This window comes from Advenella sp. RU8 (assembly GCF_048381675.1).
Classification (GTDB): Bacteria; Pseudomonadota; Gammaproteobacteria; order Burkholderiales; family Burkholderiaceae_B; genus Advenella.
The window spans coordinates 1-57,671 of record NZ_JBLWIS010000005.1 but is presented as its reverse complement, the minus strand read 5'-3'; the positions used below and the strand labels follow the sequence as shown (position 1 = coordinate 57,671).

Genomic DNA, 57,671 nt, shown 5'->3' with positions numbered 1-57,671 from the left:
GGACAGGGCAAACCGGTTTTGTGAAAGCCAAGGTTTGCAGTCCGGTGTTTTTGGATGAAGAAGGGGGTCGCCAGCATGCAGCTTGATGTGAATATGCAGTCGCCATTGTTTAATGTGCAGGTTTTGCTGGAAGAGGCCGCCGGCAAAGCACCAGAAAAATTCCTTTTAAGAGAGCTACCCTTTCGTGCATTGCATAATGTGCGGGCCGACCTTGGTGATGCCAATGTTGCCAGGGTTTTGGGTAATTCATTTAATCTTCAATTTCCTGTGCAACCTAATACGGTTGCGGAAAATGACCGGCATGTGATCTGGTGGCTGGGGCCTGATGAGTGGCTGGCCCAGTCAGTCGGGCCGGTTGATATGCCGGCACCGGTTGATGAAATCCAGGCTTTGTTGGCAGGTTCGTTTGCCCGGGTGCTTGATGTCAGCAGTGGCTACACCTTGCTGCATTTAAGTGGGAGCATGGTCACAGATGTGCTTAACAAAGGCTGCCCGCTGGATTTTGATACCAGTGTGTTTGGCAAGGGGCAGTGTGCCCAGTCGCATTTTTTCAAGTCGGATATTGCCGTAAGGCCGGTGTCCGATGGCTGGCATTTGCTGGTGCGCAGGAGCTTTGCCGAATATACGGTAAAAATGCTGCTGGATGCTGCGTATGATTATTATCTGCTCTCTTGAGGCAAGCACTTTAAAGGCAGGACTGTTTTTAAGCGAGTGGAAGTGACCACCCCGTCGCTTCGCGCCACCCCTCCGAGGGAGGGGAATTTTCCTTCTTCGTGGAAACGCCTGTGCCTCACATTCCCCTCCCTCGGAGGGGTGTCAGGCAAAGCCTGACGGGGTAGTCCCAAGCAAACCCCAACGCCCAAACGAAGCCCCAAACCATTCCCCTCCCGTGGAGGGGTGGCAGGCGAAGCCTGACGGGGTGGTCGCCTTGCGCTACAAGATGCTTCTTAGCAACCTACCCCAGTTTCTCTTTAAGGAGCTCATTAACCTGGGTTGGGTTAGCTTTGCCTTTACCTGCTTTCATGACCTTGCCCACTAAAGAGTTAAAGGCTTTTGGCTTGCCAGCCTTGTATTCTTCAATGATCTCGGGGTTGGCGGCCAATACTTCGTCAATCATGGCGGCAATGGCCCCGCTGTCACTAATCTGTTTCAAGCCTTTTGCCTCGATGATGGCATCGGCATCACGATTGTGTTCACCGGCCCACATATCGGCAAATACATCACGCGCGATCTTGTTGGAAATGGTGTTGTCAATAATGCGTAGCAGCATCTTGCCCAGCTGTTCGGGACTGACCGGACTGTTTTCAATGTCCAGTTCATCACGGTTAAGGGCACCCGACAACTCACTCATGATCCAGTTGGAAGCCAGTTTGGCATTGCCTTCAGGCAGTACCTTGATGGTTTCTTCAAAATAGTCGGACATGGCACGTGAAACGGTAAGCTGGGCTGCATCATAGGCGGGGAGGCCCAGTTCGTCGCAGTAACGTTCGCGGCGGGCGGCCGGCAGTTCGGGCATGCTGGCTTTCACGCGCTCTTTCCATTCCTGTGAAATCACCAGCGGTGGCAGGTCAGGGTCGGGGAAATAGCGATAGTCGTGGGCGTCTTCCTTGGTGCGCATGCTGCGGGTTTCATCTTTGACGTCATCGTACAGGCGGGTTTCCTGCACAACAGTACCGCCGTCTTCGATTAGTTCGATCTGGCGACGGGCCTCAAAAAGGATGGCGCGCTCAAGGAAACGGAATGAGTTGACGTTCTTGATTTCGGCACGGGTGCCAAATTCTTTTTGGCCTACGGGACGCACAGAGACGTTGGCATCGATGCGGAATGAGCCTTCTTGCAGGTTGCCGTCGCAAATACCCAGCCAGACCACCAGGCCATGCAGGGTTTTGGCATAGGCAACAGCTTCGGCAGCCGAACGCAGTTCGGGTTCGGTCACGATTTCCAGCAATGGCGTGCCGGTACGGTTAAGGTCAATCCCGGTGGACAGTTCGCCCAACGGGCCGATGAAGTCATCGTGCAGGGATTTGCCGGCATCTTCTTCAAGGTGGGCCCGTGTCAGGTTGAGGGTTTTTTCTTCTTGTCCGACGAAGTAGGAAATTTTTCCGCCCACGACAACCGGTAGCTCGTACTGGCTGATCTGGTAGTTTTTGGGTAGGTCGGGATAGAAGTAGTTTTTACGGGCAAATACAGAGTAGGGTGCGACTTCGGCACCAATGGCCAGGCCAAAACGGATGGCTCTTTCGACGGCCGCCTTGTTCATGACAGGCAGGCTGCCGGGCAGGGCCATGTCAACCATATTGGCTTGCGTGTTGGGGGCGGCGCCAAAAGCGGTGCTGCTGCCTGAAAAGATTTTAGATTGTGTGGAAAGCTGTACATGCGTTTCCAGACCAATGACAATTTCCCAATTCATTATTTGATTTCCGGTTTACGTGTATGCCAGTCAGTGTGTTGCTGGAAGCGATCTGCAATGGCAAGGATTTTGCCTTCATTGAAGTAGTTGCCGATGATTTGCAGTCCAATTGGACGGTTGCCGTTGGCACCGCCAAAGCCGCAAGGAATCGACATGGCTGGCAAGCCTGCCATGCTGACGCCCAGTGTGTAGATATCGGCCAGCCAGTCGGCAGTCAGGTCATCGCGGTTGTCGCCAATGTTTTTGGCAACGGCAGGGCTGACAGGCCCCATGATGACATCGCATTGGGAGGCAAAGGCGGCCTGGAAGTCGTTGGCAATGATACGGCGGATTCTTTGTGCCTGCAGATAATAGGCATCATAGTAGCCTTGCGACAGAACATAGGTGCCAATCATGATGCGACGCTGCACTTCGGGACCAAAGGCCTGTGCCCGCGAACGACTGGTCATTTCTTCGAGGCCCTTGTATTCTTTGGCGCGATAGCCATACCGCACGCCATCGTAGCGAGACAGGTTGCTGGACGCCTCGGCAGGGGCAAGCACGTAGTAAGCGGGGATGGACAGCTCGGTGCGGGGCAGGGAAATTTCAACCCGCTCAGCGCCCAGCGCTTCGTATTGCTGCAGGGCGGCTTCAATGGCGCTGGCTACATCTGCGGACAGGCCCGGGCCAAAAAACTCTTTGGGTACACCAATGCGCAAGCCTTTCAGGGGCTTGCTGCCTTGGGCATTCTGGTTGGCCAGGTTGTCCAGGTAAGCCTGCTTGACCCGTCCCTGACTGTTAGGTGTGCCATCGCAGGTTTCAATGCAGGTGGAGTCGCGTTCGTCGAAAACACTGATCACGTCAAGCAGTTCGACCAGATCCTGGGCACTGCCGGCAATCGGGCCAGCCTGGTCAAGGCTTGACCCGTAGGCGATCATGCCAAAGCGGGATACTGTGCCATAGGTTGGCTTGATGCCGCTGACGCCGCACATGGCAGATGGCTGGCGAACCGAGCCACCGGTATCGGTACCGGTGGTAGCCGCTACAATTCCGGCCGCAACGGCAGCTGCCGAGCCGCCCGATGAACCACCCGGAACCGCGCTGGTATCCCAAGGGTTAAGGCAGGCGCCGAAGGCGGAGTTTTCATTGCCCGAACCCATGGCAAACTCATCGCAATTCAGCTTGCCGATATTGACGGCACCTGCATTTTTCAGGTGCTCGACAACCGTGGCATCAAAGGGACTGGTATAGTTTTCAAGCATTTTGCTGCCCGCAGTGGTACGCCACTGGCGTGTCACAAAAACGTCTTTGTGGGCAATCGGGATGCCGGTTAGCAAATGCTGTTTGCCTTCGGCAATGCGCTGGTCTGCCTGTTTGGCCTGTTCCAGGGTAGCTTCCGGGTTGATATGCAGGAAAATGTTAAGGTGTTTTGCCGCATTGGCACGGTCCAGCGCTTCTTGCGCCAGTTCGGTCGCGCTAACCTGCTTGCTGTCCAGCGCCTTGCGCATTTCGGCAATGCTGGAAAAAGAGGAGTGGGTGGTTGTATTGCTCATGGTTACTCGATAACTTTAGGGACCAGGAATAAGCCGTTTTCGGTGGCTGGGGCGTTGGCCAGCATGGCGTCGCGTCCGGATTCTGAGCCGGTTTCGGTAACGACATCTTCACGCAGTCTGAGGGTTATGTCTTCATGCGCGGATAACGGATGGGCAAGGGGCTCGACACCGGTAGTATCCACGGATTGCAGCTTCTCGATCAGTCCCAGAATATTATTCAGTTCGTTCAGGGCCAGCTCCTTTTTTTCAGGAGTCAGTTCCAGTCGTGCCAGGCGCGAAATACGCGTTACATCTTCTAGGGAGAGTGACATATAATTCTTGCGATATAAAAATAAAAAGAAAAAAGGACGTATACAAAAAATAAAATAAAATACTGTGGAATTCAGTAAAGAAAACAGCACAAGGTTACAAAGAAAACAATGTGTTGGCGCACTAAATCCGATAGTTGGCAGCAATTTTCAGTTATCATTATAAGTTATCTTAATCGTTATGTGCGCTGGGCTTGTCGCTGCGCTTTTATCTCCTCTAAAATTTTTACCTGCGCGAAAAATGTTCGGATTTTTAAGAAGTTATCTGTCAACAGATATGGCTATTGACCTGGGTACCGCCAATACCCTGATTTACGTTCGTGGAAAAGGCATTGTGCTTGATGAACCTTCGGTCGTTGCGATTCGCCACGAAGGTGGTCCCAATGGTCGTAAAATCATTCAGGCAGTCGGTCATGCCGCCAAGCAAATGCTGGGACGTGTTCCAGGCAATATCGAAGCCATTCGCCCCATGAAAGATGGGGTAATTGCCGACTTTACCGTTACCGAGCAAATGATCAAGCAGTTTATCCGTATCATTCATCCACGCAGCATGTTTGCGCCAAGCCCTCGCATCATCGTGTGTGTGCCATGCGGGTCCACCCAGGTAGAACGACGCGCCATTCGTGAGGCGGCCATGGGAGCAGGTGCAAGCCAGGTTTATCTTATCGAAGAGCCCATGGCGGCTGCCCTGGGTGCCGGGCTTAATGTTTCGGACGCCAGCGGTTCCATGATTGTGGATATTGGTGGCGGCACTACTGAAGTAGCCATTATTTCGCTGGGTGGCATGGTTTACAAGGGATCCGTGCGTGTGGGTGGCGATAAATTCGATGAAGCGATTATCAATTATATTCGCCGTAACCATGGCATGTTGATTGGTGAGCCCACTGCCGAACTGATTAAAAAAGAAATCGGATCCGCTTTCCCGGGTACCGAAGTCCGCGAGATGGAAGTCAAGGGCAGGAACCTGTCCGAAGGTGTGCCGCGCAGCTTTACCGTTTCATCCAACGAGATTCTCGAGTCATTGTCCGACACCTTGAACCAGATTGTCTCTGCGGTTAAAATTGCCCTGGAGCAAACGCCGCCGGAACTAGGCGCAGACATTACCGAAAAAGGTATCGCATTAACGGGTGGTGGGGCTTTACTGAAAGACCTTGACAGGTTGCTCCAGGAAGAAACCGGCTTGCCAGTGGTCGTGGCCGATGATCCCCTTACCTGCGTTGTCAAAGGGTGCGGAGAAGCACTTGAGCATCTGGAAAAACTGGGTCCCATCTTTATTAATGACTAATTCCCTTAGCAACTGAATTTTTCATCGGGCCGTACCTGTACGGTATGGCCTGGTCCATGTTGTCCTTCTTTCCACGGTTGTTTTATGCAGCAGAACAGATCGATCCGTTTATTCAAACATGGGCCGGCTGCAGAGGTAAGACTGTTTTTCCTGGTCTTGTTATGTATTGGGTTGATGATTACCGATTCCGGCTGGCGGGTGCTTGATCCCATTCGGCAGGCGACAGCGGTTGTCCTTTATCCCTTTCAGAAAGCAGCCTTGTGGCCACGCGATGTCGTTGCCAAATTCAATGACTGGTCCAATATCGTGGCCATCGCCAAGCAGGAAAGCGAGGCAGTGCAGCACCAGCGCATAGAGCTGGCACAAATTTCCGCTCATGCGGCACAGATGGCAGCTGAGAACGTTCAGTTGCGAAGGTTGCTGGGCATTAAAAATACGGCCCAGACCCCATCGGTGGCGGTGGAAATCCTGTACACAGCACCTAACCCCCTGAACCAGACCATGGTTCTGACCAAAGGTAGTAATCATGGCATTGAACCGGGCATGCCGGTAATCGGTGAAGGTGGGGTGGTGGGTCAAATTCGCAGGGTCACCGCCATGACTTCTGAGGCGGCCCTGATTACCGATGAAAAAGTCTCCATTCCCGCCATGGTATTGCGCAATGGCCTGCGGGTGATTGTTTTTGGTTCCGGACAGGGTGGCAAGCTCGAAGTCAGGTATTTGTCCATGGATGCGGATATCAGGGTAGGTGATACCCTCACGACCAGTGGTATTGGCGGTATTTATCCGGCAGGCCTGTCCATCGGTACCGTGACCGCCATCGAGGCCAACTCGGCCGAAGGGTTTGTCCGGGCGGTGGCTGAGCCCTCTGCCCACCCCGAACGCTACCGCCATTTTCTGGTCTTGCTGGTGCCTACCGACGAGGTCCCGGGAAAGGATGAACTTGATATTTTGGCCAAGGCGCCAACTACTACAAAACATGGCAAGAATTGATTCATGGCGAATAAAAACCTGAAGTCGTTGCAGCCCCTGCAATCCACCCAGTATTCCTATATTGTCAATCCGGTATATGGCTGGGGAACCATTATTTTTGTCTGGATGGCATCCATGCTTCCCTGGCGCAGCTGGGAAGGCTCGCCCGATTTACTGATACTGGTTCTGGCATTTTGGTGTGCGCATGAAGTAAAAGGGGTGGGCTTGCTGGCCGCCTTTTGCTTTGGCTTCCTGATGGATGTACATGACATGAATATTTTGGGCGAGCATGCCCTTACCTATGTCTTTGTCATCTACGGCACCCTGACCATTCGAAAACGCATGATGCGGTTTGGTGTTATCAGCCAATTAATTCACATGTTCCCGATTTTTTGCCTGGCCCCCATACCCAGTCGTCTGATGCAGGCATGGTTTGCCGGTGTTTGGCCAGGTTGGGTATGGGTCTGGTCTGGTGTGATTACAGGGGTATTGTGGCTTGCCGCCGACCTTATCCTGAAACTGCCGCTGCGTCCGGTGGAGGATGATGATGCAACCATCTAGCTTGGGTACAGGAAAGGCTTATGTTTGAATTCAGGAAACAGGCAATGCGCCAGCGGCGGCAACTGATCACCCGGGTTGTGGTGGCCGTGCTGTTTGTGCTTTTGTGTTTCGGGATTCTGGTGAACCGCTTATGGGTCTTGCAGGTAGAACGGTACCAGGGCCTGTCTGAACGGGCGGAAAGAAACCGCATTACACTGGTGCCGATTACCCCACGCAGGGGTGATATCGTTGACCGCAATGGTGTCGTCCTGGCCCGCAGCCATCGTGACTATACGCTTGAAATGGTGCGCGGGCAAGTCGGAGATATTCCAAAAATGCTCGAACAGCTGGAGCAGATCATTCATTTGTCGCCACTCGAGTTACGGCGCTTCAAGCGTCGGCTGGGCAGCTCAAACCGTTTTGCGTCAGTCCTGCTTAAAAGCAACCTGACCGATGACGAAGCGGCTACCTTCGCCGCACATTCATACAAGTTCAAGGGGGTCAGCCTGAAGGCACGCTGGGTACGGGAATATCCCGAGGGCGAGTCGGCGGCCCATGTTATCGGGTATGTCGGCCGGATTTCCGAGCGTGACCAGGAGCAGCTTGAAGAAAAAGGGCTGGAGGGCAATTACCGGGGCACCGAGGTGATTGGCAAGAAAGGCATTGAAGCCAGCTATGAAGAAAGGCTGCATGGCAAAACCGGTTGGGAAGAGGTTGAAATTGCCGCTTCCGGCAAGCCGGTGCGGGTCTTGAAAAGAACCGATCCGATTCCCGGCGACAACTTGCGGCTGTCGCTTGATATGGGCTTGCAGAAACTGGTTGAGGGTATTTATAACGATCCCAAGAATCCCCAGAGGGGCGCCCTGGTTGCCATTGATCCACGTAACGGGCAAGTGCTGGCTTATGTATCTGCTCCCTCGTACGATCCCAATTTGTTTGTGGATGGCATTGACGTTGAAAACTGGCGTCGGCTGTCTGATTCTCCCGACCATCCCCTGATCGACCGGCCTATTTACGGTACTTTTCCGATTGGTTCTACCTACAAGCCATTTGTGGCACTGGCTGCATTGACGCTGGGCGTACGTGATCCCAATGCCAAAATTCCCGATCCGGGTTATTTTGAATATGGTGGTCAACGTTTTCGTAATGCCGGCGGAGCGGCCTATGGGCCAACCAATATGCACAAGGCGATTGTGGTCTCTTCAGATACGTATTTTTTTAGCCTCGGTCCTTTGATTGGGGTCGATGCCTTGCATGATTTTTCCCAGCAATTTGGTTTTGGCAAGAAAACCGGCATTGATTTGATGCACGAGAAAAAAGGGATTTTGCCTTCCCGTGAATGGAAGAAAAATGCGTTCAAGAATCCGGCCCAGCAAAAATGGATTCCGGGCGATACCATTTCGGTTTCTGTCGGGCAGGGCTATAATTCGCTGACCATCACCCAGCTGGCACAGGCGACGGCAACCTTGGCGGCCAATGGTGTTTATACCAAGCCGCATCTGGTTAACTGGATAGAAAACCCGGTACTGAAAACCGTTGAGCAAACGGTCTCGGAGCCTGAGTATAAGGTGGATGTGGCGCAAGAGCACATAGACCTGGTGAAGTCGGCATTGTCCGATGTAAATGCCACCGGTACGGCCAGAAGGATTTTTGCCGGTGCCGGCTATGAGTCCGCCGGAAAAACCGGCACGGCCCAGGTATTTAGCCTGAAAGGCACTAAATACAAGGCTGAAGCACTCAACAAACGCTTGCATGATCATGCCCTGTATATGGGGTTTGCTCCGGTTGATAATCCCCGGATTGCAGTTGCCCTGATTGTGGAAAATGGTGGCTGGGGTTCCAGTGTGGCCGCCCCAATTGCCCGTAAGGTTTTTGATTACTGGCTGGCACCCGAACGGGCAAATATTCCCGAGTACATCCCCAGTTTTGATGACGAGGAACAGCAAGAAGAGATTTCTCCGGATCTGGAGATCCCGGAAAACATTCCCGCCAATCCGGACGATAATGCGCCGGGACATACACCTGAAATTCTGGCAAGTATCGATATGAACCGGAATGGCAGGGACGACGTGCACAATGATGAGGCAGGGGCATTATGAACCGGGTAATGAGTTGGATTCTAGGTTCCTTGCGTTGCATAGATTGGCCCTTGTTGTTGATCCTTGCTTTGTTGTCAGGCTTGGGCATGACTGTCATGCATTCGGCCGTAGGTGGCACCGATTGGCGGTTTGCCGACCAGGCACGTAATTTTCTGGTTGCCTTTGCCGTTATGTGGGTAGTGGCCATGATCCCCCTGTCCAAAATGATGAAACTGGCCATTCCGTTTTACCTGTCGGGTATAGTACTGTTGCTTGGCGTGGAGTTTTTTGGTATTACCAATAAGGGGGCAACCCGCTGGCTGGACGTGGGTGTTACGGTTGTCCAGCCCTCTGAAATGATGAAGCTGGTGGTTCCGATGATGCTGGCCTGGTATTTTGACAAGCACAGGGCAGAGCTGCGGATTATCGATTTTCTGGCCGCTGGTGTTTTACTGCTTGTGCCGTTTACCCTTATCGTCAAGCAGCCCGACCTGGGGACGGCCTTGCTGGTTTTTGCTACCGGCTTTTTTGTGATTTATTTTGCCGGCTTGTCCTTCAAATTGCTGGCTCCCTTGTTTGTCCTGGGAGTTACTGCGCTGGTCCTTATTTTGTATTATGAGCAAACGCTTTGCGCACCCGGGTTTGACTGGGTAGTGCTGCATGAATACCAAAAACACCGGGTCTGCACTTTGCTGGATCCCAGTACCGATCCGCTTGGCAAGGGTTTTCATACCATTCAGGGCATGATCGCGATTGGCTCGGGGGGTATTTATGGCAAGGGCTATATGCAGGGGACGCAAACCCATCTCGATTTTATTCCCGAACGTACCACCGACTTTATTTTTGCCGTGTTTGCCGAAGAGTTTGGCCTGTACGGCGGAATACTGTTGCTGATTTTGTATTCCCTGCTGTTGCTGCGTGGTTTTTTCATTACCATAAAGGCACGCACCCAGTTTGGCCGTTTGCTGGCCGGTGCCCTTACCATGATGTTTTTTGTTTACGTATTTGTGAACATGGGGATGGTCATGGGTATTCTGCCGATTGTGGGGGTGCCGTTGCCGTTCATGAGCTATGGCGGAACGGCATTGGTTACCTTGGGTTTTGCTTGCGGCTTGCTGATGAGTATTTCAAATTACGAACCCGGCAAATCTTCCATGCCAGAAAACTGATGCACCCCTTGCAGCAGTTTCAGGACCGGGGCAGGCAAGGCGGTGGTTTCAAGCCTGTCAAGGGGAAGCCATTGCTGCTTGCTGCCGTTGCCGTTTTCTTCCCTTAGCGAAAGGTGTGGGCATTTAAGCCAGTATGGCTGTATATGCAGCTTGAAATGGGTGAATACATGCTCGAAGGCTGCCAGCTTGATGGCGGTTTGCCGGGTTTGTTGCCAGTCGTTTTGCAGGGTTAGCAGCTCTTGTTCGCTCTGGAACTCGGGTAGTGACCATAGGCCGCCCCAGATGCCTTGCTCGGGGCGTTGCTGGATCAGGATACGGTCCTGATGCTGCAATACCAGCATTTTCACCGAACGTACCGGTATGGTTTTCTTGATTTTTGGGGTGGGTAATTCTGCCTGCCGGTTTTCCCTCCGGGCATAACAGGATGCCTGCAGGGGACAGACATTGCATTTGGGTTTGCTGCGGGTGCATATGGTGGCACCCAGATCCATTTGTCCTTGGGTATAGGCAGGCATGTCCAGGTCTTTGCTGGCCAATTCGATATTCTCATGCGCTTGATCCCACAGTCTTTTTTCTACTTCCCTTTTGTTGGTTTGTCCTTCAATACCATAGTATCGGGTAAAAATCCTTTTGACATTGCCATCCATGATGGGGGTTTTGGCATCAAAGCAAAAAGCGGCAATCGCATTGGCGGTGGATTGGCCAATGCCCGGCAGGCTCATGATGTCCTGCGCTTGCCGGGGGAAGATGCCTTGCCAGTCCGATACGACGGTTTGGGCGCATTTATGCAGATTTCGGGCGCGAGCGTAGTAGCCAAGGCCGGCCCATAGCGCCAGCACTTCATCCTGGGAAGCGTTGGCCAGGCGGTTGATAGTGGGAAAAGTGGCCAGGAACCGTTCGTAGTATGGAATGACAGTGGCCACCTGGGTTTGTTGGAGCATGATTTCGGATAACCATACTTTATAGGCGTCACGTGTCTTCTGCCATGGCAGGTGATGCCTGCCATGGGTTTTCTGCCAGGCAACGATAAGATCGGCAAATTGCATGTGTTTAGAAATGTGAGTGGCGGGTTACCGACCAGCGGGCTGCCGTTGCGGCCACCAGCATGACCAGTGCAATCGTAAGGACCAGCCATGAGACGGGGGGCAAGGTAAAGCTGAACGGCACCCCATAGCTGTTTGAAAGCAGGGTAATGGCCTGGTTTAAAAAGCCCAGGGTAATCGTGGTGAGCAATACGGCCAGTAAACCGGCCGTCATGCCCGTGATGGCACCAAAATACAGGAAAGGCCGCCGCACAAAGGATTCGGTGGCACCGACCAGGCGGGCAACCGCAATTTCGTCACGCTGCACCAGTGCCTGCATGCGGACTGTATTGAAAACGGTCGTAATCACGATAAGTGCCACCCCGGCAGCCAGCAGGCCGAGCACAATCCTGATGAAATAAAGAATGGCTTCCAGCTTCTGGATCCAGGCACTGTCAAACTGCAGCAGGTCCACTTCGGGCCGCTTGCTCCAGGCCTGCGCCAGCTGTTCTGCGGTTTCGGTTGCACTGGCCTCATCGGACAGGGTGATGACAATCGAGTGCGGCAGGGGGTTTTGTGGCAAGACTTTAAGTGCGTCTGACCAGGTTTCCGATGCTTTTAGCGACTTCAAGGCATCGGCCTTGTCGATGACTTCCAGGGTAAGAATGGATTGGCTGTGTTCGTTTTGCAGCTGGCTGGCCACGGCACGGGTTTGTTCAATGGTGGTTGTCTCTTTCATGAACAGGGAAATGGCCGGATTCACGGATATATTGCGGGCAAGTGGTTCCATGGACACCAGGATGGCACTTGCCAGTAGCGGCAAGGTCAAGACCAGGGCAATCACAATGATATTGGTCAGGGATGAAAAGGGGGTGCCCAGCAGCCGGCGTGCGGCAATGCGAATCGCGTAGAGGTGATGTCTAAGCCAGGTGCTCATTTAATGTTTTCCCAGATCTTTGAAACGGCCGGGCTCCAGCAGCAGGGTCCGGTTGGCATGGCGTTGTAGCAGTGGCATGTCATGGGAGGCAATCAGGGTGGTCACCCCCACGCGGTTGAAATCCCGGAATACCTCTAGAATTCGGCTGGCATTGTCCTGGTCCAGGTTGGCGGTGGGTTCGTCAGCAATCAGGATGGCCGGACGGTTGACGATGGCGCGGGCAATGGCCAGGCGTTGCTGTTCACCCCCTGACAGCGCAATCGGGTTGAGCTTTTCTTTGCCGGAAAGCCCTACCTTGGCAATTGCGGCACGTGCCCTGGAAACCGCTTTATTGTGATCCAGGTTCATCACGGCCAGGGGGAGCATGACATTTTCGAAGGCGTTGCGGTCATACAGCAAATGGGTATCCTGCAAAATGATGCCAACCGCACGGCGCAGGTAGGGCCGTGCCCGTGCCGGCATGCTGTCCAGGCTTTGTCCGTTCACCATGATGGAGCCACGGGTAGGATGTTCAAGCCCACCAATCAACTTGAGCAGGGTGGATTTGCCGGCACCGGACGGGCCAGATACAAAAACAAATTCACCTCGTGAAATGTTGAAGTTGATATCAGCCAGGATATTGGCACTTTGGCCATACGACTTGAAGACGTGCTTGAATTCAATCATGTTTGTTCAGGTAAGGGCGGGCATATAAATCCACATAATGCCAGCATTTTATTGTATTTAGGGCATTTTTTCATGAAACCTCCGATTGTGAAACTTATTTCAGGCAGATGGCCCGTTATATTTTGCGCGTGGTCCGTTCTGGCAGGATCATTTCAAAATTAAATTTTTTTGGGGTGGTATTTATGCAGTGTTGCAACATGTGTATATACGTGTTTTCCGGGGATCTACGCATGCTAATTAAAAGGGCATGTAATTACGATTTATTATATGGATGTTTCAGTCTATACACTGCAGGTTGGTATTTTTCCTTAAAGGCTATACAAACAGGTAATATTTGGGTTACAAATATCCGTTGGTTTGTAAAGTAAATGCTTATGGCTTCCAAAAAAACAAATAAAACGCGTCTTTCCTGGAATGATCCGGCATTCCGCTCCATCGTTTATCAAATTGCAGTGTTGGGTATAGTGGCCTATGTTGCCTGGTATCTGGTTTCCAATACCTTGCATAATCTTTCCATCCGCAATATTACTACGGGGTTTGATTTTCTCGATCGTGAGGCGGGGTTTGCCATTGGCGAGTCGTCTATTGCCTATACACCCGCTGATACCTATAAACGTGCCATCATGGTGGGGATTGTCAATACCCTGCAGGTTTCCGCCCTGGGCATTATTCTGTCAACCTTGCTGGGAACAATTATCGGTGTGGCCAGGCTGTCTACAAATTGGCTGGTGGGCAGGCTGGCTACGGTTTATATTGAAGTCATCCGGAATGTCCCCTTGCTGATCCAGCTGTTTTTCTGGTATGCCCTGATTACTGAAAGCCTGCCCGGCCCCAGGCAGGCCCTAAATCCGGTTGGCGGTGTTTTCCTTTCCAACCGCGGGCTCAAGTTTCCTGCTCTTGAGGGAGCGTCCTTAAGCTGGATATTCTATGGCCTGCTGCTGGCCGTGCTTGGTACTTTTGTCTTTTATTACTGGTCGCGCAAGCGGCAGGATCAAACCGGTAAAACTTTTCCGGTTTTGCGTGCCGGCCTGGGCATGTTGCTGGTTTTTCCCCTGTTGGGTTATTTCATGAGTGGGGCTTCGCTGGCACTGGATTATCCCGAGCTCAGGGGGTTTAATTTTGTTGGTGGCTTGTCCATTTCTCCAGAGCTTTCGGCTTTGCTGGCCGGCTTGGTTATCTATACTTCTGCATTTGTGGCGGAAATTGTCCGCTCCGGCATCCAAAGTATCGGCAAGGGGCAATGGGAGGCTGCCGGTTCGATTGGCTTGGGCAAAAGCAAGGTGTTGCGTCTGGTTATTTTGCCTCAGGCTTTAAGGGTCATGATTCCTCCCATGACCAGTACTTACCTGAACCTGACCAAAAACAGTTCGCTGGCGGTGGCGATTGGCTATCCGGATATCGTGTCCGTGGTCAACACCACCCTGAACCAAACCGGCCAGGCCATTGAAGGGGTTTTAATCATCATGGCTGCCTATCTTACGGTCAGCCTTTCCATTTCGGTATTCATGAACTGGTATAACCGGCATATTGCCCTGGTAGAGCGCTAAGATGAGTCAACATACATTGCCCATTGATTCCGTCCAGCCAGGAAGTCGTCCACCGCCAAAAAATGAAAGCGGTGTTTTGGCCTGGATGCGCAGGAATCTTTTTTCTTCGCCCCTAAGCATCCTGATCACTGCCCTGATTTTGTGGTTCTTGTTAATGACGGCACCGTTGCTGCTCGAGTGGGCCTGGCTCAAGGCCAACTTCACGGCAGGCAGTGGCACAGAGTGCCAGGGTACAGAAGGCGCATGCTGGGCTTTTATCAAGGAAAAATACCGGCTTATCCTGTTTGGTACTTATCCGTATGACGAACAGTGGCGTCCCTTGTTGGCCGTGCTTATTCTGGTGGCCGTTATCGTTTGCAGTGCCATCCGCACTTTCTGGAATAAATGGCTGCTGCTGATCTGGGTTGTTGGCCTGAGTTCGGTAGCCATCCTGATGTGGGGAGGGGTGCTGGGCTTAAGCCCAATTGAAAACAGCCGTTGGGGCGGGTTGCCACTTACCCTTATTCTTGCCACGTTTGGCATTGGCCTGGCTTTTCCCCTAGGTGTTTTGCTTGCCCTGGGACGGCGTTCCCGCATGCCTGCGATCAAGGCCTTGTGCGTGGTCTATATTGAAATCATCCGGGGGGTTCCCCTGATCAGCCTGCTGTTCATGTCGTCGGTCATGTTGCCCCTGTTCCTGCCCGAAGGGGTCACCTTTGACAAGCTGTTGCGCGCGCAAATTGCCATTATCATGTTCACTGCCGCCTATGTGGCCGAAACCGTGCGTGGTGGACTTCAGGCCATCCCCAAGGGACAGCTGGAGGGAGCCGAGTCACTGGGGCTGACCTACTGGCAGCAAATGTATAAAATTGTCCTGCCCCAGGCCCTGAAAATCGTGATTCCTCCCATGGTGAGCATTTTCATTGCCCTGTTCAAGGATACCTCGCTGGTAGTGGTTATCGGCATTTATGACCTGACACTGTCGGCCAAGGCCGCCCTGGCTGATCCGCTCTGGCGTGGCTTCAGTGTCGAGGCCTATTTATTCATTTCGGTTATTTATTTTGTTTTCTGTTTTGCCATGTCCCGCTATGCCAAAAATCTTGAGGCTCGCCTGGATACGGGACACAAGCGTTAAAAGGAGCCTGGTGTGTCAGATATGATTGTCCGTATGGAAAATGTGAACAAGTGGTACGGAAAGTTTCATGTGCTCAGGGATATCAACCTGTCGGTTGCTGCCGGCGAACGTATTGTCATTTGCGGGCCGTCAGGCTCAGGAAAATCCACCCTGATCCGGTGCATCAATCGTCTGGAAGAGCATCAGGAGGGTCGTATTATTGTCGATGGCGTCGAGCTGAGCAATAACCTGAAAAATATCGAGTTGGTACGCCGCAACGTGGGCATGGTGTTTCAGCACTTTAACCTGTTTCCCCATTTGACCGTGCTTGAAAACCTTACCCTGGGGCCGGTCTGGGTCTTGAAAATGCCCAAATCGCAGGCCGAAGCGGTAGCCATGAAGTACCTTGAACGGGTTCGGATTCCAGAGCAGGCACACAAGTATCCTGGCCAGTTGTCCGGCGGGCAGCAGCAACGGGTCGCGATTGCCCGTTCATTGTGCATGAGTCCCAAGGTCATGCTGTTTGATGAGCCTACTTCGGCACTTGACCCTGAAATGGTCAAGGAGGTGCTGGATGTCATGGTTAACCTGGCCGAGGAGTCAGGCATGACGATGCTGTGTGTTACCCATGAAATGGGTTTTGCCAGAAAAGTGGCCGACCGGGTGGTTTTTATGGATGAAGGCCGGATTGTCGAAGAGAACACGCCAGATGTGTTTTTTGATCATCCGGTTCATGAGCGGACCAAATTGTTTTTAAGCCAGATATTGCATTAAAGATGGGCGTGCCGGGCGTTTCGTGTTTTGCTGCCCTGGGCCGCTTCCTGCTCTTTCTGACGCAAGGCTGCCTGGCGGTTTTCTTCTGTAAAACGAAAAAAACGCCTGAAATCGGGTTTCTCACCAAGAAGTGCAGTAAACTTTCATTTTTAGTTTATTCTTGCGTAAGTGATCATGGCAAAACATTACGAGTCAGAAATTACCCAGTTTCTTAAAGGTTACAAAACCGAACACCCTGGTACCGAAAAGCGTCAGCTTGAAGGACGTTCGCTTTTATGGGACAAGCAGCAGGATGCTGAACAGCTTGAACAATTCAAGGCTGCCTGTGTTCCCCAGAAACCTTACGTTTATCAAACCAATTAAGCCATTCCCATGGCAGTCGCCCCAGAGGCAATCGATATACTGGTTGATCCCGAGATAGACAGTACACCCGATGTGGTTGATTCTGTTGCTTTGGCTCGCCTGTACGGTGAGCCCTTATTCAATATCCCGCAAGACCTGTATATTCCCCCTGATGCCCTCGAGGTGTTTCTGGAGGCTTTCGAGGGGCCGCTCGACCTGCTGCTCTACTTGATTCGCAAGCAGAACTTCAATGTGCTGGATATCCCCATGGCCGAGGTTACTCGGCAGTACCTGAGCTATGTTGATCAAATCCGTAGTCAGAACCTTGAGCTTGCCGGCGAGTATCTATTGATGGCCGCCATGCTCATCGAGATAAAGTCCAGGATGCTGTTGCCGGTCCGTAAGTCGGATACCGGTGAAGAGGTGGAGGACCCCCGTGCCGAACTGGTGCGGCGTTTGCTTGAATACGAGAAAATGAAGCTTGCCGCCCAAAAACTGGATGCCTTGCCGCAGCTGGGGCGTGACTTTGAACGTGCCAGTGCGCAGATGGATCTAAGCGTGGAACGCATGTTGCCCGAGGTCAGTACTGATGACCTCAGGCAGGCCTGGCAAGATATCATGAAACGGGCCAAACTGAATGCGCACCACCAGATTACCCGGGAGCAGCTTTCGGTACGCGATCATATGACGCATATATTGCGAAGGTTGTCGGATATCCGTTTCATGGAGTTTACCGACCTGTTCATGGAAAGAATCGAGGAAGGGGAGCCGGCTGCCGTGATTGTGGTGCACTTTATCGCGATGCTGGAACTGGCGCGTGAATCATTATTGGAAATCACCCAAGTAGAGCCCTATGCACCCATCTATGTGCGGCTTGCCTATACAATTGCCGTTGAATAAATTGACGGTCCATAAACAAGAAAGGAAGACAATTGAAAGTAGTTCACACCATTGAGGAATTAAGGGATCAGCTGCGTGGCCAGCTACGGGCTTCCTTTGTCCCCACTATGGGAAACCTTCACGAAGGGCATTTGTCCCTGATGCGCCTTGCCCGGCAGCACGGTGATCCGGTCGTTGCCAGTATTTTCGTTAATCCGCTACAGTTTGGGCCCAATGAGGATTTTGAGAAGTATCCGCGTACCCTCGAAGCGGATATTGCCAAGCTTGAAGAGCGACGCGATGTCTATGTGCTGTTTGCCCCCTCGGTCAAGGAAATGTACCCAGAGCCGCAAAGCTATCGCGTGCAGACCCCTTCCGACTTGGGCAATGTCCTGGAAGGCGAATTCCGTCCGGGTTTTTTTGAAGGCGTGACAACCGTTGTGCTTAAGCTGTTTTCCTGCGTGCAGCCCATGACTGCGGTTTTTGGAAAAAAAGATTACCAGCAACTCATGATTGTGCGAAACATGTGCAGGCAGTTCCAGTTGCCCGTCACCATTTATGCGCATGAAACGGTTCGTGAACCTAGCGGGTTGGCCCTGTCATCGCGCAATCGTTATCTCAGCGATGCCGAGCGTGCCGAAGCCCCCATTCTGTACGCGACCCTTAACCAGGTCAAAGACAGGTTGCAGGCCGGAGAAACCGAACCGGCGGCCCTTGAGGATTTTGCCAGGAGTACGCTGTCCAGGCGTGGGTGGCAGGTTGATTATGTGTCGGTCAGAAAGCAGCTTGACTTGCACGAGCCAACGGCCGAAGACATTGCCAACAAAACACCGCTGGTTGTTTTAGCAGCGGCAAAGCTGGGCGCTACCCGTCTTATTGACAATCTGGAAATCGAGCTTTAATTATCCTGCTCCTGCATAAACGGGTAGGTGTCAAAATCACGAATGGTCCATATAATCTTTTTAAGTCTTATATAAGAGTTAAGGAGGTTATATGGACCATTCAAATCCAGTCCTGGTGCAAAAACTGGCACGACTGACGCCACGTGAAAAAGAAGTACTTAAACTGCTTGGCAAGGGGCTGCCCAACAAGGTAGTGGCTGCCATGCTTGGGGTCACCGAAAGAACCATAGAGGCCCATCGGGCACATATTTTTCGGAAAATGAATGCCAGAAATCTGGTTCATCTATTGTATGGTTTAACGACCCTTGAATTGCTTTGAGTGATTCACGTTCTGTCTTCCATGAGGAACAAATTGTAATCAGATTGCCTCAGGTGTTTATGGCGTGTCAACCCGGTTTGGTGTACATTGTACGCAGGCTGGGTTTTGGCTATCCGGTCGCGCGGTGACGTTTGGCGTGATGGTTGTTTTGCAATGCCATGCCAGCTGGGGCTGTGCCAATCCGATTATCTGTTTTTAAAATCAAATGCGTCATGGAAAAATTCAAAGTCGGCATAACCGGTGGGATTGGATCCGGAAAATCAACGGTTTGCCGTTTGTTTGCCCAATGGAATGTCACCATTATTGATGCCGATGCCATCTCCCATGAATTGACCGGGCCGGGTGGCAAGGCCATCACTGTCATACGGGCTGCTTTTGGCAGCCAGTCCATTAATGCCGAGGGCGGCATGGACAGGGCCTATATGCGACAATTGGCTTTTGATGATGCGGGTGCGCGTCATCAATTGCAAGCCATTATCCACCCCCTTATCAGCCAGGAAATGGCCAGTAAAACGGCCAGTGCCACAGGCGATTACGTTATTTACGATATACCTTTGCTGGTTGAGTCCATTAATAAATACAAAGACTTCCTTGACGTTATCTGCGTGGTTGATTGCGAGGTGTCCGAACAGCTCTTGCGGGTGAAAAGCAGAAGTGGATTGTCGGATGAGGCTATCAGGAATATTATCAAGGCACAGGCCAGTCGTGAACAAAGGCTTGCAGTTGCCAACGAAGTAATATTTAATGGCAGTGGTGTCACCCACGAACAATTAGAGCAACGCGCTTTTGAATTGCATCAAAAATGGTTGTTATCGGCTCGCAAGCTTGCCGGTGCGGGCTGAACGCAAGAAGGAGTGAGATTGATTTTATACGAGTATCCATTTAACGAGCGAATCCGTTCCGTCATGCGCCTGGAGTATTTGTTCAAGCGACTGTTTGCCTTTGCCGGATCCTCTGATCCCATGCAGCAGCACGTGGCGCTGTCGGTGTTGTTTGAAATCATGGATTCGTGTGACCGGGCTGAAGTCCGGACCGGAATTTTGCAGGATATTGATAAACAGAAAACCAATCTCGAGGCTTACCGTCATTATCCCGATGTGGATCTGGCTGCCCTGAACCAGGCGATTGCCGATCTTGAGCGTGTTTCTGCCGCCTTGTCCGGGACCGGGCGCATAGGGCAGGCCACCCGCGAAAATGAGTGGTTGATGAGCCTGAAAAACCGCTTTGCCATTCCTGGCGGTACCTCCCAAATGGATATGCCATCTTACTCCGCCTGGCAGCTGTTTCCTGAAGAAGAGCGCAAGGCTTCCCTGATTAACTGGATCAGGCCTTTCATGCCTTTGTATGATGGTGTGGCCCAGGTACTGAAAATGTTGCGTGAATCAGGTCACTCGGTTGATGCCAGTACCCAGGAGGGAGGTGTTTACCAGGAAATGCTGGGTGGCAAGGTCTATCAGCTTATCCGGGTGTGGGTGCCCGATCATATTCGTACTTATCCTGAAATCAGCGCCAACAAGTATATTATCTGGATTCGTTTTCACCAGTTATCGGCCGGGCAAAAAACAGAACTGCTCACCAGTCCGATTGCTTTTAAAATTGCTCTTTGCAACGTTTAAGCCAACAGGTATTGCAGTTTATTTCAAATTGCCGGCGTAAGGTAGCCAGAATTCATTTAGATAGTTCACAATATTGCTTATTAATTTTTTTAATCACGAATTGTTGAGCAATGGGCAATCAAATACAAGAAAACGTAAAAAAACCATCTAAACGCTTCCAGTTGGCAATATTTGTGTTGATTCTGATTGGCGGATACTATGGATGGCAGTATTTTTTCAATCCTTCAGCCGGCAGCAACAATACGGCACAGCCACCAAGCGCCGGTGGCCCACCCTCAGGTAATGGAGCGGGTCCCGGAGGAAGGGGGCGTGTTGCCATGGTGACGCCTGTTAGGGTTGAAACTGTCCAGCAAAAAGATATGGAAGTGAAAGTGCCCGGCTTGGGTACGGTAACCGCGTTCAATACGGTAGAGGTTCGCAGCCAGGTAAGCGGCCCGATTGTGCAGATTGCCTTTGACGAAGGACAAGAGGTCAAGCAGGGAGATCTGCTGGTTGAGATTGATCCCCGTCCTTTCCAGATACAGCTTCAGCAGGCCCAGGGCCAACAAGCCCAGAATGCGGCCGAACTGGCCAATGCCCGGCAGGACCTGAAGCGTTACCAGACACTTTACAAACAGGATTCGATTGCCCGCCAGCAGGTAGATACGCAGGCGGCACTGGTCAAGCGGCTGGAAGCCCAGGCATTAAGCGACCAGTCTGCGGTTGATGAAGCCAGCCTGAATCTTGCCTATACCAAGGTGCTGGCGCCGATTGACGGGCGCCTGGGTTTACGAAATATTGACATTGGCAATCTGGTGACGGCAAATGCCACTGAAGGCTTGGTTACGATTACGCAGGTCAAGCCTATTTCAGTGGTGTTTTCCATGCCTGAAATTCATCTTGCCGAGGTGGCAAGCCAATATGTCAATGGTGCACAGCTGGAAGTCACCCTGATGGATCGCGATAACCGGCAGGAATTGGCAACTGGCGTGTTGTCATCCATGGATAACCGGGTCGATGTAACCACCGGCACCATCAAGCTTAAAGCCAATTTTTCCAATGAAGACGAGCGCCTGTTTCCTAATCAGTTTGTCAATACACGCCTGAAAATCCGTCAGGTGCCACAGGCCATGGCCATTTCCACCGACGCGATCCAGAACGGCTCAAGCGGTCCTTTCGTGTTCAAGGTCGTTGAAGGCAATACCGCTGAAATGGTACCAGTCAAGCTGGGCGTGACCGATGGCATCTATACGCAGATCCTTGAAGGGGTAACGCTTGGCGACCAGATTATTACCGAGGGCGTTGATCGTCTGCGTAATGGTTCCAAAATAGAGATCGTCCAGTGAATATCTCGCGTGCTTTCATTCTTCGGCCGGTAGCCACTACCCTGTTGATGGTAGCCCTTTTCCTTACCGGGATTGCCGCTTACCGTCAATTGGCCATTTCCGCCTTGCCCGAGGTTGATTACCCTACCATTCAGGTGGTTTCCCTGTATCCGGGGGCGGGTCCCGATGCCATGGCCTCTCTGGTCACTTCACCCCTTGAGCGTCAGTTCGGCCAAATGCCTGGCCTGGTGCAAATGAGCTCGTCAAGCTCGGGGGGAGCATCGGTCATTACCCTGCAATTTTCCCTGTCTCTGGATATGAGCGTGGCCGAGCAAGAGGTGCAGGCCGCCATTAATGCCGCGTCCAATCTGTTGCCGGCCGACTTGCCCATGCCACCGGTGTATAACAAGGTGAACCCGGCCGATTCACCGGTGGTTACCCTGGCAATTACCTCGCCTACCTTGCCCTTGTATGAAGCCCGTGACCTGGTTGAAACCCGGATGGCCCAAAAACTGTCCCAAATCTCTGGGGTGGGACTGGTCAGCATTGCCGGCGGACAGCGTCCGGCCGTTCGCATACAGGTGAATCCAACCGCACTGGCGGCCAATGGCATGACGCTGGGAGATGTCCGTAGCGGCGTGACCGGTGCCAATATCAACCAGCCTACCGGTAACCTCGACGGCCCGCGTCGGGCAACCACGATTTACACCAATAGCCAGTTAAAAACCCCTGAAGAATATGAAGCGCTTATTCTGGCCTATCGCGATGGTGCGCCCTTGCGCCTGAGCGATGTGGCGCGGGTGGTGAATAATGCGGAAAACACCCGGCAGGCGGCATGGATTGGCAATGAGCAGGCTATTTTGCTGAACATCCAGCGCCAGCCCGGGGCTAATGTGATCGAGGTGGTTGATAATATCAAGGCATTGCTGCCCCAATTACAGGCTGCCTTGCCTGCATCCATCGTGGTGGATATTGCTTCTGACCGGACCGAAACCATCCGCCAGTCAATTTCGCACGTGCAGTCAGAAATGTTGATGGCGATTGGCCTGGTGGTGCTGGTTACGTATGTGTTTTTGCGTAGCATCAGCGCTACCATCATTCCTTCTATTGTGGTGCCGCTGTCTATCGTGGGTACGTTTGCCGTCATGTACCTGCTTGGATTCAGCCTGAATAACCTGTCTTTGATGGCCCTGACGATTGCCACGGGTTTTGTGGTGGATGATGCGATTGTCATGATCGAAAACATTGCCCGCCATATCGAAAAAGGCGAAACGGTCATGCAGGCGGCGCTCAAGGGGGCGAAAGAAATCGGTTTTACCCTGATTTCCCTGACAATCTCCCTGATTGCCGTGTTGATTCCCCTGTTGTTCATGGGGGATGTCATTGGACGGCTGTTCAGTGAGTTTGCCATTACCCTGGCAGTGGCCATTCTGATTTCCCTGGTCATTTCATTAACCCTGACCCCCATGATGTGCGCCCGCATGCTCAAGCCCGAAAGCGAGTACAGGGGTAATGCCTTCCATGCCAGAATGGGCAAGGCGATTGACGGACTCATCCATTATTACGATCGCCTGCTCAAGATTGTGCTGAGGCACCAGGGCACGACCCTGATGGTGGCACTGGCAACCTTGTTGCTGACCCTGTTTTTGTACTGGTGGATTCCCAAAGGTTTTTTTCCGCAGCAGGATACGGGCCTTATCCAGGTGATTACCGAGGCACCACAATCCTCTTCTTTCCAGCAGATTTCCCAACGGCAGCAGGAAGTGGTTGAGCTGGTGCTGCAAGATCCTGATGTGGTGTCTGTATCATCTTTTGTGGGTATTGATGGCAGTAACACCACCCTGAATACCGGCCGTTTGCAAATATCGCTCAAGGCGAATGAAAGCCGTGACAGCATTGCACGGATCATGCAACGTCTAGAGGATCGTCTGGCACCTTTAAGTGGTATCAAGGTTTATCTGCAACCGGCGCAGGACCTCACGATTGATACCCAGGTTAGCCGCACGCAATATCAAGTCAGCCTTTCAAGCATTGATGGCGAGCTGCTTAAGCATTGGGTACCGGAATTTGTGGGCCAGCTCAGGCAAAGTCCGCTGTTAACCGGGGTCACCGACAACTACCAGAGCGGTGGTTTGCAAACCAATGTGATCGTGGACAGGGATGCGGCAGCGCGTTATGGGGTTTCCATGTCGCAGGTCGATGAGGCGCTTTACAATGCTTTCGGGCAGCGTCAGATTTCCACGATTTTCACCCAGTCAGCCCAATATCGGGTGGTGCTCGAGGTGGATCCCGAGTACGGGCAGTCACCGGCAGACCTGTCAAATGTTTATGTGGCCTCCAGTAATGGCGATCCGGTGCAGCTAACTCAGATTGCCCGCATTGATGACTCGCAAACCTTGCTTGAAGTCATGCGCATTGACCAGTTTCCGGCGGCACTGGTTTCTTTCAACCTGGCCCCAGGGGTTTCCCTGTCTGATGCGGTGGATGTGGTTAACGAGGTGCGGGAGCAGATTGGCATGCCGCTTTCGGTGGAAATGCGTCTGCAGGGGGCGGCCCAGGCCTTTGAATCCTCCCTGTCCAGTACGCTCTGGCTGATGCTGGCGGCTATTTTTACCATGTATATTGTGCTGGGCGTGCTTTATGAAAGCTATATCCATCCCATTACCATTCTGTCCACCTTACCTTCAGCGGCCGTAGGTGCCTTATTGGCCTTGATCATGACCGGGAGGGACCTGGACATGATCGGCATTATCGGCATCATCCTGCTGATTGGCATTGTGAAGAAAAATGCCATCATGATGATTGACTTTGCCCTCGAGGCGGAAAGACATCAGGGACTAAGCCCCAAAGAAGCCATTCACCAGGCAGCGCTGCTACGCTTCAGGCCGATTCTCATGACCACCCTGGCGGCGCTTTTTGGGGCGATTCCATTAATGTTGTCTACCGGTACCGGTGCAGAGTTGCGCCAGCCATTGGGCCTGGCCATGGTGGGGGGGCTGATTTGCAGCCAGATCCTGACGCTGTTTACCACGCCGGTTATTTATCTGATGTTTGACCGGCTTGGCAGCCGGCGTGTAGCAACGCGCAGGGATGAAAGCAGTGAGCCTGTCTAGCCCTTTTATTTCGCGTCCTGTTGCTACCTCATTGCTGGCAGTGGCGATTGCCGTGATGGGGGCGATTGCCTATTACCTCCTGGCAGTTGCTCCCTTGCCCCAAGTGTCTTTTCCCATGATTTCGGTCCGGGCCTCGCTGTCGGGAGCCAGTCCCGAGAACATGGCCTCGAGTGTGGCCACACCACTGGAACGGTCATTGGGCAATATTTCCGGCCTGATGTCGATGAGTTCGACCAATACCGAGGGCAGCACGCGGATTTTCCTGCAATTTGACCTGGACAAGAATGTTGATGACGCGGCCCGCGAGGTGCAGGCCGCCATCAATGCCGCCCAGCCCCTGTTGCCAAGCAGCATGCGCACGCCACCCACATATCGCAAGGTTAACCCGTCTTCCTCCCCCATTATGGCACTGGCGCTAACCTCTGACACCCTTGACCAGGGCCAGCTTTATGACTTGGCCTCAACCATTTTGGCGCAAAAGCTGGCTCAGGTGGAAGGAATCGGTGAGGTGACTATTGGTGGCAGTTCCCTGCCTGCGGTGCGGGTGGATCTTAATCCCTATGTCCTGTCTTCATACGGTATTGCACTGGATGAGGTCCGCTCGGCCATTACATCGGCCAATACCGTGAAGCCTAACGGTTTTCTGGAAAATGCCGAATACCGTTGGCAGATTGGCACGAACGGGCAGTTGAGCAAGGCCAAGGATTTTGAAGACCTGGTCATACGCTGGCAGGACGGGGCAGCGGTCCGCCTGAAAGACGTGGCCAAGGTTTATGATTCGATTGAAAGTGTTTTCAACAGTGGTTTTTACAATAATGAAAAAGCCATTCTGATGCTGCTGCGCAGGCAGGAGTCGGCCAATATTATTAAAACCGTAGATCTGGTCAAGGCCGAATTGCCAGCCTTGCGCCTGCTTTTGCCATCGCAGGTTGATCTGGATATTGTCCAGGATCGTACGCCCAGCATCCGCGCCACCCTGGCCGAGGCCGAATTTACCCTGATCATGTCGGTGGTTCTGGTTACCCTGGTGGTGCTGGTGTTTTTGCAGAATGTGCGCGCTACCCTGATACCGGCCGTTTCAGTGCCGCTATCCCTGCTGGGTACCTTCATTGTCATGTATTTTCTGGAGTATTCACTGAATACCATTTCCCTGATGGCCCTGATTGTGGCAACCGGGTTTGTGGTGGATGACTCCATTGTCGTGCTGGAAAACATTACCCGTCATCTGGAGCGGGGCGTGCGTCCTTTTACGGCGGCACTGCAAGGCGCCAAGGAAGTCGGCTTTACCGTGATGACCATGAGTGTTTCCCTGATTGCGGTGTTTATTCCCCTGTTTTTGATGGGAGGGTTGCCGGGGCGCCTGTTCAGGGAGTTTGCGGTGACCTTGTCGGTGGCGATTCTAATGTCCTTGCTGGTTTCCCTGACACTGACGCCGATGATGTGCGCGCAATGGCTGAAAAACAAGCCTGTTGTCCGTAAGGAGCGCTGGCTGACTCGGCATTGGAACCGTTCTTTTGATGCCATGCTGGATTTTTACAAGAAAACCCTGGGTTGGGCCCTGCGTTTCAGGTTCTTGACTTTGCTGATGCTCTTGCTGACGATAGGCATGAACGTTTACTTGTACGTGATTGTGCCCAAGGGCTTTTTTCCTCAGCAGGATACCGGCATGATCCTGGGTTTTTTTCGGGTGGATCAGGGGACTTCTTTCCAGGCGATGGTGCCCAAGCTGGAAACTTACCGCCAGGAAATTCTCAAGGATCCCAATGTGGATACAGTCATGGGCTATGCGGGGGGACGGGGTGGCAGCAATTCCAGTTTCCTGATGATCCAGCTTAAGCCTTTTGAGCAAAGAGAGTTGTCGGCTAATGAGGTGATTAACCGCTTGCGCAGCAAGTTCTCGACCGTTCCGGGGGCACAGCTTTCCCTGGTGCCGCAGCAGGATATCCGCATGGGCGGACCGGGCGGTGGCTCGACGGGGTCGTATGACTATACCCTGATGTCCGGAGACCTGGAACTGCTTAGGGAATGGGTGCCTAAAGTGCAAAGGGCCATGGTAGCCCTGCCTGAACTGACCGAAGTGAATGCTGCGGTGGAGGATAAAGGACGCCGGATTGAATTGGTGATTGACCGGGAAATGGCCACCAGGTTGGGCGTGGACATGAGCCTGATTGCCGGTTCCCTGAATAACCTGTTCAGCCAGCGTCAGGTGTCCGTGATTTACAGTGAATTAAATCAATATCATGTGGTGATGGGCGTAGAGCAGCAGTATGCCCAGGACGCCCAGGTATTGGAGACGATTGAATTGATGACGGCAGATGGCAGCCGGGTCCCTTTGTCTGCGTTTGCCACTTTTGAGACCGCCAATGCGCCCCTTAGTGTGCGGCACCAGGGATTGTTGGCATCCGATTCAATCGCTTTTAACCTGGCGCCAGGGGTGACCCTCGAGCAGGCCAGCAATGCGATTGAAAATGCCGTTGAGCGCCTGAATTTGCCGACCAATGAAATTCAGGCCGGTTTCGAGGGCAATGCGCAGATGTTTCAACAAAGCACCAGCCAGCAGCCTTTGCTGATTCTGGCTGCGCTGGTGGTGATGTACATTGTGCTGGGCATCCTTTATGAAAGTTATATGCATCCGCTAACCATTCTGTCGACCTTGCCATCGGCCGGTGTGGGCGCTTTGCTGGCCTTGATGATGGTGGGTATGGAGTTCACGCTGATTGCCCTGATCGGGGTATTCCTGCTGATTGGGATCGTGAAGAAAAACGCCATTATTATGGTGGACTTTGCCTTGCAAAAAGAGCGCCAGGAAAACTGTCCCCCCGAGCAGGCTATTTATGAGGCTTGTGTTGTCCGTTTCAGGCCGATCATGATGACAACCCTGGCGGCCATGTTTGGTGCCCTGCCTTTGGTGCTGGCAACCGGTGCGGGTGTGGAAATGCGTCAGCCGCTTGGGGTGGCGATTGTGGGGGGGCTGTTCCTGAGCCAAGTGCTTACTTTGTATACCACACCGGTGGTTTATTTGTATCTGGATAAATTGCGCTGGCGTTTTGCCAGAAAGAAAAAACGTACTGGTGAAGTGTTGCCGGGTACTGAAAGTGAAAGGTTGAAAAATGAGTCAAGCATTGAGCAATGATTCCCGTGTTCCGGGCAGGCATCTCAGGGTTGTGATGGGCATACTGTCCTTGGTCCTGTTAAGTGCCTGTACGGTAGGTCCCGATTATGTGCGCCCCGAGCAGGAAGTAGGGCTTTCCTTCAAGGCTGAAAAGGTGGCAGGCTGGGTGCAGGCAAGGCCTGGTGATGACTTGGCCAAGGGTAATTGGTGGGAACGCTTCAATGACCCGGTGTTGAATGATTTGATGGAGCGGCTGAACGCCGCCAACCAGAATATTGTTCAGGCAGTTGCCCGCTATGATGCCGCCAAGGCCTTGAGTGCACAGGCCCGTTCCGGATTTTTTCCGGTCTTGGGAGGCGGCACCGCCTATGACCGCTCGGGTGGCAGTAACCGTTCTGGCGCATCGCAATATGATGTGAGCGGTTCCCTGAACTGGGAGGTTGACCTGTGGGGAAAAATTCGTCGCCAGGTGCAGGGCCAACAGGCGGCACAGCAGGCTAGTGCAGCAGAACTGGCCAATGTCAGGCTGAGCATGCAGTCGGAGCTGGCACAGAATTATTTTACCTTGCGCATGATTGACGAGCAGAAGCGTTTGCTGGATCGTACGTTAGAGGCGTATGAACGCTCTTTGCGGATGAACCAGAATCGCTATGCACAGGGCGTATCGGCACGGGGTGATGTGGTGGCCGCGATGGCACAGGTCAATAATGCGCGCGCACAGGCCATAGATATTGAAGCCGAGCGGGTACGCACGGAAAATGCGATTGCCGTATTGACTGGCCAGTTGCCTTCCAGCGTGAGCATAGCGCAAACGGCTTTTGAGGTGAAGTTGCCTGCCATTCCCGTTAGCGTACCGGCAACCGTTTTGCAACGGCGCCCTGATGTGGCATCGGCCGAGCGCAGGGTGGCGCAGGCCAATGCGGAGATCGGGGTGGCCCAGTCGGCCTGGTTTCCCGATCTGAACCTGGGTTTATCCGGTGGTTTGCAGGCCGCTACGTTTTCCGACTGGATTTCCTCGCCGCTTAATTTCTGGTCATTGGGGCCGTCTTTGGCGATGACTTTGCTTGACGGGGGAGCGCGTTCGGCCAGTATCGATTATGCAAAGGCTTCTTATCAGGCCGAGGTGGCGGCTTACCGGCAAACGGTATTGACGGCCTTGCAGGAAGTTGAGAATGCAATCAGTACCTTGGCAGTGCTAAATCGTGAGCTTCAGGTGCAGTTACAGGCTTTGGCGGCTTCGCGCGAGTCTTTGCAGATTACCCGCAATCAGTTTAATGCTGGCCTGATTGACTATTTGAGTGTGGTGCAGGTGGAGGCTTCTGCTTATTCGGCGGAGCGTACGGCCTTGCAGTTGGAGAATCAACGGCTTAATACGACGGTGGATTTGATCAAGGCGCTTGGCGGTGGCTGGAGCGGGCAGCTAACACCATAGTATTGGTGTGGTTTGTTTGCGGTGTTTTCCCCGCTTGTGTTAAAACTGTAATATTTAGTTTTTACCCTTTTTTATGGGTGTTTTATGCCGATTTTCAAGTGTGATTCAAAAAGTGACAATCCCCAGGTTTTTCCATTGGACGATATTGTTTGTGGCCTGCGTGAGGCCCGTCATAAGTGGCGGGTATCCCAGAACCGTCAGCACGAGATCGGGGGGCGGCATTTGCCTTCTCCCAGTGCCATTAGTGATGCCCTGGATTCACTGATTGGCGCGCTGTTCCCGATGCGGTTGGGGCCGAATGATTTGCTGCAGGAAACCGAGGATTATTATGTTGGCTATACCATTGGGGTGGCCCTGAATGTGTTGCTGGCACAGGTTCGCCTTGAGGTCAGGTATCAGTATCGCAATGATAATCTGGGTGCCGAGGAGCTAGAGGCCAAGGCGGTAGATATCATGAAGGCGTTTTCGATTGCATTGCCTAAGATTCGCAGTCAGTTGGACACCGATGTGAATGCGGCTTATGTGGGTGATCCTGCAGCAGGCAGTGTTGATGAGGTGTTGTTGTGTTATCCGGGTATTCTGGCCATGATTTATCACCGGATTGCGCACGAGTTTTATACGCAGGATGCGAAGCTGGTGGCGCGTATTATTGCCGAATTGGCGCATAGCCAGACAGGGATTGATATTCATCCGGGTGCACAGATTGGTGAGGGTTTTTTCATTGATCATGGCACGGGTGTGGTGATTGGCGAAACGACGATTATTGGCGAGCGGGTACGGGTTTATCAGGCTGTTACGTTAGGTGCCAAGAGTTTTCCGGTGAATGATGACGGGTCTTTGCATAAGGGCTTGCCAAGGCATCCGATTGTTGAGGATGATGTGGTGATTTATGCCGGTGCAACTATTCTGGGTAGGGTGACCATCGGAAAAGGGGCGACGATCGGGGGCAATGTTTGGTTGACGCATGATGTGGCGCCGGGCAGTTTTGTGAGTCAGGCGACCAGTCGTGATGAGCGGTTTTTTCAGAAGGGCGGAGAGTAGAAAGCTTTTCCTGCCTCTCGTTCAAGCCTCGTTCCCACGCTCCAGCGTTGTAATGCATCCCCCGTTCTTCTTGATACGGTGAAAAAAACACCACCGGTTTGCTCCGACGCCCCTGCGGGCCGAAGTCGCTGCACCGGTGGTGTTTTTTTCACCTTTTACTGGTTTGGACGAATGGGCTCTTTTGGAGAAAACACCACCCTGGCGCTGAGAGGTGCGTATCGGGTTTATTTAGAACCACCCCGTTGCTGCGAGGGAGGTATCGGGTTTATTTAGAACCACCCCGTCAGGCTTCGCCTGCCACCCCTCCACAGGAGGGGAATTTGTTGAACTCTTTTCAATGATAAAAAGGGTTTGGATAATTCCCCTCTGCGGAGGGGTGGCGCGTAGCGCCGGGGTGGTTCTAAACAAGTAGATACCTCTCTCGTAGCCCCGGGGTAGTTCTAAACAAGCAGATACCTCTCTCGCAACGCTGGGTGGTTAAACGCTTTAGTTGTTCACCACCCGCTAATTCCCGCAATCCCGTGCGCACCGTTTTGTTGGGCTACGGGCAGCAGGGTTTCATTCATGCCACCAATGGCAAAAACGGGCAGACCGGCTTCGGCCCCCAGTTCGCTGAAGGCTTCCCAGCCCAGCGGAGGCTGATTGGGGTGGCTGGCAGTGGGTAATACATGACCAAGGACGGCGAAGTCTGCTTGCAGGATGTTGGCGTAGAGCAGATCAGCCAGGTTGTGGGCGGAGATGCCGACAAGTTTGTTTTCGGGCAGGGGGCGCTCTTCCAGCAATAAGGCATCCTGGGCTCGTAATTGCACGCCATCGGCCAGGCTCCACCAGGCTTTGGGGTGGATGCTGTTAATAAGCAGGCGGGCGCCTTTTTCGTGGCAGCGCTTGACTGCTTCCTGCATGAGGGCTTTAAGTGATTCGGCTTTGGGGCCTTCGTCCCAGTCGGGTTCACGCAGTTGGAATAGGTGGACGCCGCGATCTAGCAGATTATCCAGTTTTTCAAGCCAGGCCGGTGCGTTGGCGGCCGAGCCGACGGCGCTGATGGCGTAGCGGTTGGGTATGCTGAGCCATTTCAGGGGGGGAAGGGAGGCGGGCAGGAGTTGGCCTAGTTGTTCGGCGTTTTCGGGCGTGGTCCAGGCCAGGCGCTGGTTTTCCAGGCCGGTGGGGGTGCCTTGCCAGCGGGTGACTTTCCAGAAGGAAAGGTGAACGATGTTTTTGGGGTATTCATGAACAAAGTTGACCCACGGGGTGGCTTGTTCGACAGTGATATCAAGCTCTTCTTTTAGTTCACGGCACAGGGCCTGGAGGATCGTTTCACCGGCTTCTATTTTGCCGCCTGGAAATTCCCACCAGTCTTCCCAGGGTTTGCCTTTAGGGCGTTGTCCAAGCAGTATTTCACCGTTGTCACGGATGATGACGCCAACGGCGACATGAATGTGTGGTTTTGACATGTTTGTGTGTTTTTTTGTCTTAACGGATTGATGGGTTCATGTGGCGGGCAGCCCAGTCGCGGGCGAAATGGCGGGCGACGCGGCCTGAGCGGGAACCACGTTCAATGGTCCATTGCAGGGCTTCGGTGCGGCTGGCCAGGATGTGTTCTTCAGGGCAACCCAGTTCACGCAGCCAGTGATAGACGATGTCCAGATAATCGTCTTGCCTGAAGGGATAGAAGGATAGCCAAAGGCCAAAGCGCTCTGACAAGGAAATTTTTTCTTCCACCGTTTCGCCAGGATGGACTTCGCCATCGCTTTGGTGTTTGGCGTCGAGGTTTTCGCTCATGTATTCAGGCATGAGGTGGCGACGGTTTGAGGTGGCGTAGACCAGCACGTTATCACCTGCTGAAGAGATGGAGCCATCAAGGATGGATTTCAGCGCTTTGTAGCTGGCTTCGCCTTCTTCAAAGGACAGGTCATCGCAGAAAATGATGAAACGTTCGGGGCGGTGGGCAACGAGATCGACAATATCGGCCAGGTCACCCAGGTCTGATTTGTCTACTTCTATCAGTCGCAGGCCCTGGCTGGCGTATTTATCCAGCATGGCTTTGACCAGCGAGCTTTTGCCGGTTCCACGGGCACCGGTCATCAGGACGTTGTTGGCCGGTTTTTTTTCAAGAAAGTGCAGGGTATTGCGTTCGATGATGTTTTTTTGCCGGTCGATGTGCTTTAGGTCATCAGGCCTGATGGCCGAGACATGTTTGACAGCATCGAGCCAGGCGGTGTTGCCTTTTTTACGCCATCTGAAAGCGCAGGCATGCCAGTCAGGCGTTGGAGGGACGGGGGGCAGCCATGCTTCAAGCTGGCCCAGCACGCGTTCAGCGCGTGACAGGAGGGTGGTGAAATCGTGGTTTGTCATTGCTGCAGAGTTGTTTCGAAAATCATCAAAAACAGGTACATTATCATTGAAATAAGGTTTTTCACTATGATATGCGGGTGAGTCGAATATAATTACAGACTTTAACAGCATTCTACATTGATTCTTTTTCTTAATCTGTTGGATTTACCTTGAACTTAGCCGAGATTGTTAGCCCCATTGCCAATGACATGAAAGCGGTAGATGCCGTTATCCGTCAGCGTTTGAACTCTGAAGTCGTCATGATCCGTACTATTGGTGACTATATCATCAGCGCAGGAGGCAAACGCATGCGTCCTGCCATGGTGCTTATGGTTGCCAATGCGCTAGGGTACAAAGGGGCAGACCATCACCTGATGGCCGCTATCATTGAGTTCATCCATACCTCTACCTTGTTGCATGACGATGTGGTAGACGAGTCTGACATGCGGCGCGGTCGCAGTACCGCCAATGCGGTGTTCGGCAATGCGGCCAGCGTGCTGGTGGGCGACTATTTGTATTCCCGTTCATTTGAAATGATGGTCGACATCGATTCCATGCGGGTGATGCAAATCGTGTCCAATGCAACCACCATCATTGCCGAAGGTGAAGTCCTGCAGTTATTGAATGTCCATGATCCCGATGTCTCGGTTGAGCGTTATCTGCAAGTGGTGCGTTATAAAACCGCCAAGCTGTTTGAAGCTGCCGCGCAAACCGGGGCGGTGATTGCCGGAGCAACCCCGGAACAGGAAAAGGCCGCTGCCGAATATGGCTGTTATGTGGGTACGGCTTTCCAGTTGATTGATGATGTGCTTGATTACTCTGGCGATGCCGAGGCACTGGGCAAGAACGTGGGCGATGATCTGCGCGAGGGCAAGCCAACTTTGCCGCTGATTCGTGTCATGCAAGTGGGTACTCCAGAGCAGCGCGACCTGGTTTACAAGGCGATTGAAACCGGCGAGGCTGATTTTACCGAGGTTGCACGGGCGATTCAGGCTACCGATGCCCTTGAATATACCCGTAAAATTGCAGAGGAAGAGGCTGAGCGTGCACTGAATGCCTTGGCACCGTTTCCCGATTCTCCGTATAAAAATGCCTTGATTGGTTTTTGTCATTTTTCAACTAACCGCAACAATTAAGCGTTTTTTTGTTAGGAAGCCTTTGGCGGTTGTGGCAGGCAGTATAAATCTGCATTCCCGCGCAAGAGCGTTGGAACGAGTAGCAACCCTTAAGTACGCTTGTTCCCATGCTCCTGCTTGGGAACAAGCCCTTTAAACATTGCTGGAAACCAGATCGGCATTATGAAACACATAAAGCGGTTTGGCTGGCCAGGCGCTATCGTATACCTGCCATTCTATGCCTTGCTGTCCAATTTGCATGTCTGCGGTTGCCAGGGTGTTTTCATGGTCGCTGTCATTGGCCTGCTTGCGGTAGATGGGGAATTGCGGGTGGCTTTGGTCGGCCAGGATTTGCAATGGCTGGCTGACTCCCTCAGCCAGCATTTGCTGTCCACGCAGCTGGCGCCAGCCCGATGAGCCGGTAATGATTTGCGGGTAATTGAAGGTTTCCTGGTGGATGGCATGGTTGGCATGCACATGATCTGTCGTGATAGTCTTGACGGAACAGATGGATGAAAAAAATTCGATACTAAGCAGTTGGGAGCTGCCCGTATGGGCAAGGCTGACATGAAAACCGCCCGCCCGGGGAGTAGTTTGCAAGAGTTCCACCGCATGTTCCAGCGTGGTCTGGTTTAATAGGGCGCGGGTAAGCACCATGCGCGGAATGCCGCTAGCCACGTGGCGGGCACGCAGGTTGTTAACAGCCATGGCCAGGCCTGCATTGCTCACCCCAAATGTATGTCCAGGAATAGAGGCCGGATACACGAATGAGGTGAAGGCGGGGCCGCTATCTATCTGGTAATGGGCCATGGCGCAATAGCCGTTAAATTCAGGGTAGCCGTCTTCATTGTGGCAAATGCGCCGTTCATTGCGCTGTGCCGTTTGCGGGTATTGCACGGTGGTGCAGCCGTCTTTGCTCATGGCCCAGATGTCACCACGGCAATTCCACAGGAATACATCGGTTTCATCCAGTTCCAGCCCTTTTGACAGTCCCTGGATTTCCTCCCAGATAGCAGGGAAATGCTGTTGCACCCGTGCTTTCATGTCGATGAGCCGAGGGTCATTCCTGAAAGAAGTGATATAAGCCCAGTCGGGTGATTTGAGCAGAAAGGCATGGACGCCGGGTGCACCAAACTCACCCAACTGGCGGCCTGCCTCATGGGCCGAGCCCTTGATATTGATATAAGACAGCATGGAAACACCTTTGGAAAAAACCGAATGAATATTTATACAGGTTTTATGGACTTTCGGGTTTACCTTAAGACCTTATTTTTAACTGTTCATTATCCTATAAAACAGGTTATATTGAGCGTTATTCATCATGCAGGGGATTGCTGGCCCAGCGCATGAAGAACACGAAGCATTAATCCACGTATTCAGGAGTAGACATGTTGAAAAACAAAATGAAAGCGGCCTTGCTGGGCTTTGCCATTACTTTTGCGGCACCTGTTGCCACCACGGCTTATGCCCAGGACAAAGAGCTTATTGTTGCCACCGATACTGCCTTCGTGCCGTTCGAGTTCAAGCAGGATGATAAATATGTTGGTTTTGATATTGACTTATGGGATGCCATCGCCAAAGAGCTGGGCTTGAAATACCGCCTGCAACCCATGGATTTCAATGGCATCATCCCCGGCCTGCAAACCAAAAACATTGATGCTGCCCTGGCTGGCATCACCATTAAAGACGAACGCAAGCAAGTTATTGATTTTTCAGACCCTTACTATGAAAGTGGCCTGGCTATCCTGACGTCAGTCAAAAATGAAAACATCAAAACGGCGGCAGACTTGGCTGGCAAAGAGGTGGCAGTCAAAACCGGTACGGCTACTGTGGACTTCCTGAAAAAAGAAGTGCCCGAGGCCAAACTGAAACTGTTCCCGAATATTGACAATGCCTTCCTTGACCTGGCTACCGGCCGTGTGGATGCGGTTGTTCATGACACCCCTAACGTGCAGTACTATGCCAATACAGCGGGTAAAGGCAAAGTGGTGGTAACCGGTGCCCTGCAAAGTGGCGATTTTTATGGCATTGCTTTCCCCAAAGGCAGCGACATGGTTGAAAAAGTCAACGGTGCCCTGAAAAAACTCAAGGAAAGCGGTGAGTACGACAAAATCTACACCAAGTGGTTCGGTTCTGCCGTGAAGTAATAAACCAGGCTTTTCTGGTATATATGTCAAGGTAATCTGAGGCGGTGATTGGCTTTGTGTCTGGCAATCACCGTTTTCTTTTTTCAGGATTACCGGTTAAAAATTCAGCAAAGGATAGATTATATGGACTTTGACTTGTCGGTTGTTTGGGATGCCTTGCCCAGCTTATGGAAAGGCACCATTGTGACAATCAAAATTACCCTCTGGGGCCTGTTTGGCGGTGCCTTGCTGGGGGCTTTGGCGGGGGTGATCCGTTCTTATGTGCCCGCCTGGTTTTCGGCCGAACTCATCAGTCAACGGCCACTAAGCGGCATATTGCTTCCATTGTTGTCGATGATTGCCCAGGGCTACATCCTGGTGGTGCGCGGAACGCCTATTGTGGTGCAGGTCATGTTCATTTACTTTGCCCTGCCACTGATGGTGGATGTCCGTGTTGATGGGATGAGTGCCGCGATTGCCACGCTCATGATCAACTCGGGTGCCTATATTGCGGAAATCGTGCGGGGTGCCTTGCAATCGGTGCCCAAAGGCCTGTACGAGGCCGGTCAATCCATGGGTTTGCCCTTTCATAAGATCCTGCTCCGCATTATCGGGCCCATTGCATTCCGTCGCATGATTCCCGCCTTGGGTAACCAGTGTATTATCAGCCTCAAAGACTCCTCTTTGTTTATCGTGATCGGGGTTGCCGAGCTGACTCGCCAAGGCCAGGAAATCATGGCCAGTAACTTCAGGGCTGTTGAAATCTGGGGTGCGGTCGCTGTCATTTACCTGATCCTGACAGGGCTGATTGCGCTTATCCTGAAAACGATGGAACATAGGATGCGTATTTTATGAGCATGGTTACTTTTGAAAACGTGGTCAAAAAATTTGGCCACAATACAATTCTCAACGACATCAGCCTGACGATTGAAAAGGGTGAGGTCGTGGTGGTGGTGGGGCCTTCCGGTTCGGGTAAATCCACTTTCCTGCGTTGCATCAATGCCCTGGAAACCATTCAGGGGGGCGATATCCGGGTAGGCAAGCTAAGCGTACGGGGCAAGCCAGCCGAGGTGCGTGAATTGCGCCGGGAAGCAGGGATGGTGTTTCAGCAGTTCAACCTGTTTCCGCAACTAACCGCCCTTGAAAACGTCATGTTTGGTCCGATTCATACGCGTGGTGCCTCCAAGGCGGAAGCTCGCCAGCAAGCAATTGCCCTGCTTGAGAAAGTCGGCCTGGCCGAGCGCATGGGCCATTATCCCGGCGAGCTCTCTGGCGGGCAGCAGCAGCGTGTGGCCATTGCCCGTGCACTTGCGGTTAATCCCTTGTTGATGCTGTTTGATGAGCCGACGTCGGCCCTGGATCCCGAATTGCGTCATGAAGTGCTTAAGGTCATGAAAGATCTGGCCGAAGAGGGCATGACCATGATTGTGGTGACACATGAAATGGACTTTGCGCGCAAGGTAGGAAGTCGCTTAATTTTTATCGATCAAGGTAAAATAGCGCATGATGGCCCGCCATCTGAATTATTATCTAATCCTCCCAGTCAGCGTTTAAAAGACTTTTTACAACACGTCGTATAAGTTAGTATTAGGAATCAGTATGCCTCAGTATCGATCAAAAACTTCCACCCATGGCCGTAATATGGCTGGTGCCCGTGCCTTGTGGCGTGCCACAGGGATGAAAGAAGGTGATTTTGGCAAACCCATTATTGCCGTGGTTAACTCTTTTACCCAGTTTGTGCCCGGGCACGTGCATCTTAAAGACATGGGACAACTGGTGGCGCGTGAGATTGAGGCGGCCGGTGGCGTGGCCAAAGAATTCAACACCATTGCGGTTGATGACGGTATCGCCATGGGCCATAGTGGCATGCTGTATTCCTTGCCTTCCCGCGAGCTGATTGCTGACTCGGTCGAATACATGGTCAATGCACACTGCGCTGACGCCATGGTATGCATTTCCAACTGCGACAAAATCACTCCCGGAATGTTGATGGCTGCCATGCGCTTGAATATTCCCGTCGTGTTTGTATCGGGTGGTCCGATGGAAGCGGGTAAAGTGACCGCACCGGGCACTACTCAGGTAATTGCCAAGATTGACCTGATCGACGCCATGATCAAGGCTGGTGACCCAACCGTATCCGATGCCGAGTCCCTGGAAACCGAACGTAGTGCCTGTCCTACCTGCGGATCATGTTCCGGCATGTTTACCGCCAACTCCATGAACTGTCTGACCGAAGTGCTGGGCCTGTCCTTGCCGGGTAACGGTTCTCTGGTAGCGACCCATGCCAAGCGCAAATCCCTGTTCCTGCGTGCGGGCCGGTTGATTGTTGACCTTTGCAAACGCTATTACGAGCAGGATGATGCTTCTGTCCTGCCGCGTAATATTGCTGCCAAAGCGTCTTATGAAAATGCCATGGCCCTTGATGTGTCCATGGGTGGTTCAACCAATACCGTGCTGCACTTGTTGGCAGCTGCCCAGGAAGCAGGTGTTGATTTCACCATGTCCGATATTGACCGTATTTCCCGCAAAGTGCCATGCTTAAGCAAGGTGGCACCGGCAACCAATAAATATCACATGGAAGATGTGCACCGTGCTGGTGGTATCATGGCCATTTTGGGTGAATTGTCCCGCGCCGGACTACTGGACCTGGATGCTGGCAACGTGCATGCCGGTACCTTGGGCAAAGCGATTGAGCAATGGGATGTTTGCGGTGGCCATGCCAGCGATGAAGTGAAAGAATTTTACAAAGCCTCCCCCGGTGGTGTGCCTACCCAGGTGGCTTTCAGCCAAGAGCGCCAGTATCCCAGCCTAGACCTGGACCGGGCCAATGGCTGTATCCGCGACAAGGCACATGCCTATTCTGAAGATGGTGGCCTGGCGGTGCTGTATGGCAACCTGGCAATCAATGGCTGTATTGTGAAAACTGCCGGTGTTGATGAAAGCATCCTGAAATTTACCGGCAAGGCTGTCATTTACGAAAGCCAGGAAGATGCCACCGCAGGCATCCTGGGCGATGAAGTCAAAGAGGGTGATGTGGTCATTATCCGTTATGAAGGTCCTAAAGGCGGGCCAGGCATGCAGGAAATGCTGTACCCAACCTCTTACCTGAAATCCAAAGGTCTGGGTGCAAAAGCCGCTCTCTTGACCGATGGCCGTTTCTCTGGAGGTTCTTCAGGCCTGGTGATTGGCCATGCTTCTCCTGAAGCCGCTGAAGGAGGCAATATCGGTCTGGTCCAGCAGGGCGATATCATTGAAATTGACATCCCCAACCGTACCATTCACCTGGCGGTTTCTGACGAAGAACTGGCAAGTCGCCGTGTCGCCATGGAAGCCAAGGGTGACCGTGCATGGCAACCTGAAAACCGTGAACGTTATGTTTCACAGGCTTTGCAGGCGTATGCCGCCATGGCAACATCGGCAGATCGTGGGGCCGTACGTGATGTCAGCCAGTTGAAGCGTCGTTAATCGATATATTAGCGATCGGCATAAAATTGCCCCTGAACCGTGATTAGCGGTTTCAGGGGCAATTTTTTTGGAGTTATCTGCGCTGAATCAGGTTGCAATCCTGAGCGTGATTATGCGTCGTCAAGTCGGGCGTGGGCCATGGCGGGATGATCAACAGGCTAATAAATACTCAAGAACTGCCTGCTTGTTTCCCCTGAAAATGATGCGCTCCTGTTTTTGTTCCAACTGATAGCGGTACATGGGATCATAGTATTGCTCAATTAACGGGGTCAACCACGCCAGATGGGCCTGTGCATCGCCTTGTTCCCGGTGCCTGCTGATGGCCTGTTGCTGTATCAGGTTTAATTCCTGGTAAAGCGCGCCGCCGAGTCGTTTCCTGATGGCATACAGGCTTTGTTCCAGATACTGGCTAAAAGCCTGCCATGCCTGTTCCGGGTCTTGTTGCATGAATTCGGCCAGCATCAGGTCGATGTATTCTTCCTGGATATGCTGCACGCGATATTCAAAAGGTTCTTCCAGCAAGACAATGGGTGCCTGTTTCAGATTTTGATAAAGGGCAAGAGGCAAATGGCAGGAACCAATGGTTTTACTTTCATCTTCAACTATCCATGTTGGCCTGTGACCTTTATCCAGATATTGGCGCGCAATGTGATTTTCGAAGTTGATCTGGGTGGCTTGTGGTAGAGCATGACGGCCAAAGGAAGAGCCACGGTGGTGAGCCGCCTTTTCCAGGTCAATACTGTTGGGTAATGCGGCGATGATGGGGGTTTTTCCGCTACCGGTATAGCCGCTTAGAACCAGCATTTTCTGGCGGCTTAGCGTATCCAATTGCTGCAGGCAGAAATTGCGCAGAGTCTTGTACCCACCGATGACCCTTGGGTAGGGCATGCCACTTTCCGCAAGCCATTGCTGGACGATGCGCGAGCGCAAGCCTCCTCTGAAACAATACAGGAAACCATCAGGATGGTTCTTGCAGAACGCCATCCACTGGCTGATGCGTTCTTCTTTAATTGAACCTGAGACGAGTTGGTGCCCCAGCTTGATGGCAGCCTCTTGCCCATGCTGTTTATAACAGGTGCCCACCTGTGCCCGTTCATCATTGGTCATCAGGGGGATATTGACGGTACCAGGAAAGGCACCTAGCTGGAATTCGATAGGTGCCCGCAAATCCAGCATGGGGTGCTGCAGTATATGCGCATATTGGTCGGTATCAAGTGCCGACAGTGGTTGAGAGTTGCTCATGGACTAGGGCTTGACGGTAATCAAGACAGGATTGTCTTGGCCAGGCAGGAGCTGACCGATGGCATACACGGTTGTTTCCAGCTTGGCGGCCAGTTCAAGGAAGGCTTGTTCGCTATCGGGACTAACCGCTACCAGCAGGCCTCCGGATGTTTGCGGATCGCAAAGCAAGGCTTTTTGTTGTTCACTGATTACGCTGACCTGATGACCGTAGCTGTCAAAGTTACGCTGGGTACCACCGGGGATGCAGCCCTGTTCTATATAGGTGTTGACACCATCCAGGAAGGGAACGCTGGCAAAACTGATTTCTGCCTGTACACCAGAACCCTGGCAAATCTCGCCAAGGTGGCCCAGCAGGCCAAATCCGGTCACGTCGGTAATGGCGTGAACTCCTGGTAATTCGGCAAAAGTGGCTCCCGGCTTGTTCAGGATACACATGGTACGGGTTGCCAGGCCTTGGTGATGTTCTTGCAAAAGACCCTTTTTTTCGGCGGTGGTCAGGATGCCGATGCCCAGGGGTTTGGTTAGATACAGGCGATCCTGGCTTTGGGCGCTGGCGTTGCGCTTGACCTGGTGGGTGGGCACAATGCCGGTAACGGCCAGGCCAAAAATTGGCTCGGGCGTATCAATCGAATGGCCACCCGCCAGTGTAATGCCTGCTTCTTTACACGCAGCGCGGCCGCCATCAATAACCTGGCGGGCAATTTCGGTAGGGAGTACTGAAATGGGCCAGCCCAGAATCGCAATCGCCATGATGGGTTTGCCTCCCATGGCATAAATATCACTGATGGCATTGGTCGCAGCTATACGGCCAAAGTCAAAAGGATCGTCCACAATGGGCATGAAAAAATCGGTGGTGCTCACAATGGCTGTGCCATTGCCAATATCGTACACGGCAGCATCATCTTTTGTTTCATTGCCGACCAGCAGGCGGGGATCCTGGAATTGCGGGAATCCGGAATGGAGTATCTCATCGAGCAGCTTGGGTGAGATTTTGCAGCCACAGCCTGCCCCATGACTGTACTGGGTCAGGCGAATGGGATTTAACGCGCTGTTGTCCTTCATTGTTTTGACTTTCCTTGTTAAGGTAAGCGGTTATTTTACTCTTTCCTGTGGCAGCTTAATCTCGTGTTCCTGCTGTTAGCCTGAGTTTCGCAGTCCGGTGGCAATCCCGTTGATCGTCAAATGGATAGTGCGCTGGCTGCGGGCACTTTCGAATTTGCTGACTTTTACCTTGCGTTTTTCATACTGGCGTTGCCGGCGAATAACTTCAACCTGCAAGTAATTCAACGGGTCGATATAGGCAAAGCGTTCTTGCAAGGCAGAAACCAGCTCGGGGTTGTCAGCCAGCAGCTTGCGGCCGGTAATTTTCTTTAGCATGGCCAGGGTTTTGGCGTGTTCGGTTTCAATCATGCCAAAGATTTTTTCCCGGGTTGACTTTTGGGTAACCAAAGAGCTGTATTGCCGGCCAATCGTCAGGTCTGATTTGGCCAACACCATTTCCATATTCGACAGCAAGGTGCGGAAGAAAGGCCAGTGCTGATCCATGTCCTGCAATTGTTTTAGGCGGGCCTTGGCGGTTTTGGGGGATTCGGGGGTACCTTCATTCAGGTAGGTTTCTATGGCGGTGCCCACGCCATACCAGCCGGTAATCATGAGGCGGCATTGTGCCCATGAGAAACCCCAGGGAATGGCGCGCAGGTCTTCAATACGCTGGCCGCTTTTGCGTGAGGCCGGGCGCGAGCCGATATTCAGGCCGGCAATTTCATGGATCGGGGTAGCCGCAAAGAAATATTCATTGAAGCCTTTTGTGCCATAGACCAGCTGGCGGTAAGTTTCCTCGGCAATGGTTGACATGAAGTCCATTGCTGGGCCAAATTTATCCATATGCTTGTCTTGCTCATGGCTGCTGGCCAAGAGGCTGGCTTCAAGGGTGGCAGAAACCAGCAGTTCAAGATGCCAGCCGCCAATATCGGCATTCTTGTATTTGCTTTGAATGACTTCACCCTGTTCGGTCAGGCGGATTTGTGCTGCAACTGTGCCCGGTGGTTGCGCCAGGATGGCATCAAAGCTGGATCCACCACCACGCCCCACTGAACCGCCACGCCCGTGGAACAGGCGCAGGCGAACACCATGTTTTTCAAAAACCCTGACTAGCTCCAGCTCGGTTTTGTAGAGTGCCCAGTTGGAAGTCAGGTAACCACCGTCCTTGTTGCTGTCGGAATAACCCAGCATAACTTCTTGAATGCCATTCTGGGCGTGCTGGATGCGGTTCTTGACGATTGGTAGGCTCAGCCAGCGATCCATGATGTCGGCGCCGGCCTGAAGGTCGGGAATGGTTTCAAACAGGGGTACTACGATCAGCCCGTCATCGGCGGACAGGGGCAGCAATTTGCCGTTTTCATCCCGCTCTTGGGTGATGAGGCCTGTTTCCTGTTGCAATACCAGCACTTCAAGCATGTCGCTAAGCGTTTCGGTGTGGGAAACAATGCTTTGCTGTATGGTTTGTTTGCCATAGCGGTTGCAGACAAAAGCGGCCGCCCGCAGGATATCTAGTTCTTTGGTGGTTTCTTCGCTGTAGCCTTGCCACGGCGAGACCAGTGGGCGGCTTTGGTTAAGTTCCTCTAGCAGCAACGCTACTTTTTCTTCCTCGCTTAAGCTGGCATAGTCAACCGGTTTGCCATTGAAGGTAATGGCGGCGCGACGGTACAGTTCGGTAAGGACTCTTTCGTGCACATCCGAGCTTTGTCGCAAGTCAAGGGTCGCCAGATGAAAACCGAAGACACGCACTGCCTGTAATAGCCGGTCCAGATGCAGCGTAACCACGTCACCTGCCTGGTTGTGTTGCAGGGAATCGATGATGATTTCCAGGTCACTGGCAAAGGCTTCAGGGTTGGCGTAGGGTTCTGCCACATGGGTACTGCGAATGCTGATGCTCTGGTCGGTCAGGAACCGTGCGGTAGCGGCCAGGCGTGCATAAATGTAAATAAGCGCGCGGCGATAGGGTTCATCCTGCCGGTGTTTGGACTGGTCGGGACTGAGGTCTGACATTGCTTGCAAGGCTTCGGTGACATGGGTCAGCGAGGTGCTAAGCGAAAGTTCGGAGCCTAACAAGTGTACTTCTTTTAGGTAATATTCAAAAATGGTGGTGGACTGGCGCAGAACGGCATGTTTAAGCGTTTCGGCATTCACGAATGGGTTGCCATCGCGGTCTCCGCCAATCCAGGAGCCCATTTTCAGAAAAGCAGGCAGAGTTCCGGTTGTTCCTTGCCCTTCTTCTGAGTGTGTTTTTAGGTAGTGCTTAAGGCGGGTGTACAGCTTGGGAATAGCCGGTATGAACGTGTTGGTGAAATAGGCGATGGCATTTTCAATTTCATCATCAACCATCAGTTTGTTAAAACGCAGCATTCGGGTCAGCCACAGGGTTTTGATATGGCCAGCCAGTTCGGTTTCAAGTTCGGTTTTTTCGTATTCGGTAAGCGGATTGTCGTAAAGGGCCAGGCAACGCGCAATCTCGCGGTGAAGGTCTAGTGTGCTTTTGCGCTGGACTTCGGTGGGGTGGGCGGTTAAGACAGGAACAATACAGGCTTGTGCGAAGAATTCCTGGATGGCTTCAATGGATACGCCCTGTTTCTGAAGTTCAAGCAGGGTGTGTTTGAAACTGCCACGTAGCTCATCACTGTTTTCCAGCAGGATGCGGCGGTGGCGCTTGTTCTGGTCACGGTCTTCGGCTAGATTGGCCAGATGCAGGAAGTAACTGAATGCCCTTGACAGGGTATTGGCTTCATCATCAGACAGAGAGGTGATCTTGTCCAGCAATACTTCGCTGTCATTGATATTGCCTTCCCTGCGAAAGCTGACGGCAGAACGCCGGACGGTTTCAATGACATCGAAAATGGGTTTGCCATCGGATTCATGGATACTTTGGCCAAGGATTTTTCCCAGCAAACGGATGTCTTGCTGTTGCTCGCTCTTTGTCTTCTTCACACTTTGTCTCTACGTTTTAATTGGTTACAGGAGCGTCAATTGTAGATGCAAATGTCAGAAAGGGTAATTGAAAATTTTGAAAGGCGGGCTTTACTTTGATTAAGGGTAGTTATGATCAGCCTTGCATAAGGCGTAATGAGTGGCCCCGCAAAGTGATGGGGCTGACAGGCAGGTATCGCCTGTCGGTACCCCTGGCTGCGTTGCCTTATCGTTGCTCGGCCGCAATTGCCTCGGCCCGGATTTCTTCCGTCAGGATGGCCTTCAGTTCCATGAATTCGGGCGTGGTTTTGACGGTGTAGTGGCGGGGGTGGGGCAGGTTAACCGCAATTTCGGTCTTGATGCGACCAGGTCGGGCGCTGAATACGGCAATCCGGTTGGCCATGAAAATGGATTCATCAATATCATGGGTCACGAACAGCACGGTTTTTTGGGCCGACTCCCAAATGCCCAGCAACAGTTCCTGCATCAGCAGGCGGGTTTGGTTGTCGAGTGCGCCGAACGGTTCGTCCAGCAGCAAAATCTTGGGATCATTGGCCAGGGCACGGGCAATCGCTGTACGTTGCTGCATGCCGCCAGAAAGCTGTTTCGGGAAATGTTGTTCAAAGCCTTTCAGGCCGACGCGGTTAATGAAGTAGCCGCTACGCTCTTTCTGCTCGGCGGCGGACATGCCTTTTTCACGCAGGCCAAAACAGATGTTTTGCTCTACAGTGAGCCACGGAAACAGGGTATAGCTTTGAAACACCATCCCACGGTCGGCACCGGGGCCGGTAATGTGCTTGCCATCCAGCAGCACCTGGCCCGTAGTGGGTTGGTCCAGGCCGGCAATAATGCGTAGCATGGTGGATTTGCCACAGCCTGAAGGGCCCAGGATTGTGACAAAATCATTTTCATTAACACTGAAATTGATCGGGGTCAGGGCTTGGGTTTGCGTGCCTTTTTTACCCGGAAAGACGCGGCTGACGTTTTGAATTTCCAGCTGGCTCATTACAGATTGCTCCAGGCAAATAAGCGGCGGTTGATGGCCTTGAAGGCAAAATCGGAAATCAGGCCGATAATGCCAATGGTGATAATGCCAAAAATAATCTGGCCAGTATTCATCAGGGATTGACTATTGGTAATCATGTGACCGATACCGGACGAGGCACCGATCAATTCGGCCACAATCACATAGGTCCAGGCCCAGCCCAGCACCAAGCGCAGGATTTCTGCAATTTCCGGTGCTGCACCGGGCAGTATCACACGACGGATAATTCCCTTGTTATTGGCGCCCAGCGTATAGGCCGCTTCCACCAGATCCTTACGGGCATTACTGACCGTGACTGAAACCATCAGAATAATCTGGAAGACCGAGCCAATAAAGATCACCAGTATTTTTTGTGCTTCATCAACACCTGCCCATAAAATCAGCAAGGGAATAAATGCCGAGGCTGGCAGATAGCGACAGAAGGACACGAAGGGCTCCAGGAACGCTTCAATAAACTTGAAGGCCCCCATGGCAATGCCCAGTGGCACGGCAACCAGACACGCCAGCAGGAAACCAACCAGCACACGCATGACCGTCATACCAATATCATGAATAAAATTGTATTCCGTGAAAAGCAGGTATCCCTCTTCAAGCATGGTAAGCGGGCTGGCCAGGAAAGTGGGGGAAACAAATCCCCCCAGGGTAAAAGCGGCCCAGACGGCAACGAATACAATGAAAAAGAGCAGACCCAGCACCCACTTGAAACGTGGGTGAACGGGATGCAACGGCCTGAATTCAAAAATTTTGTGTTGTGTTGGTTTCATTACTGCGTTATTTAAGACTTAAGACGTCATGAGTTAATTAACATAAGTCGCATCAAACAGGGCGTTCAGGTCTGCTGGTGCCTTGCGGATCACTTTGGTGTCAATCAGGATGTCGGTGGCTTCTTTCATGAAGGGAATAATGTCATTTTTGAAGTATTCGCGGCTGTCTTCCTTGGTTTTCCAGGTCAGGAATGAAGCGGATTTTTCGAATTGCTCAGCAGACTGTTTAACCTCGGCACCCATGATGGTATAGGCTTCCTTAGGATCATTTTTAATCATGTCCAGGGCATCAGAGTAGCCGGCAACAAGTGCGTAGCCGGCTTTGGGGTTGTCTTTGAGCCAGGTGGGGTTGCAGCCGACAAAGTCGATGATCGCAGGGTACTCAACGGTTGTTGCCAGGATTTTGCCGCCTTTTTCGTTTTCACGAACGGTGGACAGGTAGGGCTCGTAGCTCATGGCTACATCAACCTGACCTGCATTGAATGCCTGGGCAGCCGCCTGTGGGGACAGGGTGTTGGTTTTGATTTCGGACATTTTGATGCCGTTTTTGTGCATCATGTAAGACAGCAGAAAGTAAGGAGAGGCACCCGCAGTTTCCACGGCAATGGTTTTCCCTTTCAGTTCCTTGATGTCATTAACATCATTGCGTACCGCGATGCCATCGGCGCCATGGGAGGCATCCAGCATGAATATTTGGGTGACCGGTACATTGTTGGCATTCCAGGCGATGAAGCTGTCGATGGTGGTGGCCACGCATTGCAAAGAACCAGAGGCGTAGGCCAGCAGACGGTCTTTAACGGGCAGGAATTTGATGTCGACATCCAAACCGTGTTTCTTGAAAAAGCCGGCTTTTTGTGCCAGGGTCAGGGGGGCAAATCCGGTCCAGCCAGACATGCCAATGACCACTTTGGTGGTTTCCTGAGCCGAGGCGGTCGCGGACACGGCAGAAAAACACAGGCTCAGGCCGACAAACAATGCTTTTTTCATTAAAGACATGATCTTTCCTTCAAGGTAACAGTAGGTGTGTTTTGGGGCGGTTATTTAAATACTAGGCAAGCCAAGATTTTATGACAGATTTGCGTAAATACGATTTATTCCCATGGGATTCGGTTAATTAGTTTTGGAAAATGAGTATTTTTTGTTGTTGGAAAATAATCTGGACACAAGGCAGTCACCTTCGTATAATTTGCGCTTCAAACAGGGGTACTAAGCATTAGCTTGGTTGAGAGAGTCCCTTTGTACCAGTACGGATAATGCCGAGGCTGGGAGTTCAACATTCGAATCCATCGAAAGTCATTCCCTATTCGGCTCCATTTTTTCATTTGGAGCATTCATGAGCGCTAAACCCATCTTTACAGCGGCAACGGCACACGTTGACGACGCTGCCATCCAGTCATTGCCACGTTCACGCAAAATTTATGAGCAGGGTTCCCGCCCCGACATCCGCGTGCCTTTCCGGGAAATATCGCAAGACGACACCCCTACCATGTTTGGGGGTGAAAAGAATCCGCCGTTAACCGTTTACGATACCAGCGGGCCTTATACCGATCCGGCGGCACGGATTGATATCCGCAAGGGCTTGCCCGCATTGCGCAAAAGCTGGATTGAAGAACGTAACGATACCGAGGTGTTAAGCGGCCCCAGCAGTGAATATGGCCAACAGCGTCTGCAAGATCCGCAGTTGGCTGCCATGCGGTTTGAGTTGCAGCGTCCGCCACGCCGGGCCAAGGCGGGCCATAATGTGTCGCAAATGCACTATGCCCGCAAGGGTATCGTGACCCCTGAAATGGAATTTGTTGCCATTCGCGAGAACATGCGGGTAGAGCAATATCTGGAAAGCCTGCGCCAAAGTGGCCCCGAAGGGCAAAAACTGGCCGCGCGCATCAGCCGACAGCATCCTGGCCAGTCGTTTGGTGCTTCCATTCCCCAACGTATCACCACCGAATTCGTGCGCGATGAAATAGCCCGTGGCCGCGCGATTATTCCGGCCAATATTAACCACCCTGAAATTGAGCCCATGGCGATTGGTCGCAATTTCCTGGTCAAGATCAATGCCAATATTGGTAATTCGGCCTTGGGGTCGGGTATTCACGAAGAAGTGGAAAAAATGACCTGGGCCATCCGTTGGGGGGGCGATACCGTGATGGATCTTTCCACCGGCAAAAATATTCATGAAACCCGCGAATGGATTATTCGTAATTCGCCGGTGCCGATTGGTACCGTGCCGATTTACCAGGCACTGGAAAAAGTCGATGGCAAGGCTGAAGAGCTTACTTGGGAAATATTCCGCGACACCCTGATTGAACAGGCCGAGCAGGGCGTGGATTACTTCACCATTCACGCTGGCGTTCGCTTGCCCTTCATTCCCATGACGGCCAATCGCATGACGGGTATTGTGTCCCGGGGTGGTTCCATCATGGCTAAATGGTGCCTGGCGCATCACAAGGAAAGCTTCCTGTACGAGCATTTTGAAGACATTTGCGACATCATGAAAGCTTACGATGTCAGCTTCTCGCTAGGGGATGGCCTGCGTCCGGGCTCGGGCTACGATGCCAACGACGAAGCCCAGTTTGCCGAGCTGAAAACCCTGGGCGAGCTGACCCAGGTGGCCTGGAAGCACGATGTGCAGGTCATGATTGAAGGCCCGGGCCATGTGCCGATGCACCTGATTCGCGAAAACATGGACATGCAGCTGGAACATTGCCATGAAGCACCGTTTTATACGCTGGGCCCGCTCACTACCGATATTGCGCCCGGCTACGATCACATCACTTCAGGCATTGGGGCCGCACTGATAGGCTGGTATGGCACCGCCATGCTGTGCTACGTGACTCCTAAAGAGCATTTGGGATTGCCTAACAAAAAAGATGTGAAAGACGGCATCATTACTTACAAGATTGCCGCCCATGCCGCGGACTTGGCCAAGGGGCATCCGGGCTCTGCCATTCGGGACAATGCCTTGTCCAAGGCACGTTTCGAATTCCGTTGGGACGACCAGTTCAACCTGGGGCTCGATCCGGATACGGCCAAGGATTTTCATGATGAAACCCTGCCGAAAGACTCGATGAAAGTGGCGCATTTCTGTTCCATGTGCGGTCCGCATTTCTGCAGTATGAAAATTACCCAGGATGTGCGCGAGTATGCTGAGCAGCAGGGTGTCAGCGAAAAAGAGGCCCTGCAAAAAGGCATGCAGGAGAAATCCATCGAGTTCGTGAAGAAGGGCGCCGAGATTTATCACCAGGCATAATAGGTAGAAGATTCTTTGTTCCAGCGCTCTGCATGGGAGCGTCTACCTACTACCTAATCCTCACGCTCCCGCGTGGGAACCACAGCCAGCCCCCGGCACAAGAACGCCTATTCACCAAACCATTTCAGGTTTGAATGAAGTCCGGCGGTTTCACCCACTACGATCAGGGCTGGGGCCTGCGCCAGTTTGGCCAGTTCGGGCAATTGTGCCAGGGTGCCGGTATGAACCTGCTGGTTCTTGCGGGTACCGTGGCTGATAATGGCCACGGGTGTTGTCGAAGCACGGCCATGGTCTATCAGGTTTTGTGAAATCTCTTCGGCCTTGATGGTACCCATGTAAATCACCAGCGTTTGTTTGCCACGGGCAAGGGTTTTCCATTCAAGCTCGCTGCCATCGGGGCGGCAATGGCCGGTAATGAACATGGCGGTTTGGGCATGATCACGGTGTGTGAGTGGAATACCGGCATAGGCGGTTGCACCCAGGGCAGCCGTAATGCCCGGAATGACCTTGAAAGGGATCTGTGCCTGTTTCAGCACTTCCAGTTCTTCAGCGCCTCGGCCAAAGACAAACGGGTCGCCTCCTTTCAGGCGGACTACCCGTAATCCCTGTTGGGCATATTTTACCAAGCGCTGGTTGGTTTCCTCCTGCGCGACCGAATGCGCGCCAGCCCGTTTGCCCACTGACTCCCGAATCGCGTCACGACGCACCAGTTCCAGTATTTCGTCGCTGATCAGGGCGTCATGCAACACGATATCGGCCTGCTGAATGGCTTGCAAGGCCTTTAAGGTGAGCAGTTCCGGGTCTCCGGGGCCGGCACCCACCAGGGTAACCTCGCCAGGCTGGCTGGTATGACCATTCAGCTGTTGTTCCAGTTCTTCTTCAGCCAGTCGGGTTTGTCCGTTTTCCACCAGGGTGTTAAAACGGCTGGCAAACAGGCTCTCCCAGAAGCGGCGGCGCTCTGTGATGTTGCCCAAGCGGGTTTTGACCTGATCGCGCCATTTACCGGCCAGGCTGGCGACCTCACCTAAATGATGGGGAATCAGGGCTTCCAGCTTTTCCCGCAGCAGACGGATCAGGACGGGAGAGGTGCCCTGGCTTGAAATGGCAATTTGAATGGGCGCACGGTCAATGACGGAAGGCAGGATGAATGAGCACAGTTCCTGGGTGTCCACAATATTCACCAGTTTCTGGCGCTGGTTTGCTTCGCTGGCGATCTGGCGGTTCAGCTCTGCATTGTCGGTGGCACCAATAACCAGAAAGACGTCATTTAATTGCCCGGGCTGAAAAGTGTCCGCAATATGGCTGATACGGCCTTCTTTTACCCATTGGGTCACTTCCTCACAAAGCACCTGGGCCGCCACGCGCACCTGGGCACCGGCCTTGAGCAGGGAAGCAATTTTACGTGCGGCAACGTGGCCACCACCGACAACCAGGGCGGGGCGATTGTTAAGATCGGCGAAGATGGGGTAATAAGAAGACATCAGAAACCAGGAGCGATAAGAAACAATGATGGGATCTGATGAATGCTATATGAAATACTTAATAAACAAAAATAACTATTTTATTGATGTTTATAACTTATGGTTATATGGTCTGTTTGTTACCACGCGGGAGCGTGGGAGCCAGACAACAAGAGCTGTTTCTATTGGTTCCCACGCTCCCGCGCGGTAACCAGAAGAGTATTGGTGCAGGACTTCAGGCTTTGGCAAACTTGCGCAGCACCACCATATTGTTTCGGTGCATCAGTTCGCCGGCCGTCATTGAGCCAAGAATGGTTTCAATGTTATGGGTGGGCTGGCGCATGATGCGGCGGGTATCTGAAGACGAATAGTTAATCAGGCCACGGGCATATTCAACATGGTTTTCATCTACGCAGGCCACGACATCGCCCCGTTCGAAATCACCGTTTACACCAATAACCCCAACGGGCAACAGGCTTTTTCCTTGTTGGGTAAGGGCTTGCAGGGCGCCCTCATCAAGGGTTATCTGGCCGCGCAGGCGCAAGTGATCGGCCAGCCATTGTTTGCGGGCCGAGCGTACTGCCACCGAGGCACGCAATTCGCTGCCGATTGATTCGCCCTGGCTTAGGCGCTCAAGGACATTCGGTTCACGGCCAGAGGCAATAATCGTATGGGCACCGCTGTTGGCGGCACGTTTCGCGGCCAGCACCTTGGTGGCCATGCCGCCAGTGCCGATATTCGAACCGGCGCCGCCGGCCATTTCTTCAAGCGCCGGGTCGCCTGCCTTGGCAACGGAAATTAATTTTGCCTGCGGGTTTTTGCGTGGATCACTGTCATACAGGCCACTTTGGTCGGTCAGGATAATCAGGGCATCAGCCTCGATTAAATTGGTAACCAGCGCCCCTAGCGTATCGTTATCTCCCAGCCGGATTTCATCGGTGACAACAGTATCGTTTTCGTTCACGATTGGGATCACACCCAGGTCCAGCAAGGTAAACAGGGTGGAACGCGCATTCAGATAACGGTGACGGTCAGCCAGGTCTTCGTGGGTGAGCAGAATTTGCGCCGCACAGATATTGTGTTCATGGAACGCGGTTTCATAGGCTTGGATCAGTCCCATTTGCCCGATTGCGGCGGCTGCCTGCAGTTCGTTCATGGCCTTGGGGCGGGTTTGCCAGTTCAGGCGTGCCATCCCCTCGGCCACCGAACCGCTGGATACCAGAACCACTTGCTTGTTCTGTTTCCTGAGCGCGGCGATTTGTGCCGCCCACTGCCGGATGGCGGTGTTATCCAGGCCCTTGCCATTGTTGGTAACCAGGGAAGAGCCCACTTTAACGACAATACGTTGGGCTGAATGAACGGCAGATTTCGACGCGATGCTCATGGTGTGAATCGGGGCAGATACTAAAAAATAAATGATTAATTAAAGATTGTAACGGGAATCATCAAAGCGCGGATCTTCAGGCGTATAGTTTTCCTGTTGCTTGTCCTGCTCAATATGTTCTTCGGCCTTGACTTTGTCGAGGTAGTCTTGCAAGGCCCAAATAAGTTCTTGCGTACCTCCGCCGTTAAGGGCTGAAATGGCAAAGACCGGTCCATCCCATTCGAATTCCTGGCAGAAGCGTTGCTTGATTTCTTCCGGGTTGTCCAGCATGTCCAGTTTGTTCAGAACCAGCCAGCGGGGCTTGTTGTAGAGTTCTGCATCGTACAGACGCAGTTCTTCCACAATGGCCCTGGCATCAGCGACGGCTTTTTCTACCGGATCAACATCCGGGTCAATAGAGGAGACATCAACCAGATGCAGCAGTACCCGGGTGCGGGTAAGGTGGCGCAGGAACAGATGACCCAAGCCGGCTCCTTCCGAAGCGCCTTCAATTAATCCTGGAATGTCGGCCACGACAAAACTGCGGGCGGCCGAGGTTCGCACCACACCCAGATTGGGGTGCAGGGTGGTAAATGGATAATCGGCAATTTTAGGCTTGGCGTTGGATATTTTGGTGATAAGGGTGGATTTGCCGGCATTAGGCATGCCCAGCAAGCCCACATCGGCCAGTACCTTTAGCTCTAGGCGCAGCTTGCGTTGCTCGCCTTCTGCTCCATAAGTAAACTGGCGAGGGGCGCGATTGACACTGGATTTGAAATGCAGGTTGCCCATGCCACCCATGCCACCCGCTGCCAGTGTGACTTGCTCACCGTGACGGTCCAGGTCGAACAACTGTTCACCGGTTTCATGGTCATAGATAACCGTGCCGACGGGAACTCGCAAGGTAATATCGGGGGCCGCCGCACCATATTGGTCGGAGCCGCGACCATTCTCACCGTTTTTGGCACGGTGCAGGCGGGCATAGCGAAAATCGATAAGGGTATTGATGTTGCGGTCGGCAATGGCATAAATGCTGCCACCACGACCACCGTCTCCGCCATCGGGACCACCCTTGGGGATAAATTTTTCACGCCGGAAGCTGGCTGCGCCATTGCCGCCTTTTCCCGCGACTACTTCGATGGTGGCTTCGTCTACGAATTTCATGGTTCGCTTTTTTACTTGTAAATAGTTATTCTAATTCCAAATTGCAAGAACTGCATTTCGGAAGGGGGATAAAAATAAAAATGCCGCTCACTTGATACAGTGAACGGCATTGGCTGTTTTTGAAATTGCGCTTATTCTGCCGCAATAATAGAAACAGTTTGCTTGTTGAGAGCGCCTTTTACAGAGAACTGTACGCTGCCATCAACCAATGCAAATAAAGTGTGGTCTTTGCCGATACCTACGTTTGTTCCGGGGTGGAAACGAGTGCCACGCTGACGAACAATGATGGATCCTGCTGGAATTTCCTGACCACCGTACGCTTTAACACCCAGACGTTTGGATTCTGAGTCGCGGCCGTTGCGGGTTGAGCCGCCGCCTTTCTTTTGTGCCATGATTAGCTCCTGCTGTATTAAGGTAAGTCGAAATTAAGCTGTGATAGCTTCGATTACGATTTGTGTGTAATTTTGGCGATGGCCTTGGTGACGCTGATAGTGCTTGCGACGGCGCATTTTGAAAATTTTCACTTTATCGTGACGACCCTGTGCAAGAACCTTTGCTTTCACCACAGCACCAGCGACAAAAGGAGCACCAATCTTGATTGATTCACCTTCGCCAACTGATAAAACCTGGTCTAGCGAGATTTCTTGCCCAATGTCAGCTGGTATCTGTTCTATCTTAAGTTTTTGACCTTCGGCAACGCGATACTGCTTGCCGCCGGTTTTTATGACCGCGTACATATGGTTTAACCTCAAAAATAATTAAATTTCATAGCAAATATTTTATGCTAAGCCCTGCATTTTAGCCTACATTGTTTTGAAAAGTCAAATAAATCAATTGCTTGATGAATTTAAAGCTGCTTAAGGGGTATGGTTGTGGTTTTCAGGCACGCGCCCAAGTGTTGCCGGTCACAAAACCGCGGTGGATTTCCCGGTAAAGTCCGGGGTGACCAGGGTGTTCCTGGAGTGCGGCGAGCAGTAGTGGTTCTTCAGGGTTGCCGCTGCCCTGGAAATGCGCTTCAAGCAGGTGTAGTAATTGTGAGGCATCAAGGGTTTGCGCAGCAGGTGCCCATGCTTCGGACAGCCAGTACAGCCTAGGCAGGATAAGCCAGCGAATGGAATCGGGTTGGCGGGCAAGGCGGGACAGGAAATGGGGGAGACGCAGCCACCAGCCTTTGTTGTGGGCCGGATTGAGCAAATCCAGCGTGGGCTTTTCAGGGTAAAGATAGCTGTTCCAGTCCTGGTTTTGCAAGGGGTAGAACAGCCATCCTTTCAGGTAAAGACCGGTTTCATCGACGTGCCTGCCCAGTTTGTCGGTAATCTGCTCATGCGTGGAAAGCAGCAACTGGTGATTGAACAGCCGCTGTGTTTTTCTGTATAGCGTATCGTGTAACTGGGTCCCCACAAAACGCGGCAATTCATTGTTGGCTTGCAGGCTGTCAGGCATATTGGGTGCTTCAGCCTGAGGCAGGTAAAGGTAAAGCTTGACAGCCAGTTCCCAATGGTGAATCTTGCCGGTTTGCTTGTCTTGCCAGATGTAATCAACTTCACCAAGTGTTTTGCGGCCTTTTTCATGGGCAAGCGGTGCGACATGAATGGGATGGTGGTGCAGCAAGAGTTGGATACTTGGGCAGTGGTCCAGGCTTAGTTTCAGGAGGTGTTCGGCATAAAGGCCAAGACGCCTGTAATTGGCCTCTGTATGGGTGGCTAATGCCTGTGGGTACTGCTCTTCCTGCTTCATCCATTGCATGATTTGTTGCAGGCAATGGTCGGGAAAGCGGGCGGGCGGGTATGGCGCAGAAAAGCCGGGTGCCAGCAAAGCTTGGGTGTGCAATAACCAGTAAAGGTCGCGCCAGGACTGGCAAGGCAAGGTTTTTTGCCCGGCAGAAAAAAACCGGTTAACGACGGGCGTAACCGGTTTTTGGGAACTGCTCATGAATGCTTATGAGCGATAATCAGCATTGATGCTGACATAATCATGAGAGAAATCGCAGGTATAAACTGTTTCGGCAGCTTCACCGCGGCCCAGTGAAATACGGACCAGAATTTCGGCTTCGGTCATTACGCGTTTACCATCTTCTTCCTGGTATGCCGGAGAGCGGCCGCCATTTTCGGCCACCAGGACATCGCCCAGCCATAAGCGGGTTTTGCTGACATCAAGGTCATCGATGCCGGCGTAACCTACAGCGGCCAGAATGCGGCCCAGGTTCGGATCGGAGGCGTAAAAAGCGGTTTTAACCAGTGGCGAGTGGGCAATCGCATAAGCGACTTTAAGTGCTTCTTCGTTGTCACCGGCGTTTTCAATGCGAATGGTAATGAATTTGGTGGCGCCTTCGGCATCACGCACGATTTTTTGCGCCAGTTCGCATGCCATGTCGGACAGGGTGCTGGCAATGATGTCGTAATGCGTAGAGCTGGTGTTGTTAACCTGTATGCCGCTTTGGCCGGTGGCAACCACAATGAAAGAATCATTGGTGGAGGTGTCGCCGTCAACGGTAATGCGGTTGAAAGAGCGGTTGGCAATTTCAAGGGTCAGCGACTTCAGCAGTTCGGGCTCGATGTCGGCATCGGTGGCCAGAAAACCAAGCATGGTAGCCATATTGGGGCGAATCATGCCGGCGCCTTTGCTGATGCCGGTAAAGGTAACTGTTCTGCCATCAATCTGGATTTGACGGGAGCAGATTTTGGGCAGGGTGTCGGTGGTCATGATGCCATAAGCGGCTTTCATCCATTCGTTTTTACCCAGGGCATTGATGGCTTGCGGCAAGGCGGCAATGATTTTGTCGCTAGGCAGGGGCTCAAGGATCACGCCGGTTGAAAAAGGCAGGATTTGCTCTTCGAGAACCCCCAGTTCTTTGGCCAGGGCTTTGCAAGTGGCATAGGCACGTTCAAGGCCATCGGCACCGGTGCCTGCGTTGGCATTGCCGGTATTGATAAGCAAGGCGCGGATGTCATGACCGGCGTGCAAACGTGATTCGCAGATTTGAACAGGCGCGGCACGGAAACGGTTTTTGGTAAAAACACCCGCTACGGCAGTACCTGGGCTGAATTTGAAAACAGTAAGATCTTTACGGTTTTCTTTTTTGATACCAGCTTCGGTCACACCGATTTCTACGCCTGCGACAGGAAAAATATCTGTTTCTTTGGGAATATGAAGATTGACAGCCATTCTGCTTTTCTGTCCTTGGGGTTATGGAATACCCTTAATAATAACCCTTAAATGACGGGTATGCTGTAAAAAAACGGCATGCACGAAAAAATCTTGGTGAGTGACATTAAAGTTTTGATCCGTGACAAATAGTTCTGCTCTAGCCTTTTTGTGACAATAAGTTCTGCTCTAAAAGACTGTTTTTGTTAAAAGTTAGTGACATTAAAGATCTGTTCTCTTATAGGGGAAGCTAGATCTTGGTGAAACTCGAATAATACTCATATGAGGCTGGGTTTGGTTGTCAAAACAATGAGGAATCTGGATTTAATTGCGGCTTATCAAATAATGAGTAAAAAGAGACTTCAGTGACAATAAGTTTTGTTCCAGAAATGTGAGTTTCATTAAAGTTCTGGTCTAGGAGGTTATTAGTATTAGTATTAGTAATGTTCTATCCAATACTGTCATTGATAGCTTAAAGCTTGTTTTTTTTTACAGCTGCACTCGCCTATAAAGCGTCGAAGCCCAGTTTCCATTGACATCCGAACCTAGGAATACGTAATTTTTGTGTCCAGCTGATAAATAGCAAGTAGTGCCCGTTCTGCAGCATTATTATCGATTTCTCCACCATACATACAGGAGAAATTTAGCATCTATAAAAAAATCAATTGTTTAGGTTGAGATGGTCATAAAAAATCAGGGAAAAGGTCAGAAGGTCTTTCCTAACTTTTATAACCTTTCTCCCCAAATCTTATGACCTTTGGCTATGAAGAGCCATAAATTCACCCAAATTGACGAGGGGTCGACTTACTTCCAGGTAAAAAGGTACGGGAGATGACAAAAGTCATAGGC

General features: G+C 52.3%; 49 protein-coding genes (1 of these 49 running past the window's edge). 27 read left to right on the top strand and 22 right to left on the bottom strand.

The window, feature by feature from the left end; genetic code table 11:
- Positions 1 to 86: the 3' portion of a sarcosine oxidase subunit alpha family protein gene (locus tag ACM5Q9_RS08050; RefSeq protein WP_418144218.1), read on the top strand. The gene continues 2,923 nt to the left of window position 1, outside the view; only the last 86 of its 3,009 coding nucleotides appear in the window; its start codon lies off the left edge, out of view; its stop codon occupies positions 84 to 86.
- Positions 55 to 675, top strand: a complete 621-nt coding sequence (locus ACM5Q9_RS08045) for a sarcosine oxidase subunit gamma (protein ID WP_418144217.1) — start codon at positions 55 to 57, stop codon at positions 673 to 675. Before ACM5Q9_RS08050 ends, ACM5Q9_RS08045 begins: the two co-directional genes overlap by 32 nt.
- Before the next feature lie 280 nt (positions 676 to 955).
- Here the strand turns inward: ACM5Q9_RS08045 and gatB are convergent, their stop codons facing one another.
- From gatB to gatC, 3 genes are read right to left on the bottom strand one after another with little or no spacing between them, the layout of a single operon-like run.
- On the bottom strand, positions 956 to 2,410 hold the full coding sequence (gene gatB, locus ACM5Q9_RS08040; protein WP_418144216.1) for an Asp-tRNA(Asn)/Glu-tRNA(Gln) amidotransferase subunit GatB: 1,455 nt from the start codon (positions 2,408 to 2,410) through the stop codon (positions 956 to 958).
- Entirely contained in the window at positions 2,410 to 3,942 is a 1,533-nt protein-coding gene (gatA, locus tag ACM5Q9_RS08035; RefSeq protein ID WP_418144215.1) for an Asp-tRNA(Asn)/Glu-tRNA(Gln) amidotransferase subunit GatA, read from the bottom strand. The genes gatB and gatA overlap by 1 nt, the downstream gene beginning before the upstream one ends.
- 2 nt (positions 3,943 to 3,944) lie before the next feature.
- Entirely contained in the window at positions 3,945 to 4,253 is a 309-nt protein-coding gene (gene gatC, locus ACM5Q9_RS08030) for an Asp-tRNA(Asn)/Glu-tRNA(Gln) amidotransferase subunit GatC (protein WP_418144214.1), read from the bottom strand.
- 238 nt (positions 4,254 to 4,491) lie between these two features.
- On the opposite strand from gatC, the gene ACM5Q9_RS08025 reads away from it, so the two are divergent.
- The 5 genes from ACM5Q9_RS08025 (at position 4,492) to rodA (ending at position 10,294) form a co-directional block, all read left to right on the top strand.
- Complete coding sequence (locus tag ACM5Q9_RS08025) at positions 4,492 to 5,535, top strand: rod shape-determining protein (protein ID WP_169293543.1); 1,044 nt, start codon at positions 4,492 to 4,494, stop codon at positions 5,533 to 5,535.
- A gap of 84 nt (positions 5,536 to 5,619) precedes the next feature.
- Entirely contained in the window at positions 5,620 to 6,528 is a 909-nt protein-coding gene (gene mreC / locus ACM5Q9_RS08020) for a rod shape-determining protein MreC (protein ID WP_418144213.1), read from the top strand.
- 3 nt (positions 6,529 to 6,531) lie between these two features.
- Positions 6,532 to 7,068, top strand: a complete 537-nt coding sequence (mreD, locus tag ACM5Q9_RS08015) for a rod shape-determining protein MreD (protein WP_418144212.1) — start codon at positions 6,532 to 6,534, stop codon at positions 7,066 to 7,068.
- A 20-nt stretch (positions 7,069 to 7,088) separates the two neighbouring features.
- Positions 7,089 to 9,146: a penicillin-binding protein 2 gene (gene mrdA / locus ACM5Q9_RS08010; RefSeq protein ID WP_418144211.1), complete on the top strand. Its 2,058-nt coding sequence runs from the start codon at positions 7,089 to 7,091 to the stop codon at positions 9,144 to 9,146.
- A complete protein-coding gene (gene rodA / locus ACM5Q9_RS08005; RefSeq protein WP_418144210.1) occupies positions 9,143 to 10,294 on the top strand; it encodes a rod shape-determining protein RodA in 1,152 nt (383 codons plus the stop codon). The genes mrdA and rodA overlap by 4 nt, the downstream gene beginning before the upstream one ends.
- Here the strand turns inward: rodA and mutY are convergent.
- The 3 genes from mutY to ACM5Q9_RS07990 are packed head-to-tail and all read right to left on the bottom strand — an operon-like array spanning position 10,258 to position 12,919.
- Positions 10,258 to 11,340, bottom strand: a complete 1,083-nt coding sequence (mutY, locus tag ACM5Q9_RS08000; protein WP_418144209.1) for an A/G-specific adenine glycosylase — start codon at positions 11,338 to 11,340, stop codon at positions 10,258 to 10,260. The two genes, rodA and mutY, sit on opposite strands and share 37 nt — an antisense overlap.
- A gap of 4 nt (positions 11,341 to 11,344) precedes the next feature.
- Positions 11,345 to 12,253, bottom strand: a complete 909-nt coding sequence (locus tag ACM5Q9_RS07995; RefSeq protein ID WP_418144208.1) for a cell division protein FtsX — start codon at positions 12,251 to 12,253, stop codon at positions 11,345 to 11,347.
- Positions 12,254 to 12,919, bottom strand: coding sequence for a cell division ATP-binding protein FtsE (locus tag ACM5Q9_RS07990; RefSeq protein WP_418144207.1), 666 nt, complete (start codon positions 12,917 to 12,919; stop codon positions 12,254 to 12,256).
- Positions 12,920 to 13,287: 368 nt separating this feature from the next.
- Here ACM5Q9_RS07990 and ACM5Q9_RS07985 point away from each other — a divergent pair, with 368 nt between their 5' ends.
- From ACM5Q9_RS07985 to epsC, 14 genes are all read left to right on the top strand, one after another.
- Positions 13,288 to 14,466 carry an amino acid ABC transporter permease gene (locus tag ACM5Q9_RS07985; RefSeq protein ID WP_418144206.1) on the top strand — a complete coding sequence of 393 codons (1,179 nt, stop codon included), beginning with the start codon at positions 13,288 to 13,290 and terminating at the stop codon, positions 14,464 to 14,466.
- An 85-nt stretch (positions 14,467 to 14,551) separates the two neighbouring features.
- A complete protein-coding gene (locus tag ACM5Q9_RS07980; RefSeq protein ID WP_418144358.1) occupies positions 14,552 to 15,580 on the top strand; it encodes an amino acid ABC transporter permease in 1,029 nt (342 codons plus the stop codon).
- Between the two features lie 12 nt (positions 15,581 to 15,592).
- Positions 15,593 to 16,333 carry an amino acid ABC transporter ATP-binding protein gene (locus ACM5Q9_RS07975; RefSeq protein WP_418144205.1) on the top strand — a complete coding sequence of 247 codons (741 nt, stop codon included), beginning with the start codon at positions 15,593 to 15,595 and terminating at the stop codon, positions 16,331 to 16,333.
- A 174-nt stretch (positions 16,334 to 16,507) separates the two neighbouring features.
- Positions 16,508 to 16,696, top strand: a complete 189-nt coding sequence (locus tag ACM5Q9_RS07970) for a DUF3460 family protein (RefSeq protein ID WP_418144204.1) — start codon at positions 16,508 to 16,510, stop codon at positions 16,694 to 16,696.
- Between the two features lie 9 nt (positions 16,697 to 16,705).
- Positions 16,706 to 17,575 (top strand): segregation and condensation protein A, encoded by an 870-nt coding sequence (locus tag ACM5Q9_RS07965; RefSeq protein ID WP_418144203.1) that lies wholly within the window; start codon positions 16,706 to 16,708, stop codon positions 17,573 to 17,575.
- 32 nt (positions 17,576 to 17,607) lie between these two features.
- A complete protein-coding gene (gene panC / locus ACM5Q9_RS07960; RefSeq protein WP_418144202.1) occupies positions 17,608 to 18,456 on the top strand; it encodes a pantoate--beta-alanine ligase in 849 nt (282 codons plus the stop codon).
- Positions 18,457 to 18,547: 91 nt separating this feature from the next.
- On the top strand, positions 18,548 to 18,775 hold the full coding sequence (locus ACM5Q9_RS07955) for a response regulator transcription factor (RefSeq protein ID WP_418144201.1): 228 nt from the start codon (positions 18,548 to 18,550) through the stop codon (positions 18,773 to 18,775).
- Positions 18,776 to 18,987: 212 nt separating this feature from the next.
- Positions 18,988 to 19,617 (top strand): dephospho-CoA kinase, encoded by a 630-nt coding sequence (gene coaE, locus ACM5Q9_RS07950; RefSeq protein ID WP_418144200.1) that lies wholly within the window; start codon positions 18,988 to 18,990, stop codon positions 19,615 to 19,617.
- An 18-nt stretch (positions 19,618 to 19,635) separates the two neighbouring features.
- A complete protein-coding gene (zapD, locus tag ACM5Q9_RS07945) occupies positions 19,636 to 20,391 on the top strand; it encodes a cell division protein ZapD (RefSeq protein WP_418144199.1) in 756 nt (251 codons plus the stop codon).
- A gap of 173 nt (positions 20,392 to 20,564) precedes the next feature.
- The gene (locus ACM5Q9_RS07940; protein ID WP_418144198.1) at positions 20,565 to 21,716 is read left to right on the top strand and encodes an MdtA/MuxA family multidrug efflux RND transporter periplasmic adaptor subunit; all 1,152 of its coding nucleotides are present in this window, start codon (positions 20,565 to 20,567) and stop codon (positions 21,714 to 21,716) included.
- The gene (locus tag ACM5Q9_RS07935) at positions 21,713 to 24,808 is read left to right on the top strand and encodes a multidrug efflux RND transporter permease subunit (protein ID WP_418144197.1); all 3,096 of its coding nucleotides are present in this window, start codon (positions 21,713 to 21,715) and stop codon (positions 24,806 to 24,808) included. The genes ACM5Q9_RS07940 and ACM5Q9_RS07935 overlap by 4 nt, the downstream gene beginning before the upstream one ends.
- The gene (locus ACM5Q9_RS07930; protein ID WP_418144196.1) at positions 24,795 to 27,941 is read left to right on the top strand and encodes an efflux RND transporter permease subunit; all 3,147 of its coding nucleotides are present in this window, start codon (positions 24,795 to 24,797) and stop codon (positions 27,939 to 27,941) included. Before ACM5Q9_RS07935 ends, ACM5Q9_RS07930 begins: the two co-directional genes overlap by 14 nt.
- Positions 27,919 to 29,352, top strand: a complete 1,434-nt coding sequence (locus ACM5Q9_RS07925; protein WP_418144195.1) for an efflux transporter outer membrane subunit — start codon at positions 27,919 to 27,921, stop codon at positions 29,350 to 29,352. Before ACM5Q9_RS07930 ends, ACM5Q9_RS07925 begins: the two co-directional genes overlap by 23 nt.
- A gap of 84 nt (positions 29,353 to 29,436) precedes the next feature.
- Positions 29,437 to 30,393, top strand: coding sequence for a serine O-acetyltransferase EpsC (epsC, locus tag ACM5Q9_RS07920; RefSeq protein WP_418144194.1), 957 nt, complete (start codon positions 29,437 to 29,439; stop codon positions 30,391 to 30,393).
- Between the two features lie 494 nt (positions 30,394 to 30,887).
- On the opposite strand, the gene ACM5Q9_RS07915 is transcribed toward epsC, so the two are convergent.
- Both ACM5Q9_RS07915 and ACM5Q9_RS07910 read right to left on the bottom strand, forming a co-directional pair.
- A complete protein-coding gene (locus ACM5Q9_RS07915) occupies positions 30,888 to 31,844 on the bottom strand; it encodes a Nudix family hydrolase (RefSeq protein ID WP_418144193.1) in 957 nt (318 codons plus the stop codon).
- Between the two features lie 19 nt (positions 31,845 to 31,863).
- The gene (locus tag ACM5Q9_RS07910; protein ID WP_418144192.1) at positions 31,864 to 32,745 is read right to left on the bottom strand and encodes an ATP-binding protein; all 882 of its coding nucleotides are present in this window, start codon (positions 32,743 to 32,745) and stop codon (positions 31,864 to 31,866) included.
- A 149-nt stretch (positions 32,746 to 32,894) separates the two neighbouring features.
- Between ACM5Q9_RS07910 and ispB the strand changes: the two genes are divergently transcribed.
- Positions 32,895 to 33,860: an octaprenyl diphosphate synthase gene (gene ispB / locus ACM5Q9_RS07905; RefSeq protein WP_418144191.1), complete on the top strand. Its 966-nt coding sequence runs from the start codon at positions 32,895 to 32,897 to the stop codon at positions 33,858 to 33,860.
- 132 nt (positions 33,861 to 33,992) lie between these two features.
- On the opposite strand, the gene ACM5Q9_RS07900 is transcribed toward ispB, so the two are convergent.
- The gene (locus tag ACM5Q9_RS07900) at positions 33,993 to 35,033 is read right to left on the bottom strand and encodes a C45 family autoproteolytic acyltransferase/hydolase (RefSeq protein ID WP_418144190.1); all 1,041 of its coding nucleotides are present in this window, start codon (positions 35,031 to 35,033) and stop codon (positions 33,993 to 33,995) included.
- Positions 35,034 to 35,227: 194 nt separating this feature from the next.
- On the opposite strand from ACM5Q9_RS07900, the gene glnH reads away from it, so the two are divergent.
- The 4 genes from glnH to ilvD all read left to right on the top strand — a co-directional run bounded on the left by glnH (position 35,228) and on the right by ilvD (position 39,430).
- Positions 35,228 to 35,986 carry a glutamine ABC transporter substrate-binding protein GlnH gene (gene glnH / locus ACM5Q9_RS07895; protein ID WP_418144189.1) on the top strand — a complete coding sequence of 253 codons (759 nt, stop codon included), beginning with the start codon at positions 35,228 to 35,230 and terminating at the stop codon, positions 35,984 to 35,986.
- 123 nt (positions 35,987 to 36,109) lie between these two features.
- A complete protein-coding gene (gene glnP / locus ACM5Q9_RS07890) occupies positions 36,110 to 36,820 on the top strand; it encodes a glutamine ABC transporter permease GlnP (RefSeq protein WP_418144188.1) in 711 nt (236 codons plus the stop codon).
- Positions 36,817 to 37,545, top strand: coding sequence for a glutamine ABC transporter ATP-binding protein GlnQ (gene glnQ, locus ACM5Q9_RS07885; RefSeq protein ID WP_418144187.1), 729 nt, complete (start codon positions 36,817 to 36,819; stop codon positions 37,543 to 37,545). Before glnP ends, glnQ begins: the two co-directional genes overlap by 4 nt.
- A 19-nt stretch (positions 37,546 to 37,564) precedes the next feature.
- Positions 37,565 to 39,430 (top strand): dihydroxy-acid dehydratase, encoded by a 1,866-nt coding sequence (gene ilvD, locus ACM5Q9_RS07880; protein WP_418144186.1) that lies wholly within the window; start codon positions 37,565 to 37,567, stop codon positions 39,428 to 39,430.
- Positions 39,431 to 39,580: 150 nt separating this feature from the next.
- Here the strand turns inward: ilvD and mnmH are convergent, their stop codons facing one another.
- The 6 genes from mnmH to ACM5Q9_RS07850 form a co-directional block, all read right to left on the bottom strand.
- Positions 39,581 to 40,672: a tRNA 2-selenouridine(34) synthase MnmH gene (gene mnmH, locus ACM5Q9_RS07875; protein WP_418144185.1), complete on the bottom strand. Its 1,092-nt coding sequence runs from the start codon at positions 40,670 to 40,672 to the stop codon at positions 39,581 to 39,583.
- A 3-nt stretch (positions 40,673 to 40,675) separates the two neighbouring features.
- Positions 40,676 to 41,734, bottom strand: a complete 1,059-nt coding sequence (selD, locus tag ACM5Q9_RS07870; RefSeq protein WP_418144184.1) for a selenide, water dikinase SelD — start codon at positions 41,732 to 41,734, stop codon at positions 40,676 to 40,678.
- A gap of 75 nt (positions 41,735 to 41,809) precedes the next feature.
- Positions 41,810 to 44,656: a phosphoenolpyruvate carboxylase gene (gene ppc / locus ACM5Q9_RS07865; protein WP_418144183.1), complete on the bottom strand. Its 2,847-nt coding sequence runs from the start codon at positions 44,654 to 44,656 to the stop codon at positions 41,810 to 41,812.
- A 205-nt stretch (positions 44,657 to 44,861) separates the two neighbouring features.
- Positions 44,862 to 45,641, bottom strand: coding sequence for an ABC transporter ATP-binding protein (locus ACM5Q9_RS07860; RefSeq protein ID WP_418144182.1), 780 nt, complete (start codon positions 45,639 to 45,641; stop codon positions 44,862 to 44,864).
- Entirely contained in the window at positions 45,641 to 46,444 is an 804-nt protein-coding gene (locus tag ACM5Q9_RS07855) for an ABC transporter permease (protein WP_418144181.1), read from the bottom strand. The genes ACM5Q9_RS07860 and ACM5Q9_RS07855 overlap by 1 nt, the downstream gene beginning before the upstream one ends.
- 33 nt (positions 46,445 to 46,477) lie before the next feature.
- Complete coding sequence (locus ACM5Q9_RS07850; protein WP_418144180.1) at positions 46,478 to 47,440, bottom strand: ABC transporter substrate-binding protein; 963 nt, start codon at positions 47,438 to 47,440, stop codon at positions 46,478 to 46,480.
- Between the two features lie 337 nt (positions 47,441 to 47,777).
- Between ACM5Q9_RS07850 and thiC the strand changes: the two genes are divergently transcribed.
- Complete coding sequence (gene thiC, locus ACM5Q9_RS07845; protein ID WP_418144179.1) at positions 47,778 to 49,691, top strand: phosphomethylpyrimidine synthase ThiC; 1,914 nt, start codon at positions 47,778 to 47,780, stop codon at positions 49,689 to 49,691.
- A gap of 107 nt (positions 49,692 to 49,798) precedes the next feature.
- On the opposite strand, the gene cysG is transcribed toward thiC, so the two are convergent.
- The 7 genes from cysG to argJ form a co-directional block, all read right to left on the bottom strand.
- Positions 49,799 to 51,172 carry a siroheme synthase CysG gene (gene cysG / locus ACM5Q9_RS07840; protein WP_418144178.1) on the bottom strand — a complete coding sequence of 458 codons (1,374 nt, stop codon included), beginning with the start codon at positions 51,170 to 51,172 and terminating at the stop codon, positions 49,799 to 49,801.
- A gap of 214 nt (positions 51,173 to 51,386) precedes the next feature.
- Positions 51,387 to 52,535, bottom strand: a complete 1,149-nt coding sequence (gene proB / locus ACM5Q9_RS07835) for a glutamate 5-kinase (protein WP_418144177.1) — start codon at positions 52,533 to 52,535, stop codon at positions 51,387 to 51,389.
- A gap of 39 nt (positions 52,536 to 52,574) precedes the next feature.
- Positions 52,575 to 53,678 (bottom strand): GTPase ObgE, encoded by a 1,104-nt coding sequence (gene obgE, locus ACM5Q9_RS07830; protein WP_418144176.1) that lies wholly within the window; start codon positions 53,676 to 53,678, stop codon positions 52,575 to 52,577.
- 131 nt (positions 53,679 to 53,809) lie between these two features.
- The gene (gene rpmA / locus ACM5Q9_RS07825) at positions 53,810 to 54,070 is read right to left on the bottom strand and encodes a 50S ribosomal protein L27 (RefSeq protein WP_418144175.1); all 261 of its coding nucleotides are present in this window, start codon (positions 54,068 to 54,070) and stop codon (positions 53,810 to 53,812) included.
- A 33-nt stretch (positions 54,071 to 54,103) separates the two neighbouring features.
- Entirely contained in the window at positions 54,104 to 54,415 is a 312-nt protein-coding gene (rplU, locus tag ACM5Q9_RS07820) for a 50S ribosomal protein L21 (RefSeq protein WP_418144174.1), read from the bottom strand.
- A 142-nt stretch (positions 54,416 to 54,557) separates the two neighbouring features.
- Entirely contained in the window at positions 54,558 to 55,610 is a 1,053-nt protein-coding gene (locus ACM5Q9_RS07815; RefSeq protein WP_418144173.1) for a DUF1853 family protein, read from the bottom strand.
- A 6-nt stretch (positions 55,611 to 55,616) separates the two neighbouring features.
- Positions 55,617 to 56,843, bottom strand: coding sequence for a bifunctional glutamate N-acetyltransferase/amino-acid acetyltransferase ArgJ (gene argJ / locus ACM5Q9_RS07810; protein ID WP_418144172.1), 1,227 nt, complete (start codon positions 56,841 to 56,843; stop codon positions 55,617 to 55,619).
- Positions 56,844 to 57,671 lie beyond the last annotated feature (828 nt).

Bases quoted from the DNA above. Each gene is read 5' to 3' on its own strand.
- ACM5Q9_RS08045 (WP_418144217.1), top strand. From the start codon at position 55: ATGAAGAAGGGGGTCGCCAGCATGCAGCTTGATGTGAATATGCAGTCG.
- gatB (WP_418144216.1), bottom strand. From the start codon at position 2,410: ATGAATTGGGAAATTGTCATTGGTCTGGAAACGCATGTACAGCTTTCC.
- gatA (WP_418144215.1), bottom strand. From the start codon at position 3,942: ATGAGCAATACAACCACCCACTCCTCTTTTTCCAGCATTGCCGAAATG.
- gatC (WP_418144214.1), bottom strand. From the start codon at position 4,253: ATGTCACTCTCCCTAGAAGATGTAACGCGTATTTCGCGCCTGGCACGA.
- ACM5Q9_RS08025 (WP_169293543.1), top strand. From the start codon at position 4,492: ATGTTCGGATTTTTAAGAAGTTATCTGTCAACAGATATGGCTATTGAC.
- mreC (WP_418144213.1), top strand. From the start codon at position 5,620: ATGCAGCAGAACAGATCGATCCGTTTATTCAAACATGGGCCGGCTGCA.
- mreD (WP_418144212.1), top strand. From the start codon at position 6,532: ATGGCGAATAAAAACCTGAAGTCGTTGCAGCCCCTGCAATCCACCCAG.
- mrdA (WP_418144211.1), top strand. From the start codon at position 7,089: ATGTTTGAATTCAGGAAACAGGCAATGCGCCAGCGGCGGCAACTGATC.
- rodA (WP_418144210.1), top strand. From the start codon at position 9,143: ATGAACCGGGTAATGAGTTGGATTCTAGGTTCCTTGCGTTGCATAGAT.
- mutY (WP_418144209.1), bottom strand. From the start codon at position 11,340: ATGCAATTTGCCGATCTTATCGTTGCCTGGCAGAAAACCCATGGCAGG.
- ACM5Q9_RS07995 (WP_418144208.1), bottom strand. From the start codon at position 12,253: ATGAGCACCTGGCTTAGACATCACCTCTACGCGATTCGCATTGCCGCA.
- ACM5Q9_RS07990 (WP_418144207.1), bottom strand. From the start codon at position 12,919: ATGATTGAATTCAAGCACGTCTTCAAGTCGTATGGCCAAAGTGCCAAT.
- ACM5Q9_RS07985 (WP_418144206.1), top strand. From the start codon at position 13,288: ATGCTTATGGCTTCCAAAAAAACAAATAAAACGCGTCTTTCCTGGAAT.
- ACM5Q9_RS07980 (WP_418144358.1), top strand. From the start codon at position 14,552: ATGCGCAGGAATCTTTTTTCTTCGCCCCTAAGCATCCTGATCACTGCC.
- ACM5Q9_RS07970 (WP_418144204.1), top strand. From the start codon at position 16,508: ATGGCAAAACATTACGAGTCAGAAATTACCCAGTTTCTTAAAGGTTAC.
- ACM5Q9_RS07965 (WP_418144203.1), top strand. From the start codon at position 16,706: ATGGCAGTCGCCCCAGAGGCAATCGATATACTGGTTGATCCCGAGATA.
- ACM5Q9_RS07955 (WP_418144201.1), top strand. From the start codon at position 18,548: ATGGACCATTCAAATCCAGTCCTGGTGCAAAAACTGGCACGACTGACG.
- coaE (WP_418144200.1), top strand. From the start codon at position 18,988: ATGGAAAAATTCAAAGTCGGCATAACCGGTGGGATTGGATCCGGAAAA.
- ACM5Q9_RS07925 (WP_418144195.1), top strand. From the start codon at position 27,919: ATGAGTCAAGCATTGAGCAATGATTCCCGTGTTCCGGGCAGGCATCTC.
- epsC (WP_418144194.1), top strand. From the start codon at position 29,437: ATGCCGATTTTCAAGTGTGATTCAAAAAGTGACAATCCCCAGGTTTTT.
- ACM5Q9_RS07915 (WP_418144193.1), bottom strand. From the start codon at position 31,844: ATGTCAAAACCACACATTCATGTCGCCGTTGGCGTCATCATCCGTGAC.
- ACM5Q9_RS07910 (WP_418144192.1), bottom strand. From the start codon at position 32,745: ATGACAAACCACGATTTCACCACCCTCCTGTCACGCGCTGAACGCGTG.
- ACM5Q9_RS07900 (WP_418144190.1), bottom strand. From the start codon at position 35,033: ATGCTGTCTTATATCAATATCAAGGGCTCGGCCCATGAGGCAGGCCGC.
- glnH (WP_418144189.1), top strand. From the start codon at position 35,228: ATGTTGAAAAACAAAATGAAAGCGGCCTTGCTGGGCTTTGCCATTACT.
- glnP (WP_418144188.1), top strand. From the start codon at position 36,110: ATGGACTTTGACTTGTCGGTTGTTTGGGATGCCTTGCCCAGCTTATGG.
- glnQ (WP_418144187.1), top strand. From the start codon at position 36,817: ATGAGCATGGTTACTTTTGAAAACGTGGTCAAAAAATTTGGCCACAAT.
- ilvD (WP_418144186.1), top strand. From the start codon at position 37,565: ATGCCTCAGTATCGATCAAAAACTTCCACCCATGGCCGTAATATGGCT.
- mnmH (WP_418144185.1), bottom strand. From the start codon at position 40,672: ATGAGCAACTCTCAACCACTGTCGGCACTTGATACCGACCAATATGCG.
- selD (WP_418144184.1), bottom strand. From the start codon at position 41,734: ATGAAGGACAACAGCGCGTTAAATCCCATTCGCCTGACCCAGTACAGT.
- ACM5Q9_RS07860 (WP_418144182.1), bottom strand. From the start codon at position 45,641: ATGAGCCAGCTGGAAATTCAAAACGTCAGCCGCGTCTTTCCGGGTAAA.
- ACM5Q9_RS07855 (WP_418144181.1), bottom strand. From the start codon at position 46,444: ATGAAACCAACACAACACAAAATTTTTGAATTCAGGCCGTTGCATCCC.
- ACM5Q9_RS07850 (WP_418144180.1), bottom strand. From the start codon at position 47,440: ATGTCTTTAATGAAAAAAGCATTGTTTGTCGGCCTGAGCCTGTGTTTT.
- thiC (WP_418144179.1), top strand. From the start codon at position 47,778: ATGAGCGCTAAACCCATCTTTACAGCGGCAACGGCACACGTTGACGAC.
- cysG (WP_418144178.1), bottom strand. From the start codon at position 51,172: ATGTCTTCTTATTACCCCATCTTCGCCGATCTTAACAATCGCCCCGCC.
- proB (WP_418144177.1), bottom strand. From the start codon at position 52,535: ATGAGCATCGCGTCGAAATCTGCCGTTCATTCAGCCCAACGTATTGTC.
- obgE (WP_418144176.1), bottom strand. From the start codon at position 53,678: ATGAAATTCGTAGACGAAGCCACCATCGAAGTAGTCGCGGGAAAAGGC.
- rpmA (WP_418144175.1), bottom strand. From the start codon at position 54,070: ATGGCACAAAAGAAAGGCGGCGGCTCAACCCGCAACGGCCGCGACTCA.
- rplU (WP_418144174.1), bottom strand. From the start codon at position 54,415: ATGTACGCGGTCATAAAAACCGGCGGCAAGCAGTATCGCGTTGCCGAA.
- ACM5Q9_RS07815 (WP_418144173.1), bottom strand. From the start codon at position 55,610: ATGAGCAGTTCCCAAAAACCGGTTACGCCCGTCGTTAACCGGTTTTTT.
- argJ (WP_418144172.1), bottom strand. From the start codon at position 56,843: ATGGCTGTCAATCTTCATATTCCCAAAGAAACAGATATTTTTCCTGTC.